Source organism: Pedobacter antarcticus, from assembly GCF_900112985.1.
GTDB lineage: Bacteria > Bacteroidota > Bacteroidia > Sphingobacteriales > Sphingobacteriaceae > Pedobacter > Pedobacter antarcticus.
Genome location: NZ_FONS01000008.1, coordinates 1 through 57,671 on the forward strand (window position 1 = coordinate 1; position 57,671 = coordinate 57,671).

Here is a 57,671-nt window from a genome sequence, read left to right on the forward strand (position 1 = left end):
ATCTGGTAGTCCATACGACAATGCAATTGCCGAAAGAATTAATGGTATACTCAAGACAGAGTTTGGTCTCCATGAAACATTCGGCTCCTTTGAGCAGGCCAAAAAACAAGTAGAATCAGCCATATCCAAATACAATTATCTCCGCCCGCATTTCAGCTGTGGATTGAAGACACCACAGTACAAACATGCCTATGTAGAGCCGCGCACTCCCAAGCAAAATCAGGACTATTTGAACCACTCACAAGTAAATTCAGGAATACCAGTTACAGAATAAAGTAAATTCAGGAATATTAAATTGAGTTACCCTAATCTATCAAGTACTTTCAGTATAAGACACCTGCAACCCTGAGGCTGTTATTCGGGGTTGCCATACCGTTGCGATACCCTTGGTATACCGTTGGGATACCCTTCCTTTACCCAAAGGGTATCGCAACGGTATGGCAACGGTATACCAAGGGTAAAGGAACCCCGCAGAACAGTGACACCTGAGTAACCATAATGCATTGCCATACTCAATGTAATATTTCAGCAAACAAGCTATAAATCTGCGTGTTGTTATTATATTCAACAGATTTACATTAACCCATAACCAATAAGCTAATGAAAACGTATTTACTTTTAATGGGTGCAGCAGCCTTGCTTACCGCCTGTAATTCTTCCCCGAAGAGTACAGACCAGCAAAACGATTCGAGCCAGGTTTCCTCCGCAGCAGGCAATGACCTGAATCTTCCCGCACCTGATACTACAGCATCAAAAAATAATTTCAGTAAAGTAATCGGATGGCCTGAGGGTAAAACCCCTGTTGCGCCTGCAGGTTTCACCGTAACAAAATTCGCGAGTGGAATTAAGAGCCCGAGAAATATCTATGTAGCACCAAATGGAGATATCCTGGTTGTGCTCTCCAATTCTGAGCGTAATACTAAAGAAAAGATCGCAAATGCACTGAGCGGAAAAGATAAAGCAGAAGTAAGTGGTTCAAGCGCAAACACTGTACTGCTCTATCGTGACGCAGATAAAGATGGCAAACCTGAATTACAAACTACATTTCTTTCTGGACTGGACCAGCCTTATGGAGTATTAATTATAGGTAATCATTTCTATGTAGCCAATACTGACGGCTTGTACCGTTACCCTTATCAGACAGGTGATACAAAGATTACCGGAAAAGGCGAGAAAATTGTCAGTCTGCCTGCAGGCGGTTATAACAACCACTGGACACGTAACCTGATTGCAAATGCCGATAATTCCAAAATTTATATCACTGTCGGCTCCGGAAGTAACGTAGGAGAAAATGGAATGGAATATGAAGTAAGGCGTGCAAACATTCTGGAAGTTAATCCTGATGGAACAGGCGAAATAATTTATGCCTACGGTTTGCGGAACCCAGTGGGTGTAGACTGGGCACCGGGAACAAAGACATTATGGACTGCCGTTAATGAACGTGATGGTCTGGGAGATGATCTTGTTCCAGATTACATTACAAGCGTTAAACAAGGTGGCTTTTACGGTTGGCCCTACTCTTATTATGGTCAGCACGAAGATCCGCGTCTAAAAGGTAAAAATTCGGAGTTAGTTAAATCTGCAATCGTTCCGGATCTGGCAGTAGGATCACATACTGCCTCTTTGGGTCTGGCCTTCTACAAAGACAAAAAATTCCCTGAGCATTACCAGGGTGGCGCTTATATCGGCCAGCATGGTTCATGGAACCGCTCCACACTAACAGGCTATAAAGTGGCATATGTACCATTTAAAGATGGAAAACCAGCGGGCAAGCTAGAAGATTTCTTAACCGGATTTATTGCAAATGCAGATAAAAGTGAAGTGTACGGCCGCCCGGTTGGTGTGGCAGTTGCACCGGATGGCGCCTTATTGGTAGCCGATGATGTGAGCAGTACAGTATGGAGGGTCGCTGCCAATAAATAATGAAAATTTTAGCAATAATCCTATGCTGTGCAGGCCTTCAGGCTAACAGCCAGATCAAGTCCGACACAGCCCATATTTTAAACGAAATTACAATCAGACCGTATTTCAGTCCTCAGCCCTTGTTAAGAACAACAGGGGCTGTCGCTGTTATTGAACCCGGACAAGCGGCTCTTCAACCAGTGAAATCTTTTGTTCCGGTGATGAATACAATCGCAGGAGTAAGAATGGAAGAACGCTCTCCTGGGAGTTACCGGCTTTCAATCAGGGGAAGTTTATTACGGTCACCGTTTGGCATCAGAAATATCAAAATTTATGTCGAAGATTTTCCTTTGACAGATGCAGGAGGAAATACCTATCTCAATGCAATGGATATAACCGCTGCGGGTAACATCACTGTACTAAAAGGCCCACAGAGTGGCATTTATGGGGCAAATTCGGGTGGTGTAGTTTTATTGAACCCTTCGGCACTGCTAACCCAGGATAGTCTGCAACTTTCTGCGGCATTAAGCGGCGGCTCTTTTGGCCTTTTTCGCGAAAGTATAGCGATTGGTAAAACGGGTAAAAATTACAGTTTTAACCTGCAGCACAGTTACCAGCGTTCGGATGGTTACCGGGATAACAGTGCCATGAAACGTAATTACACCCAATTATTCCAGCAATGGAACTATTCCTCCAAAGCAAATCTGTCAGCTTTATTATTTTATTCCGATCTCGCTTACCGCACTCCTGGTGGTTTAACTGAGGCACAGTTTGCAGACAACCCTGCTGCTTCCAGACCCGCAGCAGGTAAAATACCGGGCGCATCGGAACAGCGGGCCGGTATTTATAGTAAAACACTATTCGGCGGAATAACCAACCAGTGGGACATTAGCTCAAAATTCCGTCAGGTAACGTCGGTTTTCGCGTCTTACACAGACTTTAAAAACCCGTTTATTACGAATTATGAACAACGTTATGAGTCGACACTCGGGCTAAGAACATATGTAGAATATGTGGAAAACTCCACTAACCTGAACTGGAAGTTCAACTTGGGGTTTGAACATGCAAAAACGCATTCAGACGTCAGAAACTACGATAATAACCAAGGAACTAGAGGCACTATACAGAAACAAGATGAACTAAATGCGGCAGGAACTTTTGGTTTTGCACATATAAATGTGGATATCTTTAAACGGATTCTTATCGAATTTTCGGCCAGCCTGAATGATTACAGGTACCATTATAGCAGCAGTTTTCCAAAGGAGATTGCACAGCGGAAGCAGGTACTGGACTTACAGCTGATGCCCAGAGCCGCTGTATCCTGGCTGATCACACCAGATCTTGTCTGGAATGCCAGTTTGAGCAGAGGTTATTCTCCTCCAAGCTTAGCTGAAATCAGGGCTTCCGATCAGGTAATCAATACCGATCTTCAGCCGGAAAAAGGATGGAATCTAGAAAGTGGCTTTAAATATATCCCGGCAGCTGGATTTTTCCAGTTGTATTTTACTGCATTTAGCTATAGACTCAGCCAGGCGATTGTTAGGCGTCTGAATGAAAATGACACGGAATATTTTATTAATGCAGGTGGCACCCGTCAGAATGGATTAGAGGCCAGTACTTCATTCTTTCTGCTTAAAGACAGAAAAAATGGTCTGATAAGGAAACTTACACTTCGCAATGCAGCAACTTTCAGTCATTTCCGTTTCGCAGGGTATAGTAATACAAACCAGGATTATTCAGGTAAGAAGCTAAGCGGAGTGCCTGCGTTTGGTCTGGTTAGTGGTCTGGAGGGAACTTTGCCACAAGGATTTTCGACTTTCATACAGCATAACTATACAAGTTCAATTCCTTTGAACGATGCGAATACGGCTACAGCTAAAGCCTATCACCTTTTACAAATGGGAATAAATTTCAGAAATACCAGTATCGCAGGATTTCCGCTTGAAATTTTCGCAACTGCCGACAATATCCTTAATGAACGTTATAGCCTTGGAAACGATCTGAATGCAGCAGCAGGGCGTTACTATAACGCCGCGCCCCTGCGGAATTTTTCCGCTGGCGTAAAAGTGAGTTTGTAAAAATAAATGAAGAAGCTGTTCCTGGTCGTTTACACCTTAAACGCAGGAACAGCTTGTTTCAGGAATGGGGTTTTAACTCCATTTTATGAACTACAATCTCTGTACTGTACCGCTTAACACCATGCTTATCTATATAATGCTGCGCGCTTAGTCTGCCTTCTATATATAAATGTGCGCCCTTACGCACGACCTGCTCTACTAACTCGACTTTTCCATTCCAGAAAATAAGACTGAACCACAATGTATGCTCTATCATCTCTCCCAGACTGTTCCGGAAAAATTCGTGTACACCGAGATTAACCCTGGCCATTTTCTTATCTTCTGCGAAATAAACTATTACCGGATCTGCGCCCGCAAAGCCGGTTAGACATACACTATTTTGATTCTGATTCATAATATTGAAAATATTAATTATTAGTTAATTATAAAGATTACATTCAAACTTAATGCGGAATACCCGTATTAATTAATATCCAAACGTTTATAGCCGGTTAAAAAATACCTAGATTTTAATAAAAAACTAACTTTGAATTAACCGAATTCAAATCAGAGAACCATGGAATATTGTATAGATTGTGGAAACAGAATCAGGGGCAGGACCGACAAAAAATTTTGTAATGATCATTGCCGGAGCCACTATCATAATGCCCTTAACAGAGGCCGGAATAATGTATTTAAAGAAGTAAATCACATCCTGAAAAAGAATACGGCTATTCTGGACCAGTTTGTTCAGCAAGGTGTATTCCAGATCGAAAAACAAACGCTTGCCGCCACCGGATTTGACTTTACTTATTTTACGAATTTCATTAACGGCCCTTTAGGAGAACAGTATTATGGTATATATCATTATGCCTACCGCCAGCATCCGGCTGAACAGGTTGAATTGGTTCAGACAGCAGAGATATGGCCGGAAACTTAGTCACATCTATGTTTAAAATATTCAGCGATATAACTTGTAAAACATAATTAGATCGTCAGATTATTTAATTCAGAAGGCTTATCGCTGCGAAATTTCTTTTTTTTAGTATTTTGGGCTAATCAATTGTACTAGAACTAACCAAAAATGAGTTTCTTAACTGCAGAATGGAGAAAGGTGGCTATAGCCAATTTCCCCATCGACAAAAATATCCTGACCCCCTACCTTCCGGCAGGGACCGAACTGGATTTACACAATGACACCTGCTATGTCAGCTTAATCGGTTTTTTATTTAAAAACACGCGGCTGTTAGGCTTTAGTGTACCATTTCATGCCAGTTTTGAACAGGCAAATCTCCGGTTTTATGTCAAAAGAAAGGACGGAGATCAGATTAAAAGCGGCGTCGTTTTTATTAAAGAGATTGTTCCGCGTTTCGCACTTTCTGTAGTTGCAAATACCATTTATAATGAGAATTATGTTTCGATGCCTATGAACCATCGTTGGGCAGAACAGGACGAAGAAAGAGAAGTTGAGTACAGATGGAGAGTCAAGAAAGAATGGCAATCTTTCAGTATCAGGGCAAATAAAGCATTATCAGAAATTCAGGCCGATACAGAAGCTGCTTTTATTACACAGCATTATTGGTGTTATGCACGCTATTCTGATACCAAAACAAATGAATATGAAGTCCGTCACCCAAAATGGGCACAATATAAAGTTAAAGACTTCAGTATTAATGTAGATTTCGGCATCAGCTTCGGCAAAGAATTTGCCTTCCTGAATGGAAAAGAACCGGTTTCAGTGTATCTGGCTGAAGGTTCTGATATCTCTGTAGAAAGAAAAAATATAATTGAAGTATAATAAGCCATGATCTCCACTGCAAATCCTGTACTTCCACATTGGGAACAACTTAAAAACTACTGTAAGGCAATGGCAGTGCTTGACGCCATTCTTTCACCGGAATGGCAATACCGTTATTATTCTTACAACAGCGATTGGTCCGAAGACGAAGAGTTTTTTGAAATGCGTAATGGAGAAGGTGCCCAGCTCCTTATGTTATTTCTTAAGGATGGCGCAGTGATCAATGGGTTCAGCGTTGAGGAAGATGCTGCAGATAAAGATCTTCTTCTTCCACTCCTGCCTGAACAATTTCACGAATTTATCTACGGAGAGCCGGTGCAATCTGCCGGCACATCATTCTGTCTCTGGCAGTCTAATGGTGAAGAAAGCTGGCAGACTCCTCAGCCTGCAGCCGCTCTGAAAATATCCACAGAACTATTGTCTCCTTTCGACGGGGCTCCGCTTACCTATAAACAATGGGCAGATAGCTATTTCGAAAGTAACGGTCTTCCGGCAGGTATTCCTCTGGAAGCTGTTAAACAGATATTCGCCCATCAAAGACTAGATAAAGATATGGTTCTGGCCATCTCACCGAACTTTACTGACTGGGAACAACTGAAAGAAGATCTGGAAGAAATTTCATACAATTATCATTTATAAACTAAATAGTTTCAGCATCATAGAAATATCCTACTTTTGCAAAAAAATTCGTGGATATGAAATTACTGAAACTGATTACCAACACCAAGGCGAGTCTGATTACTTTATGCCTGGGCGGTATCAGCCTGGGAATGACTGAGTTTATGATGATGGGTGTTTTACCCGATGTTGCCAGATCCCTTAAAATCAGTATACCGGAAGCGGGTAACCTGATTACCGTTTATGCGCTTGGCGTAATTATAGGAGCACCCGTAATGGTAGGTATCCTCGGTAAGTATCCACCAAAGAAAGTCTTAATGGCGTTAATGCTAATCGTAGCCCTCGGAAATATCCTTTTCAGTATTGCTCCAACTTATGAATTATTAATCGTAGCACGCCTCCTGGTTGGCTTACCACATGGTGCATTCTTCGGAATTGGTGCGGTTGTAGCAGCCCGCCTCGCCGATCCGGGTAGTGAAGCCAAATCTGTGTCTGTCATGTTCGCAGGACTAACGATCGCCAATATTTTTGGAGTTCCACTAGGTACTTTTATTGGACATAACCTAGACTGGAGAATTTCTTTTATGGTTATTTCTGCAATTGCCATTATCACTGTGCTCAGCATTAAACGCTGGTTACCAGCCTTACCATCACAATCAGATGTGAAGTTCTCAGACAGTCTTAAAGTTTTTAAGAAAGCAGAATTGTGGATCATTATTGCAATTTCAGCTATCGGAACAGGAGGTTTATTTGCATGGATCAGTTATATCGCGCCATTGATGACAGAGGTTGCGCATTTCAGCGGAAATATGATCACCCCGATTATGATTATCGCCGGACTGGGTATGGCAGTCGGAAACTTTATTGGCGGAAGACTTGCAGACAAATTCTCACCCTTAAAAACTACAGCTTTCCTATTACTTGCCATGGTTTTCACATTAGTTCTCGTAGCGGAACTAAGCCAGTTTAAAGCAATGGCTTTACTGCTTACTTTTATTACCGGCGCTTTGGCATTTGCAGTGATAGCGCCAATGCAAATGCTTATGATCGGAGCAGCGAAAGGTGCAGAAATGCTGGCTTCTTCAGCTATGCAGGCAAGCGCGAATACTGGAAATGCTCTGGGTGCATTTCTTGGCGGAATTCCTATCGCAGCCGGATACGGTTATACTTCCCCGGAGTATGTCGGCTCATTAATGGCTTTAAGTGGTTTCGCTTTATGCATCTGGCTTTCATTCCGCTTTGCCGGGAAAGCCAAAATGCAGACTGCACAGGCTAGCGTATAAACGCTGCTTTTTCCGGAGCCTCCGGTTTGCCCCTTTTAAGATACATGATAGTCAATCCACACAGAATAAAAGGTATGCTTAAAATTTGCCCCATGTTCAAGAGCATGCCAGCTTCGAAGGCACTTTGATCTTCTTTTATAAACTCAATACCCATCCGGAAACAGAAAATCAAAAAGATCACCAAACCAAAGGTATAACCCGAGGCTTTTGGATACCTTTTCATCACCTGATACACAAAAATAAAGATCAATAGGTAAGCAACAGCTTCATAGAGTTGCGCCGGATGACGTGGAATCTTATCCACCTGCAGAAAAACAAAACCCCAGCTTTCTCCAGTCGGTTTTCCAATAATTTCAGAGTTCATCAGATTTCCCAATCTAATGAACATACCCGCCAGGGGTACTACAAGTGCAATCTGATCTAGCAGAAACCAAAGGTTGAGCTTAAACTTCCTGCTAAACAAATATAGACTGAACATAATTCCCAGCCCTCCACCATGACTGGCAAGCCCCTGAAAACCAGTTATTTTAAACTCTGGTGTAAAAGTAAACGGAAGGATAATCTCCAGCGGATGTTTAGCATAATATGCAAAATCATAGAAAAGGCAATGCCCGAGCCGCGCCCCAATTAATGTACCCAATACAACATAGATAGTTAGCGAGTCCATCAGCTCAACGGGCAGATGGTGTTTGACGAACTGTTTCTTCACAACTATGTAACTCGCTACAAACGCAAGCAGGAAACAAAGCGAATAGTATCTTAAAGCAAAAAAACCAAGGTCTATCAATGAATCTCCGGGGTTCCAGATGATGGTATCTATCAGCATATCCTGTATTTATAATGGGTAGATGCAAATATAGTGCATCTGCTGACATTTGCAACGGCGTCCATCTTATTCCTTTTGCGTAAAAAATCATACCTTAGCAGATAGTTTTTATACTGGTTTCTGTAAGCTATGCACAAGCGATTTATACTGTTTCTATTCTCTGGTTTACTCCTTACGGGCTTGCTTTTTTCAACAGTAACAGTCCAAGCCCAGCAAACTGTAGCTATATCAGATCAGGTGGATCAACATATTTTCAATCACGCTGAAATAGAATGTCTGCAGGATCCTCAGAATAAACTCACTTTTGAACAAGTTAGCAGTGATGCCTTCAGGAATCGTTTCGTTCCAAGCAAAACTTCCACTCCGCAGACACTGAACAATAAATCCACTTACTGGTACCGAATCCGTATTAAACATAAGTCCACAGCAGAAAAGAGATTTATGCTGGAGTTTTTTGACCAAACTATTGACCATGTTACTGCTTATCTCCCTCAAAAAGACGGGAGCTATACCATACATACACTCGGAGATGCCTACCCATTTCGGCAGCGCGAACTGCATCATAAGAACTTTGCCCTTTATATTGACCACGAGAATGACCTGACTCAGGATTATTACTTTCGTTTTAAGTCGGCACAGATTGCAGATGTAATTATTGTACTGCGCAGCGTCGACTGGTTCATCTCCTATGCACTGGATGAATACTTCTATTTTGGGGTTTTCTACGGCATGATTTTAGTTTTCAGTTTTTACAATCTGGTCATGTTCATTGCCATACGTCAGCGGCAATACCTTTATTATGTACTCTATAATCTGAGCGTCGGACTGTTTGAGATGAGTTCCGACGGAATCGCTTATCAGTATTTATGGGGAAATTCTCCGGTATGGAACCAGAATGCTTATGCTTTTGCCCTATATTCGACAAGTATATTTGCCTTACTATTTACAAGGGAGCTCTTATTTGTCAGGGCGAAGGCGCCGAACCTGAATAAACTAATCGTCTGGATCATCGGGATCCGTACTGCGCTGTTTATCTATGCCATGTTTATAGACCAGGATCTGCTAACCTATAAATTCATAGAGTTCATTCCGCTTTCTGTCGCCTTTTATACCGGAATTCATATTATGCTCAAAGGTTACAAACCTGCGCGCTTCTTTGTATTAGGCTATAGCTTTCTCTTCATGGGATTTATCCTGAAGTTTTTTATTATGCTGGGCTATTCATGGCTGAACTTCGGTGTGGTCGCCTATTATAGTCTCAGTATCTGTTTTATTCTGGAAATGGTATTCCTATCATTCGCTATCGGTGACAAGGTCCGGATTCTCAAGGCCAAAAAGGAAAATGCACAGCGTCAGATGATTCGTCAGATGGCTGAACACGGCAAACTCAAAGATCAGTTGAACCATCAGCTAGAAGCTAAAGTCGAAGAACGAACGAAGGAAGTATTCCACAAATCCCTGATCATTGAAGCGAAAAACTCTGAACTGCAGGAAGCAAATGACCGTCTGCAACAACAGGCAGAAGAGATTATCCGGATGAATGTCTTACTTGAGCAAGACAACCAGGAGCTGCAGACGAATGTAGAAAAGGTAACCCGAGACCGGGTGATGTCTGCAGATGTTGATTTTGAAGAGTTCAGCCGGATTTACCCAGATAAGGACAGTTGTTTTCTCTTCCTTTCCGAACTAAAATGGAATGACGGCTATACCTGCAGAAAATGTAAAAGCAATCATTTTTATCCAGGGCATATTCCTTATAGCCGTCGTTGCAGTAAATGTGGCTATGAAGAATCGGTTACGACAAATACCGTCTTCCAGAATACACGTATCCCTATAAACAAAGCCTTTTACATGATCTTTCTGATCTATACTACTAAAGGTAAAATATCCTCGCATAAGCTGGCAGAGATTCTGAATATCCGTCAAAGTACCTGCTGGACCTACGGTTCTAAAATAAAACTACTCATGGAGGAGCGCAAAGCGATTCTTAAAAAGGCCAATAAAAATGGCTGGAGCAAGCTCGTTTTAGAATAAACCAGCGTTATCCCGCCCCTGTTTTTCACCATTTTCAATCAATTAGAGCCAAAATTCCTTTCAGAACGGAGGTCTACAGGGATTTATATGCATTTTTTTTTAACGGTATGGAACCGTATCATTCCAGCAGCCGTTCTCACTTTCAGAATTAGTCTAAGCGCTGTAAATCAGCGATAAACTCCAAAACACCTTACGGTATCGAAGCGTATCATTTACAGTGTATATACTTATATATCAGTGACTTATATCACTTTTATTTCATCAAACACTTGAATTAACCTAATATTGATCTTAACTTTATGCACCAAATAATTTTTAAACAAAGAACGATTATGAGAAGAAAAATTACTCTAATTATTACTTGTCTTTTATTCAGCATCACTGTAGCAATGGCTCAGGATGTTCAGATTAAAGGCCAGGTGAAAGATCAGCAGGGACTTCCGCTACCTGGAGTTTCTGTAAAAGTCAAAGGCGGCAGTCAGGGTGTGGTGACTGATGCAAACGGCGCTTATACCTTAACCGCTCCTGCAGCTTCTACCTTAACATTCACATCCATTGGGTACACTGCTATTGAACAGCCTGTAAATAACAGAACAACGATCAGCGTTAACCTGAGTGACGACAATCAGCAACTCAATGAAATTATCGTTGTCGGTTATGGAACACAGACTAAAAAAGATTTAACAACTGCTGTAGTTTCGATCTCTTCAAAAGATATCGAAAACCAGCCGATCACCAATCCAATGCAGGCTTTACAGGGTAAAGCTGCCGGTGTTCAGGTAACTTCTCAGTCTGGTAAACCAGGGGCAGGAATTACAGTAAGTATTCGTGGTAATACTTCCATCACGGCATCTAATAGTCCGCTGTATGTAATTGACGGAGTCACTTCCAGAGACGCAAGCTTTATCAATCCAAACGACATCGAGTCCATGACCATCTTGAAAGATGCATCGGCTGCTGCCATTTATGGTTCCAGCGGTGCAAATGGTGTCGTGCTGATTACAACGAAAAAAGGAAAACAAGGCAAATTAAGAGTAGGTTTCAATGCCTTTACCGGTTTTTCTAATTTCTGGAAAAGTTATGATGTATTAAACCGTGATCAGTACATCAATTTGATGAATGAGTTAGGTTATGAGTATGGCAATGCAAATACGGACTGGCAAAAAGAAACTTTCGGTACCGGCACTCAAAACAGCTATCAGGTTTCCCTGGCAGGTGGTGTTAAAGGTGGCGAATACTATTTTTCTTCTGGCTATCAACAGGATAAAGGTGTGGTTGCACCGGCCAAACTGGATCGCTATACCATGAACTTTTCAGGCACTCAGAAACTAACCAGCTGGTTTAAATTAATAGGTAACGCTGCACTTACCTTCAATAAATCTGTAGATGTCCCGGATAATGCTGGGATAGCCAGAGGTGGTGTAATTTTAGGTGCATTAACAGCTCCGCCAACAATCGGTATTTATGAGCCGAATGGCAGCTATACACCGGTACCAGGTGGATATGAGCATCCTATAGGAAGTGCTTTCGGCTCCAGAAATCAAAACAGAGAGTTCAGATTTATCGGTGCTTTCGGTGGAGAAGTCAATATTACGAAAGATCTGTCTTTCAAATCGACTATCAGCACTAATCTCAAACAAGCATTCTATAACTATTACCTGGACCCGTATAAAACTGTTTACGGCCGTACAGAGCGTGGTATTTATAACAATAACCGTACTAAGGACAATGTATGGCTAAATGAAAATATTCTGAACTACAATAAAACTGTAGGTAAAAATGTCTTTGGCGCAATAGCTGGTTATACGATCCAGTCGTCTGATTACAACTACGACAACTATTCAGAATCAAGATTTATCGACACGCAGGGCAATAATATTGCACCTTCAGTAGCATTGACCGTCCCACAACGTTCGCAATGGTCAAAACGCTCTTACCTCGGTCGATTCACTTATGCTTATGACAGTAAATATCTCTTCAGTTCTAATTTCCGTGCAGACGGCTCTTCCCGTTTTGCCAAAGACCAGCGTTTTGGTTATTTCCCTTCCTTCTCTGCTGGATGGAGAATTTCCGGAGAGAACTTCCTGAAAGACAGCGAAACTATCAACGACCTGAAAATCCGTGGTAGCTGGGGTAAAGTTGGTAATGATGAAGGTATCGGAGATTATGCTTACATGAAACTTTATCAGATCACTGCACAAAATTCATACACGCTTTCTCAGCCTGCTAATGAATATCTGACCTGGGAAAAAACAACACAAACCAATATTGGTCTGGATTTAACAATGTTTAATAACCGTGTGACATTTACTGCAGACGCTTATATCAAAAAAACAAATGACCTGTTAATTAATGTGCAGCTTCCGCCGTCTACGGCTTTGGGTACGCAAGCGCAGAATGTTGGCTCAATGGAGAACAAAGGTTTGGAGTTCGCTTTATCAACAAAGAACTTTCAACGCCCTAACTTTACCTGGTCTACTGATCTGAATATTTCCTTTAATAGAAACAAAGTTACCAGCCTTGGTGAAACGACGAAATCATTAAATTTCGGTGGTTTATATGAACGTGACGCTGCTGTACGCGTAGAGACTGGCCGTCCATTGGGTAGTTTCTACGGTTACGTATTCGAAGGTGTTAACCCTAACAATGGTAATGCAGTTTATACCGACCTGAATAACGACGGTAAAATCGATGCCAATGACCGGACGTTCCTGGGTTCTGCACAAGCTAAATTCAACTATGGTGTTAATAATAACCTGACTTTAGGTAACTGGGGATTGTCTGTTTTCTTCCAGGGTGTACAGGGAAACAAGATATTCAACGCATCCCGTATTGAAACAGAAGGTATGTATGATGCAAAAAATCAAAGTGCGGTTGTATTGAACAGGTGGACTACACCCGGCCAGATTACAGATGTGCCACGTGCATTGAAACAGTCTTCTCAGAATTCATTGACTTCCAGCAGATTTGTTGAGAATGGCTCTTACCTGCGTCTGAAAACTGCGACGTTTTCTTACAACTTCGGCGCAACCACACTGGGTAAATGGAAAATGGACAAGCTGATGGTATTCGCTACTGGTTATAATATACTGACTTTCACTAAATATACAGGTCTGGATCCTGAGGTTAACCGTTATGGTGCGAATGGTCCTGACATGGGTGTGGATTACGGTACTTATCCGCAGGCTAGAAGTTTTCTGTTTGGTATTAATGTTGGATTTTAATTTTTGTTAAAGATGAGATATAGAATATATACGCTGATCGCAGCCGGGGCTTTTGTCCTTTCAGTTCAATCTGGCTGTAAAAAAGATTTTCTGGATAAAACTCCTTTTAACCAGGTTACAGGTGACAAAGCATTTGTTGATGCTGCTGGTGCCGAGAAATTACTACGCGGTGTTTATGACGGCATGTATAATGATTACCATATCTGGGATTTCATGACCAATGGTGACGTGATTTCAGATAATGCTTATGCCGGTGGAGACAACCAGGCTAACATCCAACTAGACCTGTTCACAGCCAATTCTACCAATGGTAATGTTGGCCGTGACTGGGGCGCATTATATAGCGACATCAAAAACTGTAATGAGGTACTTGAAAATGTTCCCAATATTCAGGATCCCGCTTTGGATGCAAATGGAAGGAGAGATCAGATTCTGGGTGAAGCTCACGGAATCCGCGCTTATATGTATTTTAACTTAGTACGCTTGTTCGGCGCTGCTCCATTAATACTAAAAACACCAAGTAACAGTACAGAGATGCAGGCTCCAAGAGCAACGGTAGATGATATTTATAAACAAATCATTTCCGATCTTGAATTTGCACTGGCACATACGAGCACAACTGCAGTGAATAAAGGCATATTCACGAAAAATGTAGCCAATGCCTTGCTTGCAAAAGTTTATGCAACTATGGAGACCAAAGATTGGGCAAAGGTCAATCAATACGCCGACGCGACTATCGCTGGCGGATACAGCCTGTTCCCTTCCTTTGATGGCCTGTTTCTGGAAGCAAATAAAAACAATTCCGAATCTATCTGGGAAATGCAGTATGATGGTTACGGTGGCCAGCACGGCAACTGGATGCCAGGCGTTATTATGGGTAGCGGATGGAAAAGATTTAATACCCCGTCAAATGACCTGGTTAGGGCTTATGACAATGAGAAAGACGAGATTCGCAAAAAATCAAGTCTTGTTTTCAGGAATGTAGCTACAGAAGGCTGGTCGGATGATTACTGGACTAAAGCAAACTATCCTTTTATCAATAAGTATCGTGCAGATGATAAAAGCAATAGCTATATGATCCGTCTGGCTGACATCATGCTGCTAAAAGCTGAAGCTGTTAATGAACTGAGCGGCGGCGGCTGGGCACAAGCAAAAACGCTGGTCGACCAGATCAGAAAAAGAGTAAACCTTGCCGGAACTTCGGCCGGTAATCAGGCTGAAATGCGTTTGGCTATTGAAAAAGAACGCAGGCTTGAACTGGCTTTTGAAGGTCACCGCTGGTTTGACCTGCTGAGAACAGGCCGTGCAATTGAAGTAATGAATGCGCAGACAGATGGAGCAGGAAAAAACCTGAACTATAATGTGACCGCAGCTAAACTTCTGTTCCCGACACCTCAAACAGAGATTGACCGGAATCCGAATCTCAAATAATGCAATTTAATAAACCAGGAGCCCGGTTAGCTCCTGGTATTTCACCACACAAATATCATGTACAAAAAATTTAATTTCTGCCTGCTCCTGTTTTTGGGAGGTAGTTTATCTCTGCAGGCACAGCAAAACACCAGCACAAAAGTTGAAGCCCTGATCGGTAAAATGACCCTGGAAGAAAAGGTTGGTCAGATGGCACAGATCACACTTGATGTAATCGGTAAAGGGAATGATCGTTTTACCAGTGCTGAACCGTTTAGTCTGGACAAACAGGCGATGGAAAAAGCATTGTTGAAATATAAGTTAGGTTCTGTCCTGAACACCTCAAATAACCGCGCAAGAACACCTGCAGTCTGGTTCGATATTATCAGCCAGATTCAGAAAACTGCCATGAAGAATAAGGGTATCCCTGTGATTTATGGTATCGATGCAATTCACGGTGAAACCTATACTGCCGGAGCAACTATGTTTCCGCAGCAGATTGGACAGCCAGCCTCTTTCAACCGTCAGCTGGTGCACAGAGCAGCAGAAATTACAGCGTACGAAACTAGGGCAAGCTCAATTCCCTGGGCGTTCTCGCCCCTTTTGGACCTCGGTGCAGACCCACGTTTTCCACGTCAGTGGGAAAGTTTCGGAGAAGATCCGTATCTAATTGCCCAAATGGGAGTTCAGGCTGTAAAAGGTCTGGAAGGCGAACATAATGATGTAGGTAATCCTATTCGTGTGGCTTCGTCCGTTAAACACTTCCTGGGTTACCAGGTACCAATTTCAGGAAAAGACCGTACACCGGCTTTCATCTCTGACCAGGCTTTAAGAGAGTATCATTTACCTCCTTTTAAAGCTGCGATTGATGCGGGCGCAAAAACGATTATGGTGAATTCAGGCCTGATTAACGGTGTCCCAGTTCATGCTAACCCTAAAATTTTAACAGACCTGCTAAAAAAAGAGCTCGGCTTTAAAGGTCTGGTTGTAACTGACTGGGGTGATATCGAAAACCTCTATCAGCGCGACCGTGTAGCTAAAGATAATAAGGAGGCGGTTATGATTGCAATTAATGCTGGGATTGATATGTCTATGGTTGCTTATAATTACGAACCTTTCTGTGATGACCTCGTAGCCCTTGTAAAAGAAGGGAAAGTCTCTATGGAGAGAATCGATGATGCTGTACGCCGGATCCTGACCTTAAAATTCGAATTGAACTTATTTGAAAAGCCGGTCACAAATCCTAAAGATTATCCTGAATTTGGTAGCAAAGCCTTTGAAGATGCTGCCTATCAGGCTGCTGCGGAGTCTTTAACTTTACTTAAAAATAAGGATCAGGTACTACCTTTAAAAGCAGGTACTAAAATTCTGGTTACTGGCCCTAATGCAAACAGTATGCGTACGCTGAATGGCGCCTGGACTTATTCCTGGCAAGGTGAAAAGGTAGAAGAGTTTGCAACGGCCTATCACACGATCCTGAAAGCTATGCAGGACAAAGCTGGTAAAGAGAATGTAACGTATGTTCCGGGTGTCAGCTATAAAATGGATGGTAAGTATTTTGAGGAATACGAAGACCAGCTGGATGCTGCTGTGGCAGCTGCCGCAAATGTAGATGTTATTGTACTTTGCCTGGGTGAAAATTCTTACACTGAAACTCCGGGAAACCTGAGTGATCTGTATATTTCAGAGCTACAGACTAAACTAGCGACACGTCTCGCTGCTACCGGAAAGAAAATAGTTCTTGTTTTAAATGAAGGCCGTCCCAGGGTAATTAGCAAATTCGAACCGCAGATGGCTGCTGTGCTCCAAACTTACCTGCCCGGTAATTTTGGAGGTATAGCTATTGCAGACGTCTTGTTCGGTAAAGTAAATCCGTCAGGCAGACTGCCATATACGTATCCTCAATTCCCGAATGCGCTGTTCACCTACTATCATAAACCATCTGAATCACGTTCAACGACTGAAGGTGTTTACAATTACGATGCAGATTATAACCCGCAATATGTGTTCGGCCAGGGTATGAGTTACACTACATTCGCATACAGCCCGATTAAATTGAGTTCTGAGGTGTTAAAGGCCAATGAAAAACTGACAGTTTCTGTTGAAGTCACCAATACAGGTAAAGTTGCAGGAAAAGAAAGCGTTCTACTTTTTAGTTCGGATTTAGTCGCAACTTTAATTAGCCCCGATGCGAAAAGGCTACGTGGTTTTGACAAAATTGAACTCCAGCCTGGTGAAACAAAAACAGTGATTTTCCAGCTTAGCCCACAGGATCTGAGTTTTGCACAGGCAGATGGAAAAATAATTACTGAAGCCGGTGAATTCAGCCTGCAAATCGGTAATCAAAAAGTTAACTTTAATTACGTACCCTAATCAAAATATCAAATTTTCTGGTACCATCATCAAAACTATTGTCTATGAAGAAATACATTTTATTTGCCGCTGCGATTGCCTTAACAGCCTGTTCAACAAAAAAAACAGGAAATCCCACCGGACATACCGGTACTAAAACGGATATGGAACTCTGGTTAACCACTGGTAACCGCTCATCCCTGCTTGAATTGCAAAAACAACCATTAAATTTTGGTAATGGTGAGGCAGGACTGGCAACAATCACAGTGAATGACCAGAAAAAATATCAGACTATTGATGGTTTCGGTTACACTTTAACCGGTGGAAGTGCCAGCCTGATTAACGGGCTTGACAACAACACAAAGGATGCCCTGCTAAAGGAGCTTTTCTCTCTTGAAGGAAATGGTATCGGTGTAAATTATCTTCGCGTAAGTATTGGTGGTTCCGATCTGAGTGCAGATACTTTTACCTATAATGAGTTACCTAAAGGTCAGACCGATATTAATCAGGACAAGTTCTCCATGGCGGAAGAAATGAAAGACCTGGTTCCTATACTTAAAAAGATCGTGGCATTACAGCCTGATATAAAAATTCTGGGTTCTCCCTGGACAGCACCCACCTGGATGAAAACCAATGGGAGTTTTAAAGGTGGTGAACTGAAGCCTGAGTATTATGTTTCCTATGCTAAATACCTGATCAAATATATTCATGCGATGAAAAAAGAGGGTATTACCATTGATGCAATCACGATTCAGAACGAGCCTCTGCACCCTGGAAATGTACCTAGTATGTATATGGAAGCCAAGACGCAGGCTGACTTTATCAAAAAAGCTTTAGGCCCTGAATTTAAGGCTGCAGGGATTAAAACTAAAATTATTATTTACGACCACAATGCGGACAGACCTGATTATCCGATTGATATTCTGAATGATCCGGAAGCTAAAAAATATGTAGATGGTTCTGCCTTCCATTTATATGGTGGCGACATCTCTGCATTGTCTAAAGTTCATGAAGCACATCCTGACAAAAACCTTTACTTCACAGAACAGTGGGTTGGTGGACCAAGTAAATTCGATGAGGATCTGAAATGGCATGTTTCTACACTAATCATTGGTGCTACACGAAACTGGAGCCGTAATGTACTGGAATGGAATATAGCTGCTGATCCGGCTTATAAACCGCATACAGTTGGTGGTTGTACGACCTGCCTGGGTGCAATAACGATCAGCCCTGAGGTGAGTAGAAATGTGGCTTACTATGTTATCGGGCATGCATCGAAATTCGTTCCTGCCAACTCAGTCAGAATTGAATCTAATCTACCTGAAGCATTACCGAATGTCGCTTTCCTGCGCCCCGATGGTAAAAAGGTAGTTATCGCGGTAAACAATGACCATACTGAAAAACGATTTAACATCGCTGACAAAGACCGTCAGGTAACCGTCAGCTTGCCTGCGGGTGCCGCTGGTACGTTTGTCTGGTAATAAATAATTCAATCCAATAAAAAAGCCGGTCTCCTCCAAAAGAAGACCGGCTTTTTTATATGTTTTAATTTCGTTTATGATTTGAAGGCTAGAAATCTTCAAAACGTTCCCAAAAACCGTCTACTGGTAATTTGGCAAAAATATGCACAGGTTCTTTTTTAACAGGATGTATGAACTGAAGCCTTCTTGCATGCAGGCAGATACTCCCCTTGCGGCTGCCACGCGGATAACCATATTTGTTATCTCCTACAATGGGACATCCCATACTGGCCAACTGTACACGGATCTGATGTGACCGGCCCGTCAGCGGATCTACCTCAAGGAGATAAAACCCACCTAATTCACCAATGAGCTTATAGCTGAGTTCAGCACGCTGACTACCTACAACTTCTTTCTGGTGAGCGGTTACTACGTTGGTCTTTGTATTTTTCACCAGCCAGTGTATTAGCGTAGCGGATAACTGAGGTGGTTTATTACGGACAACTGCCCAATATGTTTTTTTGACTTCCCTGTTCTTAAAGATGGCATTCATCCGCTCCAGTGCTTTACTGGTCTTGGCAAACAAAATAACTCCGCTTACCGGGCGGTCCAGCCGGTGAACAACCCCTAGAAAGGCGCTGTTTGGTTTATTATATTTAACAGCGAGGTATTGCTTGACCTTTTCATCCAGCGGCTCATCCTTCGTTTCATCTACCTGTACAATATCTCCTGCTCTTTTAGAAACAGCAATAAGGTGGTTGTCTTCGTAGAGTATATCTTTATCGGTAACAGGCATGTCTTTGGTATTCCTTTATTTTGGTTTTGTTTTGTTTCTCTTAGTACTGCTCTTTCTCGTTCGGAAAATCTTTACGCTTTACATCCTGGATATAAGATTTTGCAGCTTCCAGAATTCCTTCATATAAATTCGCATACTGACGCAGAAATCTAGGTTTAAATCCCTTGGTTAATCCAATCATATCATTGACAACCAATACTTGTCCGTCGCAGTCCGGTCCTGCACCAATTCCAATTACGGGAATCACCAGGCTTTCTGATACTTCTTTGGCCAGAGCAGCCGGAATTTTCTCTAAAACGACAGCGAAACATCCGGCTTCCTGCAGGGCAAGTGCGTCTGTCTTCAACTTTTCGGCCTCCGCTTCTCCTTTTGCCCTCACGGTATAGGTTCCGAATTTATAAATAGATTGTGGTGTCAAACCAAGGTGTCCCATCACAGGAATTCCGGCAGTAATAATCCGCTGAATAGAGTCAACGATCTCAGTTCCTCCTTCTAGCTTTACACCATGCGCCCCGGATTCTTTCATGATTCTGATTGCAGAACTTAATGCTTCTTTACTATTTCCCTGATAAGATCCGAAAGGCAGATCTACCACTACAAATGCTCGTGTCGCACCTCTTACTACACCCTGCGCATGATAAATCATTTGATCCAGGGTAATAGGCAGGGTCGTCTCATGACCTGCCATAACATTGGAAGCTGAATCTCCAACCAGCAATACATCCAATCCGGCATCATCCAGAACAGTTGCCATTGAATAATCATATGCAGTTAACATAGAGATCTTCTCCCCGCTTGTCTTCATCTCCTGAAGGATGTGGGTCGTAATACGCTTCACTTCTTTGTGTATAGACATATATTTCTAATTAAGCTACCAAAATTAGCGTATTCAGCCGAGAATCGAACGCCTTCGGTAGTTTTTCTGGGCCAATGCAGCATGTCCGCATATTCGTTCAAAAAAAAATATGAAAAGCCTGTTCAAAATCATATCTTTGTATCCCGAAATGAAGGGGTTATACAACACCATATCTGTAAATCAGCTCAGCGCTTACAATCGCGCAATTCCTCTTTCATTAATCCCTTTTTTAATCTTTATTTTTCATTTTAATTACAATGACTAACTACACCAAGTTACCTGCGATCCTGTTATTGGCAGATGGCACTGTTTATCACGGTAAAGCTGCCGGTAAAATCGGTACTACAACGGGAGAGATTTGTTTTAACACAGGTATGACGGGTTATCAGGAAGTTTTCACTGACCCTTCTTATTTCGGACAAATTATGGTCACTACGAATGCCCATATTGGTAATTATGGTATTCACAAGGAAGAAGTAGAATCTGACTCTATCAAAATTGCAGGTCTTGTTTGTAAAAACTACAACATTGGCTACAGTAGAAAAGAGGCTTCGGAATCTATCCAGGACTATTTCCAGAATGAGAACATTGTCGGAATCTCAGATATCGACACCCGCGCACTGGTTCGCAAGATCAGAGATCAGGGAGCCATGAACGCTATTATCTCCTCTGAAATTACCGATATCGAAGAATTGAAAAGCAGATTGGCAGCAGTCCCTGAAATGGATGGCTTAGAACTATCTTCTCAGGTTTCTACTAAAGAACCTTATTTCTTCGGCTCTCCTGATGCAACTTTAAAAGTAGCTGCGCTGGACTTCGGCGTGAAGAAAAATACACTTCGTAATTTCGTAGAGAGAGATATCTATGTACAGGTCTTCCCTGCAAAAACATCTTTCGAAGAAATGGAAAAATGGGGTGCTGATGGTTATTTTGTATCTAACGGTCCTGGTGACCCTGGTGCAATGCCATATGCTGTTGAAACTGTAAAAAGCATTCTTGCAGCAGACAAACCATTATTTGGGATCTGCCTTGGCCACCAGTTACTGGCGCAGGCTAATGGTATCGGAACAATGAAAATGTTCAACGGACACAGGGGCTTAAATCACCCGGTGAAAAATATAATCAGAAACCAGTGCGAAGTTACTTCACAAAACCATGGTTTCGGTGTTATTCCTGAAGATGTCAGAAGCTCTGACAAAGTAGAAATTACACATATTAACCTGAATGACCAGAGCATCGAAGGAATTCGTGTAAAAGGTAAAAAAGCATTCTCAGTACAGTATCACCCGGAGTCTTCTCCAGGCCCGCACGATTCGCGCTACCTGTTTGACGAGTTTGTAGATGTGATCACTGGCAAACTGAGCTGGTAACAAGGAATACAATCATTATACAGCCATTTTTAGAAGGAAGTGATCACGGTCACTTCCTTTTTGTTTTAAACCTTGTTACATTTATGCTATGGATCAACCTCATGCGATAATCAGTGTACGCAATCTGATCAAAAATTACGCAGATTTCAATGCGGTAAAAGGTATAAGCTTTGATGTTTATAACCATGAAATATTCGGTCTGCTAGGACCAAACGGTGCCGGAAAAACTACCACACTGGAAATTATAGAAACGCTGCGGGAAAAAACTTCCGGCGAAATTTACGTTGATGGTCTGTCAGTAGATAAAGATGCGAATGCTATCAAAAGAATTATTGGCGTTCAGCTGCAGGCGGCGGGCTATTACCCGAACCTGAATCTCGTAGAGCTGCTGGAGCTCTTTGCGGGCCTTTACGGAGTGAAGGTAAAGCCAATGGAAATGCTCGAAAAAGTTAACCTTCAGGACAAAGCGAAAGCGAAATACAAGGCATTATCCGGCGGGCAGAAACAACGCTTCTCTATAGCGACTACCCTGCTCAACTCTCCTAAAATTATTTTTCTTGATGAACCGACAACCGGACTTGATCCGCAGGCACGCCGTAATCTCTGGGATCTGATTTCAGAAATCCGAGATCAGGGGACAACTATTGTACTCACTACACATTATATGGATGAGGCGGAACAGCTGTGTGATCGCGTCGCTTTTGTAGAAAGCGGAAAGATCATCGCACTGGATTCTCCGGATAACCTGATTGACCAGCTCATCAGTTCTGGTTTTGAACGTAAAAAAGAGGTAAAGAAAGCAAACCTCGAAGATGTCTTCATTAATTTAACCGGCCAGCAGTGGCGCGAAGGCTAAGCAGCCTATTTAATTTCTATAATGAATAAACCATACAATCATACTACAGCTACGCTTGCGCTCGCGAAAGCTAGTTTCCGCTCTATCATGCGCAGTCCTTCTGCCGTAGTCTTTACACTTGCTTTTCCATTAATCTTTATTCTTGTATTTGGATTTCTTGGTGGCGGGGGTGTTAAAGTAGATCTCGCTGTTGCACCCGGTTCAGATGTACAGAATCCGGTTATGCAGGCATTAGAAAACACAGCTGTGATCAGACTGATCAAAGATAAAAATAATGACGAAATCCAAAATGAGCTGGAAAAAGGTCATTATGCGGGCGTAATCAACATTCAGAAAAGCGGTATTGAAAAGCCTGAATATCTGGCAAATGTGAGCTATAGTGCCGCATCAATAGATAAGGGAAATATCCTTAAATCGGTTTTAAATAATCTGATGTACACCCTGAATTCCAAGGATCTCAAACCTGCTGTTGCAGAAATTCGCGAGAGCACAGTTCAGGGAAGAACCTACAGAACTATTGACTTCATCCTGCCCGGACAATTAGGGTTTTCGTTGTTGAGCACGGGTGTTTTTGGTACAGCCTTTGTATTTTTCAATTTGCGACAGACCCTGGTTATCAAACGTTTCTTTGCTACGCCGGTACGCCGTTCCAGCATTATTCTGGGTGAAGGACTTGCCAGGATCGGTTTCGCGCTGTTGGGTGCAGTTTTTATTATCGTCGTTGGTCATTTCTTTTTTAATTTTACGCTGATCCATGGTGTCACTACCGTATTAAACATGCTGATTCTATCCATAATAGGCCTTGTAGTTTTTATGGGTTTTGGATTTGTAGTATCAGGAATTGCCAAAAGTGAGAGTACAATTCCGCCTATCTCCAATATAATCACCCTCCCTCAATTCCTGCTTTCCGGTACTTTTTTCTCTATTGATAATTTCCCTTCATGGCTGCAACCAATCAGCAAGGCACTGCCACTCACCTATCTGAACGATGCCATGAGACTAATTGCTTTTGAAGGTGCAGGGCTGTGGGATGTAAGGCAACAGATACTGATTATGCTGATCTGGGGTATTGGTATCTACGCGCTGGCAGTCAAAGTGTTTAAATGGGAATAATTTTATCCTCAATTCCAAGCCTTTAAGTCTAAATTTTATTTTAACTTTGAACATAACCTAGTAATTGTAATATTTACACTAAGGATATAAAACAACTTAAAACAAATCAAATGAGTTTAATTATTGATGTTCATGCAAGGCAAATCCTCGATTCACGAGGTAATCCTACTGTTGAAGTAGAAGTAATCACTGAAAATGGCCAGATGGGCCGTGCTGCCGTACCTTCTGGTGCAAGTACTGGTAAACATGAGGCTGTTGAGCTCAGAGACGGAGATAAAAACGTCTACATGGGTAAAGGAGTACTTAAAGCAGTTGAGAACGTTAACAAGAAAATTGCTAAAGAACTGCAGGGTATCGATGTTTTCGAACAAAACCTGATCGATAAAGCTATGATCGACCTTGATGGGTCTGAAAATAAAGGAAACTTAGGTGCTAATGCAATTTTAGGCGTTTCACTTGCGGTAGCTAAAGCAGCAGCACAAGAAAGCAGACAACCATTATACCGCTATATAGGTGGTGTAAATGCAAATACATTACCTGTTCCGATGATGAACATTCTGAATGGCGGTGCCCATGCAGATAACAAAATCGATTTCCAGGAATTTATGATCATGCCTTTAGGTGCAAGCAGTTTCTCTGAAGCACTTCAAATGGGTACTCAGGTCTTCCATCACCTGAAAGATGTATTGAAGAAAAAAGGTTATTCAACTAACGTTGGTGATGAAGGTGGTTTTGCACCAAACATCGGTTCAAATGTTGAGGCAATCGAAACTGTACTGACGGCTATCGAAACTGCTGGTTTCACACCGGGTAAAGATATCTGGATCGCTATGGATGCTGCTGCATCTGAAATGTACGATTCAAAAACAAAAACTTATAACTTCCACAAATCTTCAGGCGAGAAATTATCTTCTGATGAGATGGTGAAATACTGGGTAGACTGGGCTAATAAATACCCGATCATCTCTATTGAAGATGGTCTGGATGAAGATGACTGGGCTGCATGGGAAGCATTAACGCTTGCTATCGGTAACAAAGTACAGTTAGTAGGTGATGACTTGTTCGTAACTAACGTAAAACGTTTACAACAAGGTATTGATAAGAGCATTGCTAACTCTATTCTGGTTAAAGTAAACCAAATCGGTTCCCTGACAGAAACTATCAATGCAGTTTCATTAGCTCAGAACAGTGGTTATACTTCAGTAATGAGTCATCGTTCAGGAGAAACTGAAGATACAACGATAGCTGACCTTGCAGTAGCATTAAACTGTGGACAGATCAAAACCGGTTCTGCTTCACGTTCGGACAGGATCGCGAAATACAACCAGTTGATACGTATTGAAGAAGAATTAGGTTCTGCAGCACGTTTCATTGGAAAAGACTTCAAATTCCTGAAAAAATAAGCTGACCTTCAGCATTATAAGGGATTTTAATCCTTTAAAAACATCCGCGAAATACCAGCGGATGTTTTTTTTTATCTATTTCCTGCATAAATGATGTTTTCATGGGTTGAGGAGAGACCGGTAAATCTTTTTTATATGCAAGGCAATTATATTGTACATAAAAAGGAATTTATGTAAGTTTGATACAATGAACAGATTATTCGACATTTTCAGAAACAAATACTTCCTGTCAACCGCAGCGTTTGCGGTATGGATGTTATTTTTCGACAAGAATGATATGCTCTCTCAATATGAATACCGCACAGAAGTCCATAAACTCCAGCAAGAGAAGGATTTTTATGAGATAGAAACCGCCAAGGTAAAAAAGGATCTCAACGAATTGAACACCAATCTCAATACTGCAGAGAAATTTGCCCGCGAAAAGTATTTCATGAAAAAGGATAATGAAGATGTCTTTGTGATTATCCGCGAAGATGCTAAAGACTAGTAGCCGAATTTAGGCAGCGCCAGTTTATACCTTACTACAAATATCCGCAAAGCGAAAATAAATACAATCACCAGGATCTTGGTTACATCCGCTTTCAGGTTAAACTGCAGCAGGGCGAAATAAAGTAACCCTCCACTAATACAAGCAGTCGCGTAGATCTCTTTTCTGAAAATCAGTGGTATAGTGTTCAACAACGTATCCCTGATAATTCCACCAAAACATCCTGTAATCGTTCCAAGGGCAATGCAGATACCCGGGCTGAGCCCAAAGGCTATCCCCTTTTGAATGCCGAGTACCGTAAAAAGTCCGAGTCCCAGTGAATCGAACAGGAAAAGGGTGATCTTGAATTTCTTGATATGAGTTTTGAAAAAGATAGTCAGCAGGGACGTAATCAGAATCAGCAGACAGTAATTCACATCCCGCATCCATTTAACCGGAGTATCCCCAAGCAGCATATCCCTTACAGTACCTCCACCGATAGAAGTCACAAAAGCTATGATTAATACTCCGAACGGGTCAAGACGCCGCTGCATAGCCGCAAATGAGCCTGAAATCGCAAAAGCAATCGTCCCCAGTATTTCAATTGTTTGTGTGGTGGTGAATTCCATATCTTACCCTAATGTGCGAATTAAACCTGATGAAGAAAAAGAAAGCGCATAAAAAAAGGTAAAGCCCCATAATCTATGAAGCTTTACCTTTTTTATATTAATTCGAGCCTATAACATTCCGCCGCAAACAGACAGGACTTGTCCGGTTACATAAGCACTCATATCGGACGCTAAGAATACACAGACATTAGCTACATCTTCGGCTTCTCCGGCACGTTTCAATGGAATACCATCTTCCCAGCCTTTAACCACTTTAGGGTCGAGTACTTCAGTCATTTCTGTTCTGATAAAGCCAGGAGCCACGACATTTGTACGGATATTTCTCGAACCCAGCTCTTTAGCAACCGATTTAGAAAAACCGATAATTCCTGCCTTTGAAGCCGCATAATTAGCCTGCCCCGCATTACCCTGAACACCAACTACAGAACTTAAATTGATAAATACACCCTTCCGGTTTTTCATCATAATTTTCGAAGCTGCCTTAGTCACATTAAATACAGATTTAAGGTTCACATTCAATACATCGTCCCAGTTCTCTTCGCTCATACGCATCAGTAAACCGTCTTTCGTAATCCCTGCATTGTTAACTACAATGTCGAGTGTTCCAAAATCTGCAATGATATCTGCAATCAATTTCTCAGCTTCATCAAATTTAGATGCATCGGAACGATACCCTTTTACCGTTGTACCGTATGCCTGAAGTTCTTGCTCTAAAGCCTGCCCTTTCTCGACAGAAGATAAATACGTAAACGCTACATGAGCTCCCTGCTCCGCAAATTTCTCCGCGATCTTACGGCCAATCCCTTTAGAAGCACCAGTAATCAATGCTGTTTTTCCTGCTAATAATTTCATTCGTATATTTTTTTAATCTGTGCTGATTCTGCGACCACCACATTTTCAATTAGTTTATTTCAGTATGCCGTTTGCCAGCAATTAAATAGCCGGCTCCTGCTGACTAAGGCAGTGAAAGCTTCCTAGTCCCCAGATGATGTCAGTCGAATCAATACCAACAACTTCCCTATCGGGAAATGCCTGACGGATAATTTCCAATGCAGGTTCGTCATTTACATCACGAAAAGTAGGTACAATTACTGCAGCATTTGCAATATAGAAATTTGCATAGGAAGCAGGTAACCTTGTATCTTCATAAATCACAGGTGAAGGCATAGGTAACTTTAGAATGTGTAAAGGCTCTCCATTTAATAAGCGCATAGCCTTTAACTCTTCCAGGTTTTCCTGAAGCAAGAGATAATTCTCATCAAGAGGATTAGATTCTAACACAGTTAATACCGTATTAGCGTTTACAAATCTGGTGATATCATCAATATGCCCATCAGTGTCATCACCGACAATACCGTCTCCAACCCAAAGTACCTGTTCAGCTCCGTAACACTCCTTCAGAAAGGTTTCGATCTGTTCCTGGTTCAGTTCCGGGTTTCTATTCTCGTTCAACAAACATGCTCTGGAAGTCAGAATAGTACCAGCCCCGTTAAACTCCACAGAACCTCCTTCCATAACTATTCCAGGGTGAAATACAGGCAGACCAAAATGATCACCTATGCGTGTTGGAATAACGTCATCCTGCTCAAAAGGAGGATATTTACCTCCCCAAGCGTTATAACCCCAGTCCACGATCATTTTAGGTTCAGCAGTTCCAGGATTTACCAGAAATGCAGGCCCGTGATCCCGGCACCAGGCATCATTACTTGGATTAAAATAGAATTCAATCTGACTAAGGTCTGCGCCAGCTTCCACTAACTTACTGGTAGCAAAAGCTTTGGTAGCTTCGTCATTCACATTGATTCTTACCTTTTCACCTTTAGCCACAACCTTAATGAATTCGCAATAAGGCGCATAAATCTTATCCAGTTTTCCAGGCCATGATGCCTCTTTATGAGGCCATGTCAGCCAGGTAGCTTCATGTTTTTCCCATTCAGCCGGAAAGCGGTATCCCGCTTTCTTCGGCGAATTATCAAATAGACTCGTCATCTAAATATCTTTTAGTGATTTGTCCGTAACTATCAATTCTTCTGTCCCTTAAAAAAGGCCAGTGTGTCCGGTAACTATCCGACTTAGAAAGATCAAGTTCTACAACCTTCAATTCCTCTGCACTATGAGAAGCCTGGTATAACAACGAGCCAAAAGGATTAGACACAAAGGAACCTCCCCAGAAAGAAACACCTGCTTCTTCTCCCACACGGTTAATACTAACTACAGGTATGCCATTGGCAATAGCGTGGGAACGCTGAATAGTCTGCCATGCGTTATACTGCTCTTTATTGGTTTCTTCATCCTGAGTAGTTGCCCAGCCAATAGCTGTCGGGTAAACCAGGAAATCTGCTCCCATAAGCGCTGTTAAACGAGCAGCTTCAGGGTACCACTGATCCCAGCAGATCAATACACCAATTTTCGCATATTTAGTTTTGAACACCTTATAACCAAGATCACCAGGTGTAAAATAAAATTTCTCATAAAATCCCGGATCATCAGGAATATGCATCTTACGGTACTTACCAAGGTAAGCGCCATCAGCATCCAGTACAGCAGTTGTATTGTGGTAGATTCCAGCTGCTCTTTTTTCAAAGAGAGAAGCAATGATTACCACGTTCAGTTCTGCTGCAATTACCGATAAGGCATCTGTAGACGGACCCGGAATACTTTCTGCCAGTTTGAAGTTGTCATAGTTCTCTTCATCGCAGAAATAAAGCGATGTAAAAAGCTCCTGCAGACAGACAACCTGTGCCCCCTGTGCTGCAATTTCACGGATTTTTACGATTGCTTTATCTAAATTTTCTTGTTTGTTACTGGTACAACTCATCTGCACCAATCCAACTTGTACTTTAGCCATTCTTTATTAACAAATAATTTATTGCAAAGTTAGCCAAAAAAAATAAAAGATGTGTGTAAGCTTCAGGAACCAATAGTGTCTCTGTATTCCTGCTGTAAAGCGAAAAGGCAGGCCGCACAAAGGCAGCTCTCATAGTTTTCACTAATGTACTGTACTTCATTCAGGTCCAGATGAACCACACTGCACTGGCATTTGGTATAAGAATTGGCCTTACACTCTATAGGTGTACCACAGCGTTCGCAAGGTATGATTTCGTGTTTAGCCATTATTACAAAGATACAAGATCAGGAATTAATGCAGTTCTGCTTGCCGTTTAAAATGACAATAGGTTTACGGCATAATAAATTCCCTTTTAAATAAAAAGGCTGCTTAACAGAGTTAAACAGCCTTGTAAATTATAATATAATTATGAATTAACCTGAACAGCTAATACAACCTTCTTCCATTGAACATACCGGGCCATCAGTAATTTCCTCCACTGCCTGATCAATCTGAGCCGGAATAACGGGTTCCATATTTTTACCAGCCTGATTCTCGACAGTAAATTTAACCGCTTGGGAGGCAGCCTGCGTACGTAAATAATACATACCTGTTTTCAAACCTTTCTTCCAGGCATAGAAATGCATCGAGGTCAGTTTAGAAGTATTTGGAGCATTGATAAACAGATTCAGCGATTGTGACTGGCAGATATAAGCTCCCCTGTCAGCAGCCATATCGATTATACTGCGCATTTTAATTTCCCATACTGTTTTGTAGAGTTCTTTGATATAGTCAGGAATCTCTGCAATATGCTGAATAGATCCGTTAGCGAGGATAATCCTGTCTTTCATAGCCGGAGTCCATAAACCAAGAGCGACCAGGTCTTTCAACAAATGTTTATTAACGACGATAAACTCTCCGCTTAATACTCTTCTTGTATAAATATTTGACGTATATGGCTCAAAACATTCATTATTACCCAGAATCTGAGATGTCGATGCAGTAGGCATTGGCGCTACAAGCAGCGAGTTACGTACACCATCTTTCATTACTTTGGTACGTAAAGTTTCCCAGTCCCAACGATTACTTTCCGGTTTAACATTCCAAAGATCAAACTGGAATTTACCCTTTGACAATGGAGAACCCTCAAAAGTCTGATAAGCACCTTCTTTAACTGCCAGATCATGAGAAGCAGTCATTGCAGCAAAATAGATCGTTTCAAAAATCTCTTTGTTGAGCTCTTTTGCAGCTTCACTCTCGAAAGGTAAACGCATCAGAATAAAAGCATCTGCCAATCCTTGTACACCCAGCCCAACCGGACGGTGACGCATATTGGAATTTCTTGCTTCTTCTATTGGATAGTAATTGTGATCTATGATTTTGTTCAGGTTAATTGTAACCTGGTAAGTGACGTCATATAAACGCTGATGATCGAACTCTCCGTTAATAACATAACGCGGCAATGCCAGGGAAGCCAGGTTACAAACAGCAACCTCATCTTTAGACGTATATTCTATAATTTCAGTACAAAGGTTAGAGCTTTTGATTGTACCCAGATTCTGCTGATTAGATTTACTGTTCGCAGCGTCCTTATATAACAAATAAGGCGTACCGGTTTCTATCTGTGAATCCAGAATAGCAAACCATAATTCCTGCGCTTTGATAGTTTTACGCGCTCTTCCTTCTTTTTCGTAACGCTCGTATAAAGCATTAAACTCTTCACCGAAGCAATCTGCCAGACCAGGAGCTTCATGCGGACAGAATAAACTCCAGTCCTCATTAGCTTCCACACGTTGCATAAACAAATCACTTACCCAAAGGGCATAGAATAGGTCACGCGCACGCATTTCCTCTTTACCATGATTTTTACGCAGGTCCAGGAATGCGATTACATCAGCATGCCATGGCTCAAGATAGATAGCAAAAGCACCTTTCCGCTTGCCACCACCCTGGTCTACATAACGCGCAGTATCATTAAATACCTTTAGCATAGGAACAATACCGTTACTGGTTCCATTGGTACCGCTGATATAAGAACCAGTAGCACGCACATTATGAATACTCAGTCCGATACCACCTGCACTCTGAGATATCTTAGCAGTTTGTTTTAACGTATCATAGATTCCCTCAATACTATCATCCTGCATAGTTAACAGGAAGCAGGAAGACATCTGTGGTTTTGGAGTCGCTGCATTAAATAACGTAGGGGTAGCATGTGTAAACCAACGCTCACTCATTAGGTTATATGTAGCAATTGCACTTTCGATATCTGATTTGTGGATACCTACAGCAACACGCATAAATAGATGTTGCGGACGCTCCACAATCTGACCGTTTACTTTAAGCAAATAAGATTTTTCAAGTGTTTTGAACCCGAAGTAATCAAAACCAAAATCGCGGTCATAAATAATAGTGCTGTCCAACAGGTCTGCATTCTCCTGGATAACCTCCCAAACGTCTTCTGCAATTAGCGAAGCAGACTTATCCGTTTTAGGATCTATATATTTGTACAACATTTCCATCGTCTTAGAAAACGACTTCGTGGTGTTCTTATGTAAATTTGACACAGCAATTCTTGAGGCAAGCAAAGCATAATCCGGATGCTTTGTAGTCAGGGAAGCTGCTGTTTCCGCAGCCAGGTTATCCAGCTCGGAGGTGGTAACGCCGTCATACAGACCTTCAATTACCTTTTTAGCCACATCAATAGGATCAACCAGCTCTGCATTAAAGCCATAGCAGAGTTTTTCGATGCGTGCTGTAATTTTATCAAACCGCACGGCTTCTTTGCGGCCATCTCTTTTTTCTACGAACATATCTCTTTATTTTTTGACCATGCCGGTGCAAGCCGGCCGGAAATTAATTAATTATCTAAAAATCATCATCAAGTGAGAAAGCCGATGCTTTGTCTTCCGAAGAAGTTAATACTCCACTTTTCTGATAGTCACCAACCCTTTTCTCAAAGAAGTTTGTTTTGCCCTGCAGGGAGATCATCTCCATGAAATCAAACGGATTAGTTGCATGATATATTTTATCATAGCCGAGTTCAGCTGACCATCTGTCTGCTACAAATTCAATGTACTGAGACATTAGTTTTGCATTCATACCAATTAAAGCAACAGGCAATGCATCAGTCACAAATTCTTTTTCAATTTCAACTGCATTTTTAATGATACCATGTACTGCTTCCTGTGTTAACCTGTTCTTCAGCATTTTGTACAGCAGGCAGGCGAATTCGCAATGCATCCCCTCATCCCTGGAGATCAACTCATTACTGAATGTAAGCCCTGGCATCAGACCACGTTTTTTCAACCAGAAGATTGAACAGAAACTTCCGCTGAAGAAAATACCTTCAACAGCAGCAAATGCAACCAATCTTTCTGCAAAATTTCCGTTGTCAATCCAGCGCAATGCCCATTCCGCTTTTTTCTTTACGCAGGGAACCGTATCTATTGCATGGAAAAGCCTGTCTTTTTCTGCTTCATCTTTAATATAAGTATCGATCAGCAAAGCGTAAGTTTCCGAATGAATGTTTTCCATCATGATCTGGAAACCATAAAAACAGCGGGCTTCCGGTAACTGCACTTCGCTCATGAAGTTTACCGCCAGGTTTTCGTTTACAATACCGTCGCTCGCAGAAAAGAAGGCCAGAATATGAGAAATAAAGTGACGCTCACCATCATTCAGATTATCCCAGTGTTTCTGATCGTCAGAAAGATCAATTTCTTCAGCGGTCCAGAAACTGGCTTCGCTCTTTTTGTACATCTCCCAGATTTCAGGATACTTGATGGGCAAAAGCACAAAACGGTCTTTATTTTCTCTCAGTAATACTTCTTCTTCTTCTACCATAGGATTTATTTTTATTTGACGTCTCTCCAGCATGACTTCACCACTACATTCATTCCTTCGGCAGGCGGAGTGGATTTTTTAAAACGTGAAGCTGGCATAGAAAAACTTAATGATTTAACAATTAAACGTTTACACGTAAACTACGGACTAACCCCCGGTTACTTTTGTTATAAACAAATATAATCCCTGCGACTTTCAAACAATAGCAATAGTTGTTCACAAGCGGACGTAGTTATCCACACTGTGCGAAAAAACTGACAGATTGTTTACGGATTAGATTTGGATTGTGAAGGTGTCGCTGTTGAAGAAATTACGATTCAACGTCGTAGGAGATCTTTACTTTAGAGTGGCCTTTGCCAAAAATACCTATTTCTTTCGCGGCACTCTCGGAAACATCAATAATGTATTTTTTGGTGAAGGGCCCGCGGTCGTTGATTTTTACCGTAACGCTTTTCCCATTACTTATATTAGTAACCGTAACCATTGTTCCGAAAGGGAGGGAACGATGCGCAGCTGTAAAACGACTCTTCCGATACCGGACACCACTGGACGTTTTGCGGCCCTCAAACTTTCTATGATAGTAAGTAGCAAGACCACTTTTTATAGTTGCTGTACTGTCTAACCCTGTAGTATCTTCCTGCGCCTGAACTTTTAAAAACAGGAATATGCTGCATAAAAGCAAACAATATTTCATATAATTTTTGTTGGTGAAGAGCCAAAGATAAACAAAAAACATCTACCCCTCCAAAACAAAAATACCCAATGACCTGATCATCGGGTATTTACGTAATTCCGAACTTGCTTTACTTCGCGTCAGGAACGAAATTCATAGAGACTGAGTTGACACAATGACGTGTACTTTTAGCGGTAAATCCTTCACCAACAAATACGTGTCCGAGGTGGGCTTTACAGTTTGCACATACGATTTCGGTACGTGATCCGTCAGCATCCGGAATACGTAAAACGGCCCCTTTTATCTCATCGTCAAAACTTGGCCATCCGCACTGTGCATCAAATTTAGTCTCTGAACGGTACAAAGGTGCATTGCATCTTTTACAGGTATAAGTACCTTTTGCTGTATTATTGAGTAATTCACCGGTTCCCGGATACTCGGTCCCTTTGCGGACAATTACATCTTCTTCTTCCTTGGTTAATTTATTCCATTCCATAGCATTCGTGTTTTTTTTAACCGGAACCTGAGCAGGTTTCTGGGCACATGCCTGCAGACTACCCAGCAAGAGGAATCCGGCAAACAGTACTAAATTATTGATTATTGAACTTAAACGTTTCATATGTATGTAATTGTTTTAAGAGAATGAACAAACTGGATTCCCAGGGATCTTCTGTGTCATTTCATATACGGCTAACGCAAACATCCGGATTTAATTACAGGGCAAAAAAAAACCTTCCCGGATTTGCCGGAAAGGTTTTGAGGATGATTAATCCAAAAACTATTTTTTAAGCAGTTCAGCCATAGCTTCACCGATTTCAGCAGGACTTTCTACCACACGGATACCACACTCAGCCATAATTTTCATTTTGGCAGCAGCAGTATCGTCAGCACCACCAACAATCGCACCGGCATGACCCATTCTACGGCCTGCAGGAGCAGTTTGTCCAGCGATAAAACCTACAACTGGTTTTGTGCCATTTTCTTTGATCCATAAAGCAGCTTCTGCTTCCATACCACCACCGATTTCACCAATCATGATGATACCTTCAGTTTCAGGATCGTTCATTAGCAATTCAACCGCTTGTTTGGTTGTTGTACCAATGATCGGGTCACCACCAATACCGATAGCAGTAGTAATGCCTAAACCAGCTTTAACAACCTGGTCAACTGCTTCATAAGTAAGCGTTCCTGATTTAGAAACAACACCAACTGTACCTTTTTTGAAGATAAAACCTGGCATAATACCAATTTTAGCTTCATCAGCAGTAATGATACCAGGACAATTAGGACCGATTAAACGGCAGTCTTTATCAGCAATATATTCTTTAACCTGAATCATATCCTTTGTCGGGATACCTTCAGTAATACATACAATAACTTTAATTCCAGCTTCAGCAGCTTCCATGATAGCGTCCGCAGCAAATGCTGGTGGAACAAAGATGATAGATACATTAGCGCCAGCTTTATCAACTGCATCTTTAACCGTGTTAAAAACCGGTCTTTCCAGATGAGTTTGTCCGCCCTTACCAGGAGTAACCCCGCCAACTACATTAGTTCCGTATTCTATCATTTGTGAAGCATGGTAAGTACCTTCATTTCCGGTAAAACCTTGTACAATTACTTTCGAATCTTTATTTACTAAAACACTCATGTATCTATTTTTTTTTATGCAAATCTAAGATTATTGAATGGAATGCCAAATCCTATTTGTCACAATAATAAAAAGAAAAAAACTTAAGATTTCACTATCCCGCCTGAATGGAACTGAAGATCATACAACCGTTTATAATAGCCATCTATTTTCAATAATTCCTGATGCGTTCCCCGCTCCATAATCTCGCCCTTTTCCAGCACAATAATCTGATCTGCTTTCTGAATAGTAGAAAGACGGTGAGCAATGACAATTGAGGTACGATCCTGCATCAGATTATCTATAGCGTGCTGAATAAGCATTTCCGTCTCCGTATCAACAGACGAAGTAGCCTCATCCAGCACTAATATGGAAGGGTTATGAACGAGTGCCCTGATGAACGAAATAAGCTGCGCTTGTCCCGCAGAAAGTGTGGCACCACGCTCCATTACATTATACTGATAACCACCCGGCAACTGCATAATAAAGTCATGTGCACCCACTTTTCGAGCCGCATCCACTACCCGATCCAGGCCGATATCCGGATTATTTAATGTAATATTATTATAGATAGTATCGGAAAACAGGAAAACATCCTGTAATACAGTAGCAATATGTCCACGGAGGTAGCTCAATTCATAATCCTTTATCGGGTGCCCATCGATAGTAACTTCCCCGCTGGTAATTTCATAAAATCGATTTAAAATATTTATAGTTGAAGACTTTCCTGCACCCGTGGCACCTACCAGTGCGACCGTCTGCCCAGCCTTAACTTCAAAGCTCAGATCACGCAGTACATGCTGTCCTTCCACATAGGAAAACCAAACCTTATCGAAGCGGATATTCCCTGCCATTACCGCAGGTTGAAGTGTTCCTTCATTCACTGTCATTTCCTGCGTATCCAGCACTTTAAATACACGCTCTGCTCCGACCATCCCCATCTGAAGAGTGTTGAATTTATCTGCAAGTTCACGGATCGGGCGGAATAACATACCGATATATAGAATAAATTCCGCAATGGTACCTGGCGTTACATCCAGTGGTTTAGCGAGGATACTTTTAGACCCGTACCAGACGAGCAGTCCTAATGACATTGCCGAGATGACCTCTACAACCGGAAAAAATATAGAATAATACCAGTTGGACCGGATATTCGCATCTCTGTAACGTTCATTGATCTGTACGAATTTGCGGTACTCTTGCTTCTCCCTCGCAAAATACTGGATAATGGAAATTCCGGTGATATGTTCCTGTAGATAAGTATTCAGGTTAGACACTTCCGATCTGATCTCCTGGAATGCAGATTTAATCGCCTTCTGAAACACAGAAGTAGCGATCATTAAAATTGGCATCGGCAATAGTACAACGACAGTGAGTTCCCAGTCAGCATAAAACATCACCCCGATAATGACAACAACCTGCAGTATATCTCCGATAATCACGATCAGGCCTTCAGAGAAAATATCAGAAATTGTTTCCAGATCTGAAACAGTTCGGGTAATCAGCTGCCCAATTGGTGTCTTATCAAAATACTTTAGTTTTAGCCGGCTGATATGGTTAAACACATTGATCCGAAGATCGCGGATAGCCGATTGTCCCAGCGTATTGGTGAGTAAAGTATGACTGTATTGTACTACACTCTGCAACACCAGCAGTACCAGCATCACAATGGTCATCATTAATAGTCCGTTGTACTCCCCTTTCAGGATATAGTTATCGAGCGTATATTTAATCAGAAACGGGCGGACTGGTGCAAGCAATGCCAGTAAAATCGTAAGGATAACAGACCAGATAAAAATACGCCTGTAGGGTTTAACATACTGAAAGACCCGTTTCAGCAAACTCACATTAAATGCATCGCCCGTAATTTTTGACATATTAATCTACATATGGATAAACAATCCTGACCAGATAAAGACCACAGGCAGGCACCGACTGGCCGGCGTTGCTCCTGTTTTTGCTGCGTATAATCTCTTCCAGTTCACTGGCACCAATCTCGTGTCTTCCTACCATGACCAGCGTCCCTACAATTGCCCGGACCATGTTACGCAAAAAACGATCTGCAGTGATACAAAAAACGAGACCATTTTCGGTTTCCCTGAAAGAGGCCGCGGTAATCTTACAATTATTTGTTGCAGTTGAAGTGTTCGATTTACTGAAACTGCTGAAATCGGTATACTGCATCAGTTGTGCAGCAGCGACATTCATCGCTTCGATATCAAGTACTCCCTTATATAACCAGGATCTCCCCAGGCTAAAAGGATCTTTCCGGAAATGGAAATGATATTCATAAGAACGGGCAGTGGCATCGAAACGTGCATGCGCATTTTCATGAACTTTAAAGATCCGGCTGACAGCAATCTGATAGGGAAGCAAAGCGTTGATATTACTAACAGCGGAAACCGCACGCTCTTCACTGATCCCTGCCAGGTCTGCATGCGCAAAAAATTGCGTTGCATGCACGCCCGCATCAGTACGGCCGCAGCCAAGTGTTTCTACCGGCTGCCTGAAGAAAACAGAAAGTGCGCGGTCCAGTTCCTGCTGAACGGTTACCGCATTTGGCTGAACCTGCCAGCCATGATATGCTGTGCCGTCATAAGCCAGTTCAATAAAAAAACGTTGCGTATCCAATATCAGACAAAAATACTTTTTTCCAATTAACAAGACAGGCGTTTAATTGTGATTTAATATATTTGTTGCAAATTATTAAATTGATATGATACAAAGAGTACAGTCTGTATGGCTTTTTTTGGCAGCAATTACATTGCTTATCCTGTTGATCCTTCCATTAGTTACTCGTCAGGCTGAGGCTGGAGAAATCTGGTTTCAGATAGGCGGAATCTATGAAAAAACCAATACCGCTTTCCGCCAAGTGGTTTCTCAGACTGCGCTTTTCGGATTGACCCTTGTAACTGGCCTGCTTTGTCTTGTCAATATCTTTTTTTTCAAAAACCGCGACCTGCAGAAAAAACTAATCTGGTTGATTTCCGTCTTCATTATTGGATTATCAGTGTGGGCAGGTATGGCAGCAACCGCACTTCCGGGAGGACTTGAAGGTGCTTCATTCCACGTGGGAGTAGGACTTCCTGTAATCGCATTGATATTTTGTGCACTGGCTTACAGGGGAATCCGTCAGGATGAGCTCCTTATTCGTTCTGCTGACAGACTCCGATAGACCCCTCTATATTATTATTTGGTTATGTACCAAACAAATACCGGAAAATAAGCGTACCTTTGCGGCTTAATAAATAAAGTTATAATGACAAACCCATTTAAATTATTGGGGATAAGTGATGACGTTGTTAATGCCGTAAAGGATTTAGGTTTCGAAAATCCAACACCTATTCAGGAACAAGCTATTCCTGTGCTGTTAGAGGGCAATAACGATTTTGTTGGTTTGGCCCAAACAGGAACAGGAAAAACGGCAGCATTCGGATTGCCGCTTATTGAACTGATAGATTTCAATACGAACAAGCCTCAGGCATTAATTCTATGCCCTACCAGAGAGCTTTGCTTGCAGATCGCTAGCGACATCAAAAATTATTCAAAAAACACGCCTGGTGCTAGTGTTGTTGCCGTATATGGTGGCGCAAACATTATGCAGCAATTGCGTGAAATCAGAAACGGTGTACAAATAGTTGTGGCTACACCGGGTCGTATGTTAGATATTATCGGTCGTAAGGCTATTGATTTCAGTAATGTGAAATACGTAGTTCTTGATGAAGCTGATGAAATGCTGAACATGGGCTTCCAGGAAGACATTAATGATATTTTGTCTACTACTCCTGACGACAAGAAAACATGGTTATTCTCAGCGACTATGCCGCCTGAGGTAAGGAAAATAGCCCGGAACTATATGGATAACCCTACGGAGTTAACCATGGGAACCAAAAATACTGGTAACGTAAATATTGAGCATGAGTACTATATCGTACGTGCAAGAGATAAATATGCTGCTTTAAAACGTATTGTAGATTTTAATCCTGAAATTTTCGCTGTTGTTTTTTGTAAAACCAAAATGGATACACAAGACGTAGCTGAAAACCTGATTAAAGACGGCTATAACGCCGATGCTTTACACGGTGACCTTTCACAACAACAACGTGACAAGGTAATGCAGCGTTTCCGTGACCGCAATATGCAGTTATTGATCGCTACAGACGTAGCAGCACGTGGTATTGACGTAAACAACGTAACACACGTAATCAACTATTCCCTTCCGGATGAAATTGAAAGTTACACACACAGAAGTGGTCGTACAGGAAGAGCTGGTAAAACAGGTATCTCAATCTGTATCATCAACTCTAAAGAGATCGGTAAAATCCGTCAGATTGAGCGTATAATTGGTAAATCATTTACCAAAGCTGAATTGCCTACAGGATTTGACGTGTGTGAAAAACAACTGTTCTCCCTGGTTCATAAAGTTCACAATGTTGAAGTTAATGATGGCCAGATTGACCAGTACATTCCAAGAATCATGGATGAATTTGCTGAATTAAGCAAAGAAGACGTGATCAAACGTTTTGCTTCACTCGAGTTTAACCGTTTCCTGGAATATTACAAAAACGCACCGGATCTGAATGCAGCTGCAGATGATCGTGGCGATCGCGGAGAACGTGGTGCCAGAGGCGCGAGAAACAGTGATTATACCCGTTTATTTATCAACGTTGGTTCAGTAGATGAATTCACCAGAGGTGACTTATTATCTTTTGTTTGCAACAACGGCAAAATTAGCGGTAAAAACATTGGTAAAATTGATCTTAAAGGTGTTTATTCATTCTTCGAGGTCGAAAATGCAAGTGTAGATACCTTATTCAGCAATTTCAAAGACATCCAGTTTAACAACCGTGGTGTAAGAATCGAAAAATCAGGTGATGCAGCTGAAAGCACAAGCCGCGGTGGTGGCGAACGCAGAGGCGGTTTCGGTGGTGGCGAAAGAAAAAGCTATAGTGGTGGCGGAGAACGCAAAAGTTACGGTGGTGGCGAAAGAAAAAGCTACGGTGGCGGTGACAGAAGATCATCTGGCGGAAGCGGCAGACGTGAAGGTGGCAGCAGCACTGGTGGCGGCGGATTCAGAGATTTCTCTGGAAAACCACGTGAGGGCAGCGGTGAAAGAAGACGCAGATCTTAATCATCTCCCATTCAATCCAAATAAAAAAAGCCAGGCATATCGCTTGGCTTTTTTATTTGGATTTACGGAGAATAGTATATGCCTGTACTCCATGGAAGTATTAACCAGAGGTTAACAGACTCATGTGCTGGTTTCGTCAACATATCCTTCATAGTTCGTTCACTGTTTCTTCGGACTTCCTTCGTACTTCCTTCGATCGGATTTGAAGAAAGTATGAAGGAAGATAGAATGTAATTGCAACGAGGTTCGATACAATGACGAAACACACTCTATAGTATGAAGATAATTGAATAGAAGCTTTTACAAAAAGACTGACAAAAAAAAAGAGAGGGTATATCATTGTCAAAACATGATATACCCTCTCTTTTTTTTGTTCTTTTTTAATAGCCTGCGCCGGTATCATTTCCCCTCGGATCGGCACCCGTTTCCAGTAAACCATCCTTTCGGATCAGGATCGCATCTACCCTACCCATCGGACCTCTTGGCGTTATCTTATAACCTTTAGCCTCGAGATTTTTACGAGTTTCCGGGCTAATTGCTCCTTCCTCTACATACACCTCATCCGGCAGCCATTGATGATGGAACCTTGGGGCAGCAACTGCAGACTGCATGTCTTTACCAAAGGCTAGTACATTCAATATAGTCTGATAAACTGAGGTTATAATAGTCGATCCTCCCGGTGTTCCCACAACCATTCTAAGCTGCCCGTTTTCTTCTATTATAGTGGGAGTCATTGAGCTCAGCATTCTTTTACCTGCAATAATTGAATTAGCTTCTCCTCCGACAAGGCCATACATATTAGGCGTACCCGGTTTCACAGAGAAATCATCCATTTCATTATTCAGAATAAAACCACCACCATTAACAACCACCAGCGAGCCATAGGAACCATTCAATGTCGTGGTAGCAGAAACAGCATCTCCTTGATTATCGACGATGGAATAATGAGTTGTTTGCTCACTTTCATAAACTGGCAATTTACCTTCGCTAACCTCAGAACTTGGCGTAGCCTTGCTAAAGTTCAGATCTTTTATTCTGGAAAGCATGTAATTTGTATCTAATAATGCTTTTTGCGGCACTTTAAAGAAATCGGGATCACCAAGGTATCCGGCGCGGTCGGCATAGGCTCTTCTTTCCGTTTCTACCATCAACTGAACGGTCGAATCACGCTGGAAACCCCATTCCTTTAAAGGAAAACTGGAAGCTTGTTTAAGCATAGTTAGCAGAGCAATCCCGCCACTGGAAGGAGGTGGCATAGAAATCACATTATAATTCAGATAGGAACCTTTTAACGGCGTTCTCCATACAGCCCTGTAGTCTTTCAGATCTGCAGCGGTGATCAGTCCTGAAGTATGTGCCATAGACTTCACTATAGCCGCAGCTACAGGTCCGTCATAGAAACCTCCACGACCTTTATCACGGATGAGTCTTAGCGTCTTAGCGAGTTGCGGCTGTTTAAGCAGATCGCCCTCTTTCCAAAGCCCGTCCTTTACAAAAGCTGGTTTGTAATCATTGTATTTTAAAAAACCTTCTTTATTCTTATTCAGCTCAGCAGCCTGTTGGCTGGTTAACTTAAAACCGTTAGTAGCGAGATCTATAGCTGGCTGCAAGTCTTTCTTCCAGCTGATTTTACCATATTTAAAATGGGCGCGAACCATGCCATCTACTGTACCGGGGACACCAGATGCCAGTGCACCATATAAACTTTTATCTGTAATCGCGTTTCCTTTCTCATCGAGATACATATCTCGTTTCGCCTTACCAGGCGCCTTTTCCCGATAGTCTAATGCATCGGTCAGGCCTTTGCTATTTCTGTAAACCAGAAAACCTCCACCTCCGATATTGCCTGCATTCGGATAGACTACCGCTAGTGCAAACTGTACAGCCACAGCAGCATCTATAGCATTGCCACCCTTTTTCAAAATTTCCACGCCCACTTTGGAAGCCTCAGGATGCGCAGTGACTACTGCAGCGTTTTTAAATTGGTTTTGCCCTTGAGCAAAAGCGGCAGTAACACTGAAGCCTTCCAGAAGCACTGCATAGAACACTGCCGAAAGGACTACTTTTTTGAATTTCATTGATAATAGATTTTATTTTATCAGCTTACAGCTACGGCGTTCAATCCGCATCTTTCATGCCATAAAGGTTGTAATAAAAAAGAGTTTTCCAAAGGTATTCAGCCTTCGGAAAACTCTCTTCCACACATCTTAAATATTCTTTACAGAAAAACCGGTGTTTTATAATGTCAGAGAAAGACGGGTAAATACATATCTGCCCAGGAATCCGAATTGCGGAGCCTGATTAGGATATAAAATACCTGAAGTTCCCTGAGAACCCAATAATAATTCCTGAGGATATACGTCAAATATATTATTAGCACCGACTGTTAGCTTCAGGCTTTTAGTAAAGTTATAACCGGCACCAAGGTCGGTAATAACTCTGCCTGTCAACACCTGACGATTAGCATCTACGTTAGTGGGCTGTTCAACCTTTCCAAAATATACATTCCGGATAAAAGCATTCCATTTGCCAATTGTGTAGTCAAATGTAATATTGGATTTCATACGCGGCGTTACTTTTTCGATAAGAATACGGCTGGCATTATCCAGATAAATGTTTTCTTTTCCTGCAAGCAGCGGAGACGCATGAACCGGGCCTACAATACTGGTTTTGGTAAAAGTGGTTGCCCAGTCTGCACGTAGGTTTCCTTTACCCAGCGCTGCATTATAAGACAAGACAACATCCAGACCTTTGGTCTCTGTATTTACTGCATTGGCGAAAAACCTTGCCGTTGTTGCATTGGCCAGACGTAGCAGGTTGAAAATCTCCTTATCCTGATCAGAAGCTGTAGGTGAATTATTACCCACGAATTGTCCGGTATAAATTACACGGTCATTAATTCTAATGAAGTACCCGTCGACAGTAATTTTCAGTTTACCCAGGTTGGAAGTAAAACCTGCACTAATACTTTTTGAAGTTTCTTGTTTCAATTTCGGAATACCCAGAAGCTGGGCAATACGGCTGTCATTCGCAAATGTGCCCGACTCTACGATATTACCATCCACATAAACTGAAGATGTAGAGCTAAAATACTGCTGATGTAATGACGGCGCCCTAAAACCCGTACTCGCTGCTGCACGCAACAGGAAAACATCTGAAAACTTATAACGCGCTGCCAGTTTTCCATTCACCGTGGAACCGAAATCTGAATAATTCTCGAAACGGGCAGCTGCATCTACGAGGAATTTTTCCGTGAAATTAAATTCGACATCGCCATAAGCTGCTACAGAGTTTCTGGATTCATTAGTCAGATTAGCCTGATTGATACCTGGGAAACCTTGCGCACCACCGGCATAGGCTGCACCATTTGGTGCAAAACGCGTAGGAATATTTCCATTTGGATCGGAAACCAGAATAGGTTTACCCTGACCGTCTACACCTACTTGCAATGCATTGCCATAATTCCTCCAGGAGCTTTCTTCGCCCGGATTGATCTTATAATTTTCATATCTGTTCTCAAATCCAAAAGCAACGTTAATTCCTTTTAATGGTCCTTCAAAGAAACGGCTGAAATCCAGATTGGTGGTATTCTGAGCGAATTCATATCCACCCGATTCAAAGGAAGTCGGAGATGCAGTAAGCATAGATGCATTTACTGAATTACCGGTTTTGAAATCGATCACATTGCGGCCGTAAGTATTACTGAAGTCTGACTTCCATTTACCGACAGTCCCGCGGATACCAACTGCGAAAGATTGATCCAGACTATTGGTAATAATCTCAGGAAGGAATCCATTTGGATAAATTACTGCATTATTCTGATTCAGCTGACGCGGTGTACGGTAAAACGCAGTAGATACTCCATTCCTGTAATTAACACCTCCAAAAGCATAAACTTCTGCATCCTGTGCAACAGGAATTACCGAGTTGAAGAATAAAGCTCCTCCCCTGTTTCTGGACTGGCCGATATTAGGAACGAAATCTGAACGGCTCTGACCCCTGCGGGCTAGTTCTGCATCTGTAATATCCACACCCGTTGGCGTTGGATAGAGTGAAGGATTATTATAATCCGTATAGATTGCACCTCTGTATGGCGTAGTTCTGGAGGCGAAATCACGGTAGTCGAATGATCCTGATAGATTCAGATAACCACCTTTATCATTCAGGGCGACGCCATAATTGACGTTAGCTTGTACAGTTTCCCCGTCTAATCCATCGGAATGCTTACCAGTATAACCGCCACCTGAAACACTAGCTGTAAGCTTATTGACATCATTATTCAGGATAATATTAATCACGCCTGCAATCGCATCAGATCCGTACTGCGCGGCAGCACCATCCCTGAGGATCTCAACCCGTTTAATTGAAGAAGTAGGAATTGCATTCATGTCTGTACCGACAGAACCCTTACCCAAACTTCCATTGATATTTACAAGAGCTGTGGTATGTCTCCTTTTACCGTTAATTAAAACCAGGACCTGATCTGGGCCCAGACCACGCAGAGACGCCGGATCAATATGATCGGTTCCATCGGTTAAGCTCATTACATTAGACGTGAATGATGGTGCCACAAAATTCAGGATCTGGTTGAGGGATACCTGCGGTATATTTTGAGTGATCCTGCTTATATCAACCACGTCAACAGGAACAGGTGTATCCAGGTTAGACCTTGGTGCACTTCTGGAGCCCAATACAACCACATTATCCAGCTCATTGCTGTTAGGCAACAGGAAAAAATCTACTGTCTGTGTTTCCTGTTCACCTATAGTGATTCTTTTTTGCTGCGCCTGATAGCCCAGATAAGTAACTGAAATGGTATAAGTGCCCGCGCTTGGCAATTTTAGTTCATAACGGCCGGCAGAATTAGTACCGGCTTTGGGTCCATTTCCGGAAACAGCAACAGTGGCTCCGATAATGGTCTGCGATGTATCGCTGACGACCCCCCGGATAGTTTGTGCCTGACTGCCCAGTGCCAGTAAAGTAAGACCTGTTAAAATTGAGTAGAATTTAATTTTCATAGAATTGATTTAGGTTATTAGATGATTCTCAAACAAATATATTCGATTAAACGACAAACACTACATACTTAGTCGTATTTAGTGCTTTATTTAACCTAACCCTTAAGTTACAGAAAATTATCATGTTATATTCCGGACATAAGACAAAGCCGCAGCAGCTATAAAGCAAAAAAGACGTGCCATTGCTGACACGTCTTTTTTTTTTACGCAAATTTAGCGTTATCACAATAACTTAGCGTATACTAGTCTACTCTGTCTCTGATCTGAGAGGCTTTCAGATAAACTTTACCACCTTTTTTATCAACGTAATATTTACGGTTTTTACCGTCAATATATACATCTGTACCATCTGGTGCTTTCTTACCTTTATAAGTTTTGTCAGCAACTTTAGCTGTACCCTTTACAGCAACTTCTGCTGTTTTGTTACCTACTTTACTGGCGGTGTTTTCAATTTTCTGACCAACTGTCTTTTTTTCCTGGGCTTGTACCGATAAAGATACCGATGCCAGAGCTAGGGCGAAGAAACCCAATACAAAAGTTTTTTTCATATTCTTAGAATTTAATTTAGCAGTAATGAAGCTAAGATCAGGCAGCCTGCAGTATAGGATATATAGCAGGCCTGAAGATGGTTTCACGATTGTATTAAATCAATTTCCAGGCCGAATAAAATCAGATCAGTTTTTCTGTCAATAACCTCATTTCTATCTGCGGCGAGTTTTTTTCGTATAATATTGCATACACTGCGCGGCTGATCGGCATATCAACTTTGTACTTTTTATTAATCACATGCATACAGGCAGTTGCATAGTAACCTTCAGCTATCATATTCATTTCGAGCTGAGCAGACTTAACCGTGTATCCCTTGCCTATCATATTACCAAAAGTTCTGTTTCTGCTAAACTGCGAATAGGCTGTGACAAGCAAATCACCTAAATAAGCGGATTCTTTAATATCCCTGTCAATTGGATGGACAGCATCTACAAAATCTTTCATTTCACGGACCGCATTAGAGATAAGCACTGCCTGAAAATTATCTCCATAACCCAAACCATGACAAATTCCACTCGCTACCGCATAGATATTCTTAAGCACAGCAGCGTATTCTGTACCGTAAATATCGTCTGAAACATTAGTTTTAATATACCTTGTATTAAGCAGTTTAGAGAATTCAACTGCATATTCCAAAGTAACTGAAGAGATAGTCAGGTATGAGAGTTTCTCCAATGCGACTTCTTCTGCATGGCAAGGTCCACTGATTACTATCAGATCTTCTTTTGGAATGCCATACTTTTCCTGCATGAATTCGCCTATAATCTGATTCTCATCTGGCACGATTCCTTTAATTGCAGAAACTATTTTCTTACCGGCAAGCATCTCCGGCGTTACACCGCGAAGGCTTTCCTTAAGAAATGCAGCCGGAACATTCAGGATGACGTAGTCTACCGGTTCCAGTATAGCTGGCAGCTGATCGGAAATATGCGATTCAGGTATCCTGATCTCGACCGAGCTCAGGTATTTAGGGTTATGTTTATATTTTTTAAGGTGTTCGATTACTTCGGTATCCCGCAGCCACCAGTATATGTCTTTCTCGGTAAGGTTATCCGAAAGCATCTTGATAACGGCCGTCGCCCAGCTTCCGCCGCCAATCATTGCAACTTTTGGTCTCATCATAGTCAAATAAAAAATCCCGGTTTAATGTTTTAAACCGGGACAAATTACTTAAATTATTATGAAGCGTCGTTTTTACTTTTTATCAGGATTTGCAAATAACTGATCCTTAGTAGTTTTTTCTACCTTCGCACCATCTTTCAAACGGTTCTGTATGGCAGAATAAGGTCCGCTAACAATTTCAGTTCCTGCTTTCAGACCACTCTTGATCTCAATGAACTGATCATTTTGAATACCGGTTGTAACCTCAACTTGTTTTACTGTACCACCTGCATAGGTATAAACATATTGTTTAATAGTTTTATCTGTCAGTTTTGACTTCTGCTTATCTGCATTTGCGTCATTTCCCTGCTGTTCTTTGTCGCTGCCGCCACCTTCGCTCTTTGTAAATACGGATTGGATCGGAACAGAAAGACTGTTCACAGATGAACTTTCAATATCAACTGTAGCCGATAATCCGGGTCTGAAAGGCGAGGGTAAATCTTTAGCACCACCCTGAACGCCACTGTATGAATCTGCTGAGATTCTTACTTTGACAACAAAATTCGTCACCTGGTCAACTGTTGTTGTTGTTGTGCCCACATCTTTAGAAGAACTGGCAATTTCTGTAACGATTCCTTTAAATTTCTTATCAGCAAACGCGTCTACCTCTATCGTTGCACTGTCACCTACGTTCACACGGTTAATATCATTTTCATTTACGTCTACGTTCACCTCCATAGAGTTCAGGTTTGAAATACGCATGATCTCTGTACCAGCAAACTGAGCTGTTCCCAGGATCCTGTCGCCAAGCTCAACCGATAACTTTGAAATTACACCATCTACCGGAGCGAAAGTAGTTGCTTTAGCCAAATTGGCACCCGCTTCCTGAACATTGGCACCTGATTGTGCTAGATTAAATTTAGCAGCAATCAAAGATTGTTTTGCACTCTCAAGATTCGTTCTTGCTGTGGAATATGCGGCTTTGGCTGCATCAAATTCTGCAACAGAGATCACTTTTTTATTGAAGAGTTCTACATTCCTTTTATAGATTCCATCTTCGTTTGCGAAGGTACCCTGAGACTGTTTCAACAATTGTTCAGCGGAACTCACACTCGCCTTCTGAGAATTATAGGAAGCGCTGGCCTTATCATATCCAGATTGCAGAATATCCGGTCTGATCTTAAACAATAACTGGCCTTTTTTAACCACATCACCTTCTTTAACCAGCAATTCAACTACTTCTCCCGACACCTCGGAACTCAGTTTCACTTCTGTCTCCGGCTGTACTTTTCCACTGGCAGTTACCGTTTCTATAACTTTCCTGACCTCTGCTTTCTCAACAGTAACCTTTTCCACTGTTTCACCTCCTATCAGTCCGGTCATTTTTGCTGCTACCAGTAAGGCAATCAGCACGCCAACTGCAATGAGTATGTGTTTTAATTTCATCGTTTGATAATTATAGTTTGAATTGCGTTAAAATGTAATCTGGTTCCCCAGGTAATAATCAATAACTTTTGACCGGAATAACAGGTCGTATTTTGCCTGGATCAGGTCAATTTCTGCTTTATTTCTATTTGTTCTGCTTGTATTATAATCCAATGAGTTAACCAGACCTACATTATAGCGCTGCTCAATCACATTAAATGCATCTTTTTGCGCATTAAATGTGTTTTCGTTAGACTTATAACGACTATCTGCGGCACGCAAATCTGCAACAGCCTGCGCAATTACCTTATTCAAATTATTTTTTGCCAGCTGCTCCTGGATCTTAAAATCTTCATAATTTATTTTTGCTCTTTTCACATTAGATCTTGCCTGTAATCCGTTAAATATAGGAATCTGAACAGAAAGTCCTACGTTCTGAAAAAAGTTGTTGCTGATCTGATCAAATAAATGCGGATTGGGGATGGAGCCCATCAAACCTGTACCCAGAAGGTAAGAATATCTGGAACCGATTCCCCCACCCAGGGAAATACGTGGACTCAAAGCGCCTTTCGCCACTGCCACTCCCTTTTCGGCAGCTTCGCGGTTTAACTTAGCCAGTTTAATATCAGGGAATATAGCGAGTGAAGAGTTATAAACCTCATTGACATTATAGTTCTTACGGGCCATTGCGATATCCACAATAGTTGGCGCAACCACCTCGTAATTCGAAGAATCCGGACGCATCTCCATTAACTGAGACAGTGTAAGAAAAGATATAGTCAGCTGGTTTTGCGCATTGGTCACATTTAATTCTGCAGTCGCTGCCTGAGCCTTTGCCTGAGAGATATCTGCCAGTGTTTTATTTCCCGCCTCCAGCAGTGCCTGCTCTCTTACCTCAGTTTCCTGCGCAACGATCAGCTGCTCATTAGAAGCTTTCAATAAATCTTCATTAAAAACCACCTGAAAATATGCTGTGACAACCTGCAGGGTCAGATCATTTTTAATCTTGTCCAGATTGCTGTTTCCTGCCTCCAGTAAAATCTTATTCTGACGGATCTGATTCAGTTTGGCAAAGCCACCAAAAAGATCTACCGATGCATTCAAACTACCCGTACCCTGATAAAACTTATTACTAACCAGCTGATTTGTGGCCGTGTTCAGACTTCGTCCAAAATTCAGACTATTGTCCAGACCACCGTTAAGTGAAGGGTAAAGCGCTGCTTTCGATTGCTGCAAGTTCACTTCTGATGTAGAAACATTCAGAGCGGCTTGCTTAATAGTCAGGTTATTCTGCAACATCCTTTCTACTGCCTGCTGAATAGTCAGTTTTTCCTGGGCAGCAGCCGTTCCGCTAAATCCGAGAGCAGCGACCAATAATGTCATACTGAAGGTAACAGGCCCGCGCAGGCTCTTAGGCGTAAAAGTTTTCATAATTTATATATACGTTGTTTAAACAATATGTTTTTCAGCTAACCAGTGGCAAATCCTGGTTTATTTTTATCTTTGGCCATGTACCTGGTCAGATCTCCCCTTCTTTTAAAGTGGTATTACAAAGGCTTAACCTGGCATAAGGAACGCGCTGAAAAAGTTGTTTACTTAACCTTTGACGACGGCCCTATGCCGATTGTTACAGAGTTTGTTTTAAATACTTTAAAAACTTACAAGTGCAAAGCAACTTTCTTCTGTATTGGTGACAATATCAGAAAACATCCTGATATTTTTGAGCGTTTAAAAACCGAAGGTCATGCTATAGGCAATCATACCTTCAATCACTTGAAAGGTTGGAAAACTCCAACGGATGTATATGTCACTAATTTCATCCGGTGTCAGGAGCTGACAGGCACCAATCTATTCAGGCCACCTTACGGAAGGATCAAAAAATCACAGATCCGGGCACTCAGAAAAATCCATCCGGACCTTCAGATTATTATGTGGGACACACTCAGTGGAGATTTCGATACTTCCATTTCCGCTGAAAAATGCATTAGCAATGTGCTATCTTACACCAGAAACGGATCTGTTATTGTCTTCCACGACAGTTTAAAGGCGTTCGACAGGATGCAGACAGCTTTGCCGGCTGTCATTGAATCGCTACAGAAAAAAGGCTACAGTTTCCGCACACTCTAAAACCCGCACAGAAAATTCAGGCCAGAATTATGAGAGGTGTCTCAACAGCAGATACAGGGCTTTTCAATGGAAAACCGCCCTTCATCTGTTCAGTACCGGACAGTGCTTTTTAAAAATGAACACCACGCTGATTATGGTCTTAATTTGCCCCATCGTTATGATTATTCAATTATTTAGAACATATATAAATAATATAATGATTTGCTTATCAACCCACACCCCTGTTTTTTTTTGTAAATTCGCAATAAATAATTCTTAATATATTACCTTTTAACACATTTATCAATGGCTTTTGATATAGAAATGATCAAAAAGGTGTATGCAAACTTTGGACCCCGGGTTGAGGCGGCCCGTAAACTAGTAGGCAGACCTTTAACACTCTCAGAAAAAATCTTATATACCCACCTTTGGGATGAAAATACAAATACCTCTTACGTTAGGGGTACGGACTATGTAGATTTTGCACCTGACCGTGTAGCTATGCAGGACGCTACGGCCCAAATGGCACTGTTACAATTTATGCAGGCTGGCAGACCGAAAGTTGCAGTACCCTCTACTGTACACTGCGATCACCTGATCACAGCAAAACTGGGTGCTGAAATTGACTTACCTGCAGCAAATACAGAAAGTAAAGAAGTTTTTGATTTCCTGGCTTCAGTTTCTAACAAATATGGTATCGGTTTCTGGAAACCGGGTGCTGGTATTATTCACCAGGTTGTATTGGAAAATTATGCATTCCCAGGTGGAATGATGATCGGTACTGACTCACACACAGTAAACGCAGGCGGTTTAGGTATGGTAGCTATTGGTGTTGGTGGTGCTGATGCATGCGACGTAATGGCTGGTTTACCTTGGGAGCTTAAATTCCCTAAACTGATTGGTGTAAAGTTAACCGGTAAATTAAACGGCTGGACTTCTCCTAAAGATGTAATTTTAAAAGTAGCTGGTATTCTGACTGTAAAAGGTGGAACAGGTGCTATCGTAGAATATTTTGGTGACGGCGCAACTGGCATGAGCTGTACTGGTAAAGGTACCATCTGTAATATGGGTGCTGAAATCGGTGCAACAACCTCTACGTTTGGTTACGATGAAAGTATGGAGCGTTATTTACGCGCTACCAACAGAGCTGATGTTGCTGACGCTGCAAACGAAATTAAAGAACATTTAACTGGTGACGCAGAAGTATACGCTGAGCCTGAAAAATATTTTGACCAGCTGATTGAAATTGATCTTTCTGCATTGGAGCCTTACCTGAACGGACCGTTCACACCGGATCTGGCTACACCTATTTCAAAAATGAAAGAAGTAGCTGCCGCTAACGGATGGCCAATGAAAATTGAAGTCGGACTGATTGGTTCTTGTACAAACTCTTCTTATGAAGATATTTCGAGAGCTGTTAGTGTGGCAAGACAAGTAGCTGAGAAAGGACTGACTGCAAAAGCAGAATATTGTATCAACCCAGGTTCTGAGCAAATCCGTTTCACCATTCAACGTGATGGTTTTATGGATGTTTTCAACCAGATTGGTGCTAAAGTATTCACTAATGCCTGCGGACCATGTATCGGTATGTGGGACAGGGTTGGTTCTGAAAAACAGGAGAGAAACACTATCGTTCACTCTTTCAACAGAAACTTTGCAAAACGTGCAGATGGTAACCCTAACACTTTTGCTTTTGTTGGTTCTCCGGAACTGGTAACTGCACTGGCTATAGCAGGTGATCTGAGCTTTAACCCCCTGACTGATACTTTAACGAACAACAAAGGTGAGCAGGTGAAACTTGATGAGCCAACTGGTTCTGAATTACCGGCAAATGGCTTCGCTGTTGATGACGCAGGTTATCAGCAACCAGCTGCAGATGGCAGTGGTATTGAAGTACTGGTATCTCCAACTTCACACCGTCTTCAATTACTGGATCCATTCACCCCATGGGAAGGTTCAGACCTGAAAGGTTTAAAACTACTGATCAAAGCTAAAGGTAAATGTACTACTGACCATATTTCTATGGCTGGCCCATGGTTGAAATTCAGAGGCCACCTGGACAATATCTCTAACAACATGCTGATTGGTGCTGTCAACTACTTCAACGACAAAACTGACGACGTTAAAAATTCTTTAACGGGTGAGTATGGTCCGGTTCCTGCAACTCAGCGTGCTTATAAAGCTGCTGGAATAGGTTCAATTGTTGTTGGTGATGAAAATTACGGTGAAGGTTCTTCTCGTGAGCATGCGGCAATGGAACCTCGTCATTTAGGTGTTCGTGCGGTATTGGTAAAATCATTTGCCCGTATTCATGAGACTAACCTGAAAAAACAAGGTATGCTTGGTCTTACTTTCGTGAACAAAGAAGATTATGAAAAGATTCAGGAGGATGATGTTATCGACATCACAGGACTGACTACTTTCGCTCCGAATGTTCCATTAATTATTGTTTTACACCATACTGATGGTACTCAGGAAGAATTCCCTGTAAATCACAGTTATAATGCACAGCAAATCGAATGGTTTAAAGCCGGTGGTGCGCTGAATATTATCCGTAAACAAGTAAAGAGCTAATATTTACTTAACATCTAAAAAAGCTGTCCCAAAAAAGGACAGCTTTTTTTATTTTCGCAAGAAATCCTGCCACCAGTAACCGGAAGATTTAATAATCCGCTGCTGGGTTTTAAAATCGGTGTAAACAAGGCCGAAACGGGTTTGATAACCTTCAGCCCATTCAAAGTTATCCATTAATGTCCAGGCCATATAGCCCGCTATATTCAATCCCTCCTGCTTAGCCTTTAATAGAGCCCCCAGGTATAATTCAAAATAACGAATCCTTTCCTGATCATCGACCTTTCCATCTTTAAGCTTGTCAGCATAAGCTGCCCCATTTTCTGTAATATACAATTTTGGTATTCCCGGGTACGCGGCAAATTGTTTGATAATCGCATAAAAACTGTCGGGATTAACTTCCCAACCCATCGCTGTATGCGGCTTAAGTCTGGATTTTGCCTTTACTTCCCATGCCTGAACCACTGGTACGAAAGCATTATATTTTACAGTTAAGGGAAAATAATTCTGCAATCCAATAAAGTCAAAATCAAAAGCCAGTTTCTCCGTATGCCGCCAGGTGGAATGCGAAATAGCAAATTTCTCCATCACCTCCCAGTCCATTCCCGGGTAGCCCATCCCCAGAAGAGGCTCGACAAACATCCGGTTGAGTAATATATCCATTCGGTATGCGGCCAGGTGATCATTATCAGCATCAGTATGGGGAAACACCTGAGAGCAGGAGAACGTCGTTCCTATATGCGCATTTTGAACTTCTGCACGTATAATACGACCTCCGTCAGCTTGTGCTATAGCGGCATGATGTACTGCAGTAAAAAATGAGGTAACACCTGTCTGACCAGGAGCGTGAATGCCGAGCATATAACCCAGGGAAGTAAAGCCGAAGGGTTCATTTAGAATGATCCAGTTCTTAACTTTATCTCCGTAAGTCTGCGCACAAAGACTCACAAATGTATTGAACGCTCCATTGACGCTATATGCTGCCCAGCCCCCTTCATTTTCAAGCGCCTCCGGCAAATCCCAGTGATATAATGTGACATAAGGAACAAGGCCGTTCTCCAGGCAACAATCGATAACCCGATGGTAAAAATTAATTCCGGCTTCATTTATTTTGCCAGTACCCTCAGGAAGTAATCGCGGCCAGGAAATAGAAAAACGAAAGGTGTCAAACCCGAGGGTTTTCACAAGAGCAATATCCTCAGCGTAGCGATGATAAAAGTCACAGCCCGGGTTTGGACCAGCGCCCCTCTTAATTTTGCCGCTACGCCTGGCAAAAGCATCCCAGATCGACGGCCCCTTACCGTCCAGATCTGCTGCTCCTTCATTCTGTGCTGCTGCTATAGCGATACCCCAGACAAAATCGTCCCCAAAATCGGCTGCTTTCATATTTTTCGGAATAACGTTAAATATCAACAGGTTATTTAAACACCGCGTTAAGCCTATGTTATTTCATCAGGTCTTTACATCCTGTTAAAGATCCATAGATGCTGGTAATTCCAAGCCAATCTCCTTGAGTAAAATGGCAGCGTTAAATGTTTTACAAGCGCCTGTTTTCAGCAGGTAATCGAAATTCATCTCCCCTTCTGCCAGTTGAATATCAAAATGATAATTTCTCACTTGTTTGGGGTGATCGCCGATCATTTCTGAAAGCTGCAGATCATGTGTGGCAAACAAAGCTGGTGTATTTTTACCGATCAGGTGTTCTATGAAAACTTTAGAACCCAAATACTTGTCCCTGCTGTTCGTACCCCGCAGCATTTCATCTATCAGTACCAGCGCATCAGGCATTCGGGCAACACCATCCAAAATCATTTTTAAACGATTCAGTTCTGCTTTAAAGGTGGATGTTTGGTCGTTCAACGAATCTTTAATACGCATATAACTAAGCAAACTAAAAATTGAGACTTTAAAAGAATGCGCACAAACCGGGGCTCCGGCATAAGCGAGCACCATGTTTACTCCTGCAGTTCTAAGGAAAGTACTTTTCCCTGCCATATTTGACCCTGTCACAATATCTACTGTCGGCCTGGATTCAAAACTATAGCTATTCACTACTCTGTTTTTCTCGTCAATCAGGGGATGTCCCAAGGCTAGGGCTTCAAGACGGAAAGTATTGCTGATAACCGGATATACCCATTCTGGTTCATTATGCCGCAAGGTAGCGAGTGATATCAGTTCTTCAAAGTGACTAATCGTTTCGAGTCCTCTGAGCATTCCTGCAGCAGATTGTATATACCACTTATCCAAACGGACAGCACACTTTAGATCATGCAGCATAAACAGATTTAATACACTTCCCACCAGAACATTGAGGCGCGCATCGAATGACACGATAATACCAGAAAGTTCTTTGATCTGCCTGCTTAAAGGCTTACCCTGCTCATCTTGTATCGTAAAACGCTGGATATAGCTGCTTTGCCAGTTTACTTCTTCAACCCATCTTATTGTTCCGGATAATGAATTCAACAATGTAGAGCCTCCGCTAAAGCCGTAATAAAGTTGATTAATAAATTTGAACCGATATAAGACCAGAGAAATATTGACAAAAAGATATACCCCGAAAAGACTCCAGGCACGGTCTCCATAAATATAGCCCAGAATAATCCCGGCCAGAGAAAGATAAGGAACCATTGAAATATATACCCGCAGCGCTTTACCTTTTATAAATCCCAGCTGCTTTGGCAGGTCATTTTCTAGTTTTGCAGCTATATTTTCCAATTGATTTTCTTTCTGTCCCTGCAAACCAGCACGAAAATGAAAGGTTTCCTGAATTTTACCACTCAGTTCTGTAATCGCCTGTTGCCGCAATAGAATATCGGCCTCAGCAGCGGGGACTGAAAAACTTTGGGCAAGCAGGTCTTTACCCAGTCTTGTAGTTGCACGGTTCACTTTCGCATATAAAGATCTTTTCCCAAAAATATCGAGATCTGAACTGTAGGGATGCAGTTCATTTTCATAAGCTGTACCATCTGCATAAATACTTTTATGGCGCCGAATCAGGTTGTCCTCATTTTCGTAAATGGTCAGGAGCTGACCGGCATAACTAAGTTCGTTCTCCACTCTAACTTGCTTTTTAACGAGCCATAGAAAGATCAGAACCGGTAAAATTGTAGCCACACCCAATACTGGATGGAAGCCAATGCTAATAATGAGTGTCACCAGGATAATCTCTGCCACAAACAAACCCAGCCGCGACAAAGAGATGGCATTGAGCTTCTTTTTAAGCCTTTCTACTTCAGTTTTCTGGGCATTTATGCTATTTTGATAGTCCTTTAAAATACTATCTCTGGAATTTACCATACCTTTGATTTTACGCTAAACGCGATTATAACTTATTTCTGCTAGAAACAGGCTGTTTTTATGCAGAAATAAAAATATACATACTATACTGAGCTAAAAGCATGAAGATTACACTGCTTGTTGTCGGCAAAACTGAAGACAAATACCTGATTGAAGGCATCGAAAAATATCTGTCAAGACTGAAACACTATATAGGTTTCACCCTGCTGGTCATACCAGAATTAAAGAATACCAAAAATCTGACTGAACAACAGCAGAAAAGTAAAGAAGCAGAACTGATCCTGAAACAGATCAGTAACCCCGATGTTATAATTCTGATGGACGAGAAAGGTAAAAAATACTCCTCCGTACAATTTGCACAGTATCTGAACAAACAGATGATCGGGAGTGTTCAGCAATTAACATTTGTCATTGGCGGCCCCTATGGTTTTGACGAATCGGTATATCAGCGGGCTAACGGTTTAATCTCACTCTCTGATATGACCTTTTCCCATCAGATGGTCAGGCTATTTTTTGTGGAACAACTCTACCGCGCATTCAGTATATTAAAGGGCGAGCCGTACCATCATCAATAAATTTGTGGAAAACCGCAGAATGATGCATCATTAAACAGGAATTAATAACTAAAAAGGAAGGATAATATGCAACCATCAGATTTTAAAAGAAAATATCGTTTTAAAAGCAGCAATTCTAATGACCGGTGGAGCTACACAATTGCTATTGTCATCTCTATTATTGCTTTTCTGGTTATCTGGTTATGTTTTTAAGTTTTAACCGAAATTAAAGGCATAAAAAAACCGGGAGCTAAACAACCCGGTTTTTTTATGTTAAAAGCAGACTAAACTCCTTTTTTACTTGTCATATTTACCTTTTTAGCAGGCTGAGCAGCTTTGCTCGGTGCTTTAGCATTTGCAGGCTTAGTTGCTGCTTTAGCTTTTTTATCTACTTTATCGTCAGCTTTTGGGGCTTCCTGACCTTCTAATCCTGCAGGAGCTTCCTCTGAAAATAAAGGAAGGTCTTTTAAGAGATGGAACCAGGTAA

The 57,671-nt window shown here is 41.8% G+C and carries 47 protein-coding genes (1 of these 47 running past the window's edge); 22 read left to right on the top strand and 25 right to left on the bottom strand.

What is annotated here, in order from left to right:
- The 3 genes from BM192_RS15195 to BM192_RS15205 all read left to right on the top strand — a co-directional run.
- Nucleotides 1-274, top strand: a 274-nt coding sequence (locus BM192_RS15195) for an integrase core domain-containing protein (RefSeq protein WP_139218405.1), incomplete at its 5' end; no start/stop codon positions are given.
- 326 nt (nt 275-600) lie between these two features.
- Entirely contained in the window at nt 601-1,923 is a 1,323-nt protein-coding gene (locus tag BM192_RS15200; RefSeq protein ID WP_037445254.1) for a PQQ-dependent sugar dehydrogenase, read from the top strand.
- Nucleotides 1,923-3,980: a TonB-dependent receptor gene (locus BM192_RS15205; RefSeq protein WP_037445253.1), complete on the top strand. Its 2,058-nt coding sequence runs from the start codon at nt 1,923-1,925 to the stop codon at nt 3,978-3,980. Before BM192_RS15200 ends, BM192_RS15205 begins: the two co-directional genes overlap by 1 nt.
- Nucleotides 3,981-4,038: 58 nt before the next feature.
- Here the strand turns inward: BM192_RS15205 and BM192_RS15210 are convergent, their stop codons facing one another.
- Nucleotides 4,039-4,374 (bottom strand): single-stranded DNA-binding protein, encoded by a 336-nt coding sequence (locus BM192_RS15210; RefSeq protein ID WP_037445250.1) that lies wholly within the window; start codon nt 4,372-4,374, stop codon nt 4,039-4,041.
- Nucleotides 4,375-4,536: 162 nt separating this feature from the next.
- Between BM192_RS15210 and BM192_RS15215 the strand changes: the two genes are divergently transcribed.
- From BM192_RS15215 to BM192_RS15230, 4 genes are all read left to right on the top strand, one after another.
- The gene (locus BM192_RS15215) at nt 4,537-4,899 is read left to right on the top strand and encodes a hypothetical protein (protein ID WP_037445249.1); all 363 of its coding nucleotides are present in this window, start codon (nt 4,537-4,539) and stop codon (nt 4,897-4,899) included.
- 144 nt (nt 4,900-5,043) lie between these two features.
- A complete protein-coding gene (locus tag BM192_RS15220) occupies nt 5,044-5,757 on the top strand; it encodes a YqjF family protein (protein ID WP_037445247.1) in 714 nt (237 codons plus the stop codon).
- A gap of 6 nt (nt 5,758-5,763) precedes the next feature.
- Complete coding sequence (locus BM192_RS15225) at nt 5,764-6,396, top strand: hypothetical protein (protein ID WP_037445244.1); 633 nt, start codon at nt 5,764-5,766, stop codon at nt 6,394-6,396.
- Nucleotides 6,397-6,452: 56 nt separating this feature from the next.
- Nucleotides 6,453-7,658, top strand: a complete 1,206-nt coding sequence (locus BM192_RS15230; RefSeq protein ID WP_037445241.1) for an MFS transporter — start codon at nt 6,453-6,455, stop codon at nt 7,656-7,658.
- Here the strand turns inward: BM192_RS15230 and lgt are convergent.
- Complete coding sequence (lgt, locus tag BM192_RS15235) at nt 7,648-8,484, bottom strand: prolipoprotein diacylglyceryl transferase (protein WP_037445238.1); 837 nt, start codon at nt 8,482-8,484, stop codon at nt 7,648-7,650. The genes BM192_RS15230 and lgt overlap by 11 nt on opposite strands.
- Nucleotides 8,485-8,613: 129 nt before the next feature.
- Between lgt and BM192_RS15240 the strand changes: the two genes are divergently transcribed.
- The 5 genes from BM192_RS15240 to BM192_RS15260 all read left to right on the top strand — a co-directional run bounded on the left by BM192_RS15240 (nt 8,614) and on the right by BM192_RS15260 (nt 18,985).
- Nucleotides 8,614-10,518, top strand: a complete 1,905-nt coding sequence (locus BM192_RS15240; protein ID WP_037445236.1) for a 7TM diverse intracellular signaling domain-containing protein — start codon at nt 8,614-8,616, stop codon at nt 10,516-10,518.
- Between the two features lie 332 nt (nt 10,519-10,850).
- Entirely contained in the window at nt 10,851-13,742 is a 2,892-nt protein-coding gene (locus tag BM192_RS15245; RefSeq protein ID WP_037445233.1) for a SusC/RagA family TonB-linked outer membrane protein, read from the top strand.
- 12 nt (nt 13,743-13,754) lie between these two features.
- Nucleotides 13,755-15,173, top strand: a complete 1,419-nt coding sequence (locus BM192_RS15250; RefSeq protein WP_037445231.1) for a RagB/SusD family nutrient uptake outer membrane protein — start codon at nt 13,755-13,757, stop codon at nt 15,171-15,173.
- A 57-nt stretch (nt 15,174-15,230) separates the two neighbouring features.
- Nucleotides 15,231-17,525 (top strand): glycoside hydrolase family 3 N-terminal domain-containing protein, encoded by a 2,295-nt coding sequence (locus tag BM192_RS15255; protein WP_037445228.1) that lies wholly within the window; start codon nt 15,231-15,233, stop codon nt 17,523-17,525.
- 44 nt (nt 17,526-17,569) lie between these two features.
- The gene (locus BM192_RS15260) at nt 17,570-18,985 is read left to right on the top strand and encodes a glycoside hydrolase family 30 protein (protein WP_074589107.1); all 1,416 of its coding nucleotides are present in this window, start codon (nt 17,570-17,572) and stop codon (nt 18,983-18,985) included.
- A gap of 88 nt (nt 18,986-19,073) precedes the next feature.
- Here BM192_RS15260 and BM192_RS15265 read toward each other — a convergent pair whose 3' ends face one another.
- Nucleotides 19,074-19,760 (bottom strand): RluA family pseudouridine synthase, encoded by a 687-nt coding sequence (locus BM192_RS15265; protein WP_037440811.1) that lies wholly within the window; start codon nt 19,758-19,760, stop codon nt 19,074-19,076.
- Nucleotides 19,761-19,800: 40 nt separating this feature from the next.
- On the bottom strand, nt 19,801-20,616 hold the full coding sequence (gene panB / locus BM192_RS15270; protein WP_037440810.1) for a 3-methyl-2-oxobutanoate hydroxymethyltransferase: 816 nt from the start codon (nt 20,614-20,616) through the stop codon (nt 19,801-19,803).
- A gap of 257 nt (nt 20,617-20,873) precedes the next feature.
- On the opposite strand from panB, the gene carA reads away from it, so the two are divergent.
- The 5 genes from carA to BM192_RS15295 all read left to right on the top strand — a co-directional run bounded on the left by carA (nt 20,874) and on the right by BM192_RS15295 (nt 25,845).
- Nucleotides 20,874-21,986 carry a glutamine-hydrolyzing carbamoyl-phosphate synthase small subunit gene (gene carA, locus BM192_RS15275; RefSeq protein WP_037440809.1) on the top strand — a complete coding sequence of 371 codons (1,113 nt, stop codon included), beginning with the start codon at nt 20,874-20,876 and terminating at the stop codon, nt 21,984-21,986.
- A gap of 88 nt (nt 21,987-22,074) precedes the next feature.
- The gene (locus BM192_RS15280) at nt 22,075-22,842 is read left to right on the top strand and encodes an ABC transporter ATP-binding protein (protein WP_037440808.1); all 768 of its coding nucleotides are present in this window, start codon (nt 22,075-22,077) and stop codon (nt 22,840-22,842) included.
- 21 nt (nt 22,843-22,863) lie between these two features.
- Nucleotides 22,864-23,955, top strand: coding sequence for an ABC transporter permease (locus tag BM192_RS15285; protein ID WP_037440807.1), 1,092 nt, complete (start codon nt 22,864-22,866; stop codon nt 23,953-23,955).
- Between the two features lie 110 nt (nt 23,956-24,065).
- On the top strand, nt 24,066-25,358 hold the full coding sequence (gene eno / locus BM192_RS15290) for a phosphopyruvate hydratase (RefSeq protein WP_037440806.1): 1,293 nt from the start codon (nt 24,066-24,068) through the stop codon (nt 25,356-25,358).
- Nucleotides 25,359-25,545: 187 nt separating this feature from the next.
- Nucleotides 25,546-25,845 (top strand): FtsB family cell division protein, encoded by a 300-nt coding sequence (locus BM192_RS15295; protein ID WP_037440804.1) that lies wholly within the window; start codon nt 25,546-25,548, stop codon nt 25,843-25,845.
- Here BM192_RS15295 and BM192_RS15300 read toward each other — a convergent pair.
- From BM192_RS15300 to truA, 12 genes are all read right to left on the bottom strand, one after another.
- Nucleotides 25,842-26,453, bottom strand: a complete 612-nt coding sequence (locus BM192_RS15300) for a trimeric intracellular cation channel family protein (RefSeq protein WP_037440800.1) — start codon at nt 26,451-26,453, stop codon at nt 25,842-25,844. The two genes, BM192_RS15295 and BM192_RS15300, sit on opposite strands and share 4 nt — an antisense overlap.
- Nucleotides 26,454-26,561: 108 nt before the next feature.
- Entirely contained in the window at nt 26,562-27,305 is a 744-nt protein-coding gene (gene fabG / locus BM192_RS15305) for a 3-oxoacyl-[acyl-carrier-protein] reductase (RefSeq protein WP_037440799.1), read from the bottom strand.
- Nucleotides 27,306-27,386: 81 nt separating this feature from the next.
- Nucleotides 27,387-28,442, bottom strand: a complete 1,056-nt coding sequence (locus BM192_RS15310) for an agmatine deiminase family protein (RefSeq protein ID WP_037440796.1) — start codon at nt 28,440-28,442, stop codon at nt 27,387-27,389.
- Nucleotides 28,426-29,301, bottom strand: a complete 876-nt coding sequence (locus BM192_RS15315; RefSeq protein WP_037440794.1) for a carbon-nitrogen hydrolase — start codon at nt 29,299-29,301, stop codon at nt 28,426-28,428. Before BM192_RS15315 ends, BM192_RS15310 begins: the two co-directional genes overlap by 17 nt.
- Before the next feature lie 62 nt (nt 29,302-29,363).
- Nucleotides 29,364-29,567, bottom strand: coding sequence for a cysteine-rich CWC family protein (locus tag BM192_RS15320; RefSeq protein WP_074589099.1), 204 nt, complete (start codon nt 29,565-29,567; stop codon nt 29,364-29,366).
- A 147-nt stretch (nt 29,568-29,714) separates the two neighbouring features.
- Nucleotides 29,715-32,093: a ribonucleoside-diphosphate reductase subunit alpha gene (locus BM192_RS15325; RefSeq protein WP_037440793.1), complete on the bottom strand. Its 2,379-nt coding sequence runs from the start codon at nt 32,091-32,093 to the stop codon at nt 29,715-29,717.
- A gap of 55 nt (nt 32,094-32,148) precedes the next feature.
- The gene (locus BM192_RS15330; protein WP_037440826.1) at nt 32,149-33,126 is read right to left on the bottom strand and encodes a ribonucleoside-diphosphate reductase small subunit; all 978 of its coding nucleotides are present in this window, start codon (nt 33,124-33,126) and stop codon (nt 32,149-32,151) included.
- Nucleotides 33,127-33,436: 310 nt separating this feature from the next.
- Nucleotides 33,437-33,820 carry a septal ring lytic transglycosylase RlpA family protein gene (locus tag BM192_RS15335; RefSeq protein ID WP_037440824.1) on the bottom strand — a complete coding sequence of 128 codons (384 nt, stop codon included), beginning with the start codon at nt 33,818-33,820 and terminating at the stop codon, nt 33,437-33,439.
- Nucleotides 33,821-33,929: 109 nt separating this feature from the next.
- Nucleotides 33,930-34,418 carry a methionine-R-sulfoxide reductase gene (locus BM192_RS15340; protein WP_037440791.1) on the bottom strand — a complete coding sequence of 163 codons (489 nt, stop codon included), beginning with the start codon at nt 34,416-34,418 and terminating at the stop codon, nt 33,930-33,932.
- 159 nt (nt 34,419-34,577) lie between these two features.
- Entirely contained in the window at nt 34,578-35,450 is an 873-nt protein-coding gene (gene sucD, locus BM192_RS15345; RefSeq protein WP_037440790.1) for a succinate--CoA ligase subunit alpha, read from the bottom strand.
- A gap of 83 nt (nt 35,451-35,533) precedes the next feature.
- Nucleotides 35,534-37,306, bottom strand: a complete 1,773-nt coding sequence (locus tag BM192_RS15350) for an ABC transporter ATP-binding protein (RefSeq protein WP_170844858.1) — start codon at nt 37,304-37,306, stop codon at nt 35,534-35,536.
- Between the two features lies 1 nt (nt 37,307).
- Nucleotides 37,308-38,093 (bottom strand): tRNA pseudouridine(38-40) synthase TruA, encoded by a 786-nt coding sequence (gene truA, locus BM192_RS15355; protein ID WP_262496568.1) that lies wholly within the window; start codon nt 38,091-38,093, stop codon nt 37,308-37,310.
- A 52-nt stretch (nt 38,094-38,145) separates the two neighbouring features.
- Between truA and BM192_RS15360 the strand changes: the two genes are divergently transcribed.
- Both BM192_RS15360 and BM192_RS15365 read left to right on the top strand, forming a co-directional pair.
- On the top strand, nt 38,146-38,604 hold the full coding sequence (locus BM192_RS15360) for a DUF4293 domain-containing protein (protein ID WP_037440787.1): 459 nt from the start codon (nt 38,146-38,148) through the stop codon (nt 38,602-38,604).
- An 84-nt stretch (nt 38,605-38,688) separates the two neighbouring features.
- Nucleotides 38,689-40,560: a DEAD/DEAH box helicase gene (locus BM192_RS15365; RefSeq protein ID WP_037440779.1), complete on the top strand. Its 1,872-nt coding sequence runs from the start codon at nt 38,689-38,691 to the stop codon at nt 40,558-40,560.
- Nucleotides 40,561-40,940: 380 nt separating this feature from the next.
- On the opposite strand, the gene ggt is transcribed toward BM192_RS15365, so the two are convergent.
- The 6 genes from ggt to BM192_RS15395 form a co-directional block, all read right to left on the bottom strand.
- Complete coding sequence (ggt, locus tag BM192_RS15370; RefSeq protein ID WP_051759874.1) at nt 40,941-42,638, bottom strand: gamma-glutamyltransferase; 1,698 nt, start codon at nt 42,636-42,638, stop codon at nt 40,941-40,943.
- Nucleotides 42,639-42,797: 159 nt separating this feature from the next.
- Nucleotides 42,798-45,578, bottom strand: coding sequence for a TonB-dependent receptor (locus BM192_RS15375; protein WP_037440776.1), 2,781 nt, complete (start codon nt 45,576-45,578; stop codon nt 42,798-42,800).
- Between the two features lie 242 nt (nt 45,579-45,820).
- Nucleotides 45,821-46,126, bottom strand: coding sequence for a hypothetical protein (locus tag BM192_RS15380; protein WP_037440818.1), 306 nt, complete (start codon nt 46,124-46,126; stop codon nt 45,821-45,823).
- A 121-nt stretch (nt 46,127-46,247) separates the two neighbouring features.
- The gene (locus tag BM192_RS15385; protein WP_037440774.1) at nt 46,248-47,249 is read right to left on the bottom strand and encodes an NAD(P)H-dependent glycerol-3-phosphate dehydrogenase; all 1,002 of its coding nucleotides are present in this window, start codon (nt 47,247-47,249) and stop codon (nt 46,248-46,250) included.
- Nucleotides 47,250-47,321: 72 nt separating this feature from the next.
- A complete protein-coding gene (locus tag BM192_RS15390; protein ID WP_037440772.1) occupies nt 47,322-48,674 on the bottom strand; it encodes an efflux RND transporter periplasmic adaptor subunit in 1,353 nt (450 codons plus the stop codon).
- Between the two features lie 27 nt (nt 48,675-48,701).
- Nucleotides 48,702-50,084: a TolC family protein gene (locus tag BM192_RS15395; RefSeq protein ID WP_037440770.1), complete on the bottom strand. Its 1,383-nt coding sequence runs from the start codon at nt 50,082-50,084 to the stop codon at nt 48,702-48,704.
- A gap of 78 nt (nt 50,085-50,162) precedes the next feature.
- On the opposite strand from BM192_RS15395, the gene BM192_RS15400 reads away from it, so the two are divergent.
- Together BM192_RS15400 and BM192_RS15405 are read left to right on the top strand one after the other, a co-directional pair.
- Nucleotides 50,163-50,780: a polysaccharide deacetylase family protein gene (locus BM192_RS15400; RefSeq protein ID WP_037440768.1), complete on the top strand. Its 618-nt coding sequence runs from the start codon at nt 50,163-50,165 to the stop codon at nt 50,778-50,780.
- 285 nt (nt 50,781-51,065) lie between these two features.
- Nucleotides 51,066-53,333 (top strand): aconitate hydratase, encoded by a 2,268-nt coding sequence (locus tag BM192_RS15405; RefSeq protein WP_037440766.1) that lies wholly within the window; start codon nt 51,066-51,068, stop codon nt 53,331-53,333.
- Nucleotides 53,334-53,381: 48 nt separating this feature from the next.
- Here BM192_RS15405 and BM192_RS15410 read toward each other — a convergent pair whose 3' ends face one another.
- Both BM192_RS15410 and BM192_RS15415 read right to left on the bottom strand, forming a co-directional pair.
- Nucleotides 53,382-54,716: a GH1 family beta-glucosidase gene (locus tag BM192_RS15410; RefSeq protein WP_037440763.1), complete on the bottom strand. Its 1,335-nt coding sequence runs from the start codon at nt 54,714-54,716 to the stop codon at nt 53,382-53,384.
- An 84-nt stretch (nt 54,717-54,800) separates the two neighbouring features.
- Nucleotides 54,801-56,630: a MutS-related protein gene (locus BM192_RS15415; RefSeq protein ID WP_037440761.1), complete on the bottom strand. Its 1,830-nt coding sequence runs from the start codon at nt 56,628-56,630 to the stop codon at nt 54,801-54,803.
- 101 nt (nt 56,631-56,731) lie between these two features.
- On the opposite strand from BM192_RS15415, the gene rlmH reads away from it, so the two are divergent.
- The gene (gene rlmH / locus BM192_RS15420) at nt 56,732-57,205 is read left to right on the top strand and encodes a 23S rRNA (pseudouridine(1915)-N(3))-methyltransferase RlmH (protein ID WP_037440759.1); all 474 of its coding nucleotides are present in this window, start codon (nt 56,732-56,734) and stop codon (nt 57,203-57,205) included.
- Nucleotides 57,206-57,468: 263 nt separating this feature from the next.
- On the opposite strand, the gene BM192_RS15425 is transcribed toward rlmH, so the two are convergent.
- On the bottom strand, nt 57,469-57,671 hold the final stretch of the coding sequence (locus tag BM192_RS15425; RefSeq protein ID WP_037440756.1) for a DUF5606 family protein. The gene runs 337 nt beyond the window's last position; 203 of the gene's 540 nt are visible here — the last part of the coding sequence; the start codon falls outside the window, past its right edge; it ends in the stop codon at nt 57,469-57,471.

Coding starts and splice junctions, on each gene's coding strand:
- BM192_RS15200 (WP_037445254.1), top strand. CDS start 601: ATGAAAACGTATTTACTTTTAATGGGTGCAGCAGCCTTGCTTACCGCC.
- BM192_RS15205 (WP_037445253.1), top strand. CDS start 1,923: ATGAAAATTTTAGCAATAATCCTATGCTGTGCAGGCCTTCAGGCTAAC.
- BM192_RS15210 (WP_037445250.1), bottom strand. CDS start 4,374: ATGAATCAGAATCAAAATAGTGTATGTCTAACCGGCTTTGCGGGCGCA.
- BM192_RS15215 (WP_037445249.1), top strand. CDS start 4,537: ATGGAATATTGTATAGATTGTGGAAACAGAATCAGGGGCAGGACCGAC.
- BM192_RS15220 (WP_037445247.1), top strand. CDS start 5,044: ATGAGTTTCTTAACTGCAGAATGGAGAAAGGTGGCTATAGCCAATTTC.
- BM192_RS15225 (WP_037445244.1), top strand. CDS start 5,764: ATGATCTCCACTGCAAATCCTGTACTTCCACATTGGGAACAACTTAAA.
- BM192_RS15230 (WP_037445241.1), top strand. CDS start 6,453: ATGAAATTACTGAAACTGATTACCAACACCAAGGCGAGTCTGATTACT.
- lgt (WP_037445238.1), bottom strand. CDS start 8,484: ATGCTGATAGATACCATCATCTGGAACCCCGGAGATTCATTGATAGAC.
- BM192_RS15240 (WP_037445236.1), top strand. CDS start 8,614: ATGCACAAGCGATTTATACTGTTTCTATTCTCTGGTTTACTCCTTACG.
- BM192_RS15245 (WP_037445233.1), top strand. CDS start 10,851: ATGAGAAGAAAAATTACTCTAATTATTACTTGTCTTTTATTCAGCATC.
- BM192_RS15250 (WP_037445231.1), top strand. CDS start 13,755: ATGAGATATAGAATATATACGCTGATCGCAGCCGGGGCTTTTGTCCTT.
- BM192_RS15255 (WP_037445228.1), top strand. CDS start 15,231: ATGTACAAAAAATTTAATTTCTGCCTGCTCCTGTTTTTGGGAGGTAGT.
- BM192_RS15260 (WP_074589107.1), top strand. CDS start 17,570: ATGAAGAAATACATTTTATTTGCCGCTGCGATTGCCTTAACAGCCTGT.
- BM192_RS15265 (WP_037440811.1), bottom strand. CDS start 19,760: ATGCCTGTTACCGATAAAGATATACTCTACGAAGACAACCACCTTATT.
- panB (WP_037440810.1), bottom strand. CDS start 20,616: ATGTCTATACACAAAGAAGTGAAGCGTATTACGACCCACATCCTTCAG.
- carA (WP_037440809.1), top strand. CDS start 20,874: ATGACTAACTACACCAAGTTACCTGCGATCCTGTTATTGGCAGATGGC.
- BM192_RS15280 (WP_037440808.1), top strand. CDS start 22,075: ATGGATCAACCTCATGCGATAATCAGTGTACGCAATCTGATCAAAAAT.
- BM192_RS15285 (WP_037440807.1), top strand. CDS start 22,864: ATGAATAAACCATACAATCATACTACAGCTACGCTTGCGCTCGCGAAA.
- eno (WP_037440806.1), top strand. CDS start 24,066: ATGAGTTTAATTATTGATGTTCATGCAAGGCAAATCCTCGATTCACGA.
- BM192_RS15295 (WP_037440804.1), top strand. CDS start 25,546: ATGAACAGATTATTCGACATTTTCAGAAACAAATACTTCCTGTCAACC.
- BM192_RS15300 (WP_037440800.1), bottom strand. CDS start 26,453: ATGGAATTCACCACCACACAAACAATTGAAATACTGGGGACGATTGCT.
- fabG (WP_037440799.1), bottom strand. CDS start 27,305: ATGAAATTATTAGCAGGAAAAACAGCATTGATTACTGGTGCTTCTAAA.
- BM192_RS15310 (WP_037440796.1), bottom strand. CDS start 28,442: ATGACGAGTCTATTTGATAATTCGCCGAAGAAAGCGGGATACCGCTTT.
- BM192_RS15315 (WP_037440794.1), bottom strand. CDS start 29,301: ATGGCTAAAGTACAAGTTGGATTGGTGCAGATGAGTTGTACCAGTAAC.
- BM192_RS15320 (WP_074589099.1), bottom strand. CDS start 29,567: ATGGCTAAACACGAAATCATACCTTGCGAACGCTGTGGTACACCTATA.
- BM192_RS15325 (WP_037440793.1), bottom strand. CDS start 32,093: ATGTTCGTAGAAAAAAGAGATGGCCGCAAAGAAGCCGTGCGGTTTGAT.
- BM192_RS15330 (WP_037440826.1), bottom strand. CDS start 33,126: ATGGTAGAAGAAGAAGAAGTATTACTGAGAGAAAATAAAGACCGTTTT.
- BM192_RS15335 (WP_037440824.1), bottom strand. CDS start 33,820: ATGAAATATTGTTTGCTTTTATGCAGCATATTCCTGTTTTTAAAAGTT.
- BM192_RS15340 (WP_037440791.1), bottom strand. CDS start 34,418: ATGAAACGTTTAAGTTCAATAATCAATAATTTAGTACTGTTTGCCGGA.
- sucD (WP_037440790.1), bottom strand. CDS start 35,450: ATGAGTGTTTTAGTAAATAAAGATTCGAAAGTAATTGTACAAGGTTTT.
- BM192_RS15350 (WP_170844858.1), bottom strand. CDS start 37,306: ATGTCAAAAATTACGGGCGATGCATTTAATGTGAGTTTGCTGAAACGG.
- BM192_RS15360 (WP_037440787.1), top strand. CDS start 38,146: ATGATACAAAGAGTACAGTCTGTATGGCTTTTTTTGGCAGCAATTACA.
- BM192_RS15365 (WP_037440779.1), top strand. CDS start 38,689: ATGACAAACCCATTTAAATTATTGGGGATAAGTGATGACGTTGTTAAT.
- ggt (WP_051759874.1), bottom strand. CDS start 42,638: ATGAAATTCAAAAAAGTAGTCCTTTCGGCAGTGTTCTATGCAGTGCTT.
- BM192_RS15375 (WP_037440776.1), bottom strand. CDS start 45,578: ATGAAAATTAAATTCTACTCAATTTTAACAGGTCTTACTTTACTGGCA.
- BM192_RS15380 (WP_037440818.1), bottom strand. CDS start 46,126: ATGAAAAAAACTTTTGTATTGGGTTTCTTCGCCCTAGCTCTGGCATCG.
- BM192_RS15385 (WP_037440774.1), bottom strand. CDS start 47,249: ATGATGAGACCAAAAGTTGCAATGATTGGCGGCGGAAGCTGGGCGACG.
- BM192_RS15390 (WP_037440772.1), bottom strand. CDS start 48,674: ATGAAATTAAAACACATACTCATTGCAGTTGGCGTGCTGATTGCCTTA.
- BM192_RS15395 (WP_037440770.1), bottom strand. CDS start 50,084: ATGAAAACTTTTACGCCTAAGAGCCTGCGCGGGCCTGTTACCTTCAGT.
- BM192_RS15400 (WP_037440768.1), top strand. CDS start 50,163: ATGTACCTGGTCAGATCTCCCCTTCTTTTAAAGTGGTATTACAAAGGC.
- BM192_RS15405 (WP_037440766.1), top strand. CDS start 51,066: ATGGCTTTTGATATAGAAATGATCAAAAAGGTGTATGCAAACTTTGGA.
- BM192_RS15410 (WP_037440763.1), bottom strand. CDS start 54,716: ATGAAAGCAGCCGATTTTGGGGACGATTTTGTCTGGGGTATCGCTATA.
- BM192_RS15415 (WP_037440761.1), bottom strand. CDS start 56,630: ATGGTAAATTCCAGAGATAGTATTTTAAAGGACTATCAAAATAGCATA.
- rlmH (WP_037440759.1), top strand. CDS start 56,732: ATGAAGATTACACTGCTTGTTGTCGGCAAAACTGAAGACAAATACCTG.